Annotated in this window: 47 protein-coding genes and 1 pseudogene (2 of these 48 running past the window's edge); 18 read left to right on the forward strand and 30 right to left on the reverse strand. The window is 63.8% G+C overall.

Annotated elements, in window-relative coordinates; all coding sequences use genetic code 11:
* The 9 genes from L1O02_RS28845 to L1O02_RS28885 all read left to right on the forward strand — a co-directional run.
* On the forward strand, positions 1–187 hold the 3' portion of the coding sequence (locus L1O02_RS28845; RefSeq protein ID WP_060837145.1) for an SCP2 sterol-binding domain-containing protein. 437 nt of this gene lie to the left of the window's left edge; only the last 187 of its 624 coding nucleotides appear in the window; its start codon lies off the left edge, out of view; its stop codon occupies positions 185–187.
* Positions 184–1,788: a ubiquinone biosynthesis regulatory protein kinase UbiB gene (gene ubiB / locus L1O02_RS28850; protein ID WP_108545900.1), complete on the forward strand. Its 1,605-nt coding sequence runs from the start codon at positions 184–186 to the stop codon at positions 1,786–1,788. Before L1O02_RS28845 ends, ubiB begins: the two co-directional genes overlap by 4 nt.
* A gap of 80 nt (positions 1,789–1,868) precedes the next feature.
* Positions 1,869–2,261, forward strand: a complete 393-nt coding sequence (gene hisI / locus L1O02_RS28855) for a phosphoribosyl-AMP cyclohydrolase (protein ID WP_060837143.1) — start codon at positions 1,869–1,871, stop codon at positions 2,259–2,261.
* A gap of 1 nt (position 2,262) precedes the next feature.
* Positions 2,263–2,595: a phosphoribosyl-ATP diphosphatase gene (locus L1O02_RS28860; protein ID WP_060837142.1), complete on the forward strand. Its 333-nt coding sequence runs from the start codon at positions 2,263–2,265 to the stop codon at positions 2,593–2,595.
* A 25-nt stretch (positions 2,596–2,620) separates the two neighbouring features.
* Positions 2,621–2,902, forward strand: a complete 282-nt coding sequence (locus tag L1O02_RS28865; protein ID WP_108545898.1) for a twin-arginine translocase TatA/TatE family subunit — start codon at positions 2,621–2,623, stop codon at positions 2,900–2,902.
* Positions 2,903–2,912: 10 nt separating this feature from the next.
* Complete coding sequence (gene tatB / locus L1O02_RS28870) at positions 2,913–3,365, forward strand: Sec-independent protein translocase protein TatB (protein ID WP_108545897.1); 453 nt, start codon at positions 2,913–2,915, stop codon at positions 3,363–3,365.
* Complete coding sequence (gene tatC, locus L1O02_RS28875; protein WP_060837140.1) at positions 3,362–4,156, forward strand: twin-arginine translocase subunit TatC; 795 nt, start codon at positions 3,362–3,364, stop codon at positions 4,154–4,156. The genes tatB and tatC overlap by 4 nt, the downstream gene beginning before the upstream one ends.
* Entirely contained in the window at positions 4,153–4,860 is a 708-nt protein-coding gene (locus L1O02_RS28880; protein WP_060837139.1) for a 16S rRNA (uracil(1498)-N(3))-methyltransferase, read from the forward strand. The genes tatC and L1O02_RS28880 overlap by 4 nt, the downstream gene beginning before the upstream one ends.
* Before the next feature lie 123 nt (positions 4,861–4,983).
* On the forward strand, positions 4,984–6,900 hold the full coding sequence (locus L1O02_RS28885; protein ID WP_060842243.1) for a methyl-accepting chemotaxis protein: 1,917 nt from the start codon (positions 4,984–4,986) through the stop codon (positions 6,898–6,900).
* 63 nt (positions 6,901–6,963) lie between these two features.
* Here the strand turns inward: L1O02_RS28885 and L1O02_RS28890 are convergent, their stop codons facing one another.
* The 19 genes from L1O02_RS28890 to hutC all read right to left on the reverse strand — a co-directional run bounded on the left by L1O02_RS28890 (position 6,964) and on the right by hutC (position 30,775).
* Positions 6,964–7,698: an amino acid ABC transporter ATP-binding protein gene (locus L1O02_RS28890; protein WP_060842242.1), complete on the reverse strand. Its 735-nt coding sequence runs from the start codon at positions 7,696–7,698 to the stop codon at positions 6,964–6,966.
* The gene (locus L1O02_RS28895) at positions 7,691–8,653 is read right to left on the reverse strand and encodes an amino acid ABC transporter permease (protein WP_060837136.1); all 963 of its coding nucleotides are present in this window, start codon (positions 8,651–8,653) and stop codon (positions 7,691–7,693) included. Before L1O02_RS28895 ends, L1O02_RS28890 begins: the two co-directional genes overlap by 8 nt.
* Positions 8,654–8,798: 145 nt before the next feature.
* On the reverse strand, positions 8,799–9,596 hold the full coding sequence (locus L1O02_RS28900) for a transporter substrate-binding domain-containing protein (protein ID WP_060837135.1): 798 nt from the start codon (positions 9,594–9,596) through the stop codon (positions 8,799–8,801).
* Positions 9,597–9,820: 224 nt separating this feature from the next.
* Positions 9,821–12,391, reverse strand: a complete 2,571-nt coding sequence (mdoH, locus tag L1O02_RS28905) for a glucans biosynthesis glucosyltransferase MdoH (protein WP_060837134.1) — start codon at positions 12,389–12,391, stop codon at positions 9,821–9,823.
* Positions 12,384–14,207, reverse strand: coding sequence for a glucan biosynthesis protein G (locus L1O02_RS28910; RefSeq protein ID WP_060841865.1), 1,824 nt, complete (start codon positions 14,205–14,207; stop codon positions 12,384–12,386). The genes mdoH and L1O02_RS28910 overlap by 8 nt, the downstream gene beginning before the upstream one ends.
* A 276-nt stretch (positions 14,208–14,483) precedes the next feature.
* Positions 14,484–14,921: a D-aminoacyl-tRNA deacylase gene (gene dtd, locus L1O02_RS28915; protein ID WP_060837133.1), complete on the reverse strand. Its 438-nt coding sequence runs from the start codon at positions 14,919–14,921 to the stop codon at positions 14,484–14,486.
* Positions 14,918–15,889 (reverse strand): prolyl aminopeptidase, encoded by a 972-nt coding sequence (gene pip, locus L1O02_RS28920; RefSeq protein WP_060837132.1) that lies wholly within the window; start codon positions 15,887–15,889, stop codon positions 14,918–14,920. Before pip ends, dtd begins: the two co-directional genes overlap by 4 nt.
* 215 nt (positions 15,890–16,104) lie before the next feature.
* Complete coding sequence (gene hutG, locus L1O02_RS28925; RefSeq protein ID WP_235759173.1) at positions 16,105–16,905, reverse strand: N-formylglutamate deformylase; 801 nt, start codon at positions 16,903–16,905, stop codon at positions 16,105–16,107.
* A gap of 10 nt (positions 16,906–16,915) precedes the next feature.
* On the reverse strand, positions 16,916–18,121 hold the full coding sequence (gene hutI / locus L1O02_RS28930) for an imidazolonepropionase (RefSeq protein ID WP_235759175.1): 1,206 nt from the start codon (positions 18,119–18,121) through the stop codon (positions 16,916–16,918).
* A 12-nt stretch (positions 18,122–18,133) separates the two neighbouring features.
* Positions 18,134–19,546: an amino acid permease gene (locus tag L1O02_RS28935; RefSeq protein WP_060837129.1), complete on the reverse strand. Its 1,413-nt coding sequence runs from the start codon at positions 19,544–19,546 to the stop codon at positions 18,134–18,136.
* 156 nt (positions 19,547–19,702) lie between these two features.
* The gene (gene hutH, locus L1O02_RS28940) at positions 19,703–21,241 is read right to left on the reverse strand and encodes a histidine ammonia-lyase (RefSeq protein ID WP_102862768.1); all 1,539 of its coding nucleotides are present in this window, start codon (positions 21,239–21,241) and stop codon (positions 19,703–19,705) included.
* A gap of 116 nt (positions 21,242–21,357) precedes the next feature.
* Positions 21,358–22,881 carry a histidine ammonia-lyase gene (gene hutH / locus L1O02_RS28945; protein WP_235759177.1) on the reverse strand — a complete coding sequence of 508 codons (1,524 nt, stop codon included), beginning with the start codon at positions 22,879–22,881 and terminating at the stop codon, positions 21,358–21,360.
* Positions 22,882–22,950: 69 nt separating this feature from the next.
* Positions 22,951–23,781, reverse strand: coding sequence for a glycine betaine/L-proline ABC transporter ATP-binding protein (locus L1O02_RS28950; protein WP_110595378.1), 831 nt, complete (start codon positions 23,779–23,781; stop codon positions 22,951–22,953).
* Positions 23,778–24,629, reverse strand: coding sequence for a proline/glycine betaine ABC transporter permease (locus L1O02_RS28955; protein WP_235759179.1), 852 nt, complete (start codon positions 24,627–24,629; stop codon positions 23,778–23,780). The genes L1O02_RS28950 and L1O02_RS28955 overlap by 4 nt, the downstream gene beginning before the upstream one ends.
* A gap of 72 nt (positions 24,630–24,701) precedes the next feature.
* A complete protein-coding gene (locus tag L1O02_RS28960; protein ID WP_235759181.1) occupies positions 24,702–25,667 on the reverse strand; it encodes an ABC transporter substrate-binding protein in 966 nt (321 codons plus the stop codon).
* Positions 25,668–25,742: 75 nt separating this feature from the next.
* The gene (locus tag L1O02_RS28965) at positions 25,743–27,212 is read right to left on the reverse strand and encodes a cytosine permease (protein WP_235759183.1); all 1,470 of its coding nucleotides are present in this window, start codon (positions 27,210–27,212) and stop codon (positions 25,743–25,745) included.
* Positions 27,213–27,356: 144 nt separating this feature from the next.
* Positions 27,357–29,039, reverse strand: coding sequence for a urocanate hydratase (gene hutU / locus L1O02_RS28970; protein WP_047301154.1), 1,683 nt, complete (start codon positions 29,037–29,039; stop codon positions 27,357–27,359).
* 417 nt (positions 29,040–29,456) lie between these two features.
* On the reverse strand, positions 29,457–30,029 hold the full coding sequence (locus L1O02_RS28975) for a HutD family protein (protein ID WP_060842235.1): 573 nt from the start codon (positions 30,027–30,029) through the stop codon (positions 29,457–29,459).
* Positions 30,026–30,775, reverse strand: a complete 750-nt coding sequence (gene hutC / locus L1O02_RS28980; RefSeq protein WP_016968643.1) for a histidine utilization repressor — start codon at positions 30,773–30,775, stop codon at positions 30,026–30,028. Before hutC ends, L1O02_RS28975 begins: the two co-directional genes overlap by 4 nt.
* A gap of 107 nt (positions 30,776–30,882) precedes the next feature.
* Here hutC and L1O02_RS28985 point away from each other — a divergent pair, with 107 nt between their 5' ends.
* Positions 30,883–32,247 (forward strand): formimidoylglutamate deiminase, encoded by a 1,365-nt coding sequence (locus L1O02_RS28985; protein ID WP_235759185.1) that lies wholly within the window; start codon positions 30,883–30,885, stop codon positions 32,245–32,247.
* A 77-nt stretch (positions 32,248–32,324) separates the two neighbouring features.
* Here L1O02_RS28985 and L1O02_RS28990 read toward each other — a convergent pair whose 3' ends face one another.
* Positions 32,325–32,894: a lipocalin family protein gene (locus L1O02_RS28990; protein ID WP_060837123.1), complete on the reverse strand. Its 570-nt coding sequence runs from the start codon at positions 32,892–32,894 to the stop codon at positions 32,325–32,327.
* A 33-nt stretch (positions 32,895–32,927) separates the two neighbouring features.
* The gene (locus L1O02_RS28995; protein ID WP_011058771.1) at positions 32,928–33,182 is read right to left on the reverse strand and encodes a hypothetical protein; all 255 of its coding nucleotides are present in this window, start codon (positions 33,180–33,182) and stop codon (positions 32,928–32,930) included.
* A 282-nt stretch (positions 33,183–33,464) separates the two neighbouring features.
* Here L1O02_RS28995 and L1O02_RS29000 point away from each other — a divergent pair, with 282 nt between their 5' ends.
* Positions 33,465–35,357 carry a methyl-accepting chemotaxis protein gene (locus tag L1O02_RS29000; protein ID WP_235759187.1) on the forward strand — a complete coding sequence of 631 codons (1,893 nt, stop codon included), beginning with the start codon at positions 33,465–33,467 and terminating at the stop codon, positions 35,355–35,357.
* 69 nt (positions 35,358–35,426) lie between these two features.
* Here the strand turns inward: L1O02_RS29000 and L1O02_RS29005 are convergent, their stop codons facing one another.
* The 5 genes from L1O02_RS29005 to L1O02_RS29025 form a co-directional block, all read right to left on the reverse strand.
* Positions 35,427–36,029 carry a DUF924 family protein gene (locus L1O02_RS29005; protein WP_060837120.1) on the reverse strand — a complete coding sequence of 201 codons (603 nt, stop codon included), beginning with the start codon at positions 36,027–36,029 and terminating at the stop codon, positions 35,427–35,429.
* A 3-nt stretch (positions 36,030–36,032) separates the two neighbouring features.
* Positions 36,033–37,043, reverse strand: coding sequence for a class 1 fructose-bisphosphatase (locus tag L1O02_RS29010; protein WP_060837119.1), 1,011 nt, complete (start codon positions 37,041–37,043; stop codon positions 36,033–36,035).
* 161 nt (positions 37,044–37,204) lie between these two features.
* Positions 37,205–38,584: a DUF3999 domain-containing protein gene (locus tag L1O02_RS29015; RefSeq protein ID WP_060837118.1), complete on the reverse strand. Its 1,380-nt coding sequence runs from the start codon at positions 38,582–38,584 to the stop codon at positions 37,205–37,207.
* Positions 38,581–42,210 (reverse strand): DUF2339 domain-containing protein, encoded by a 3,630-nt coding sequence (locus L1O02_RS29020; RefSeq protein WP_235759189.1) that lies wholly within the window; start codon positions 42,208–42,210, stop codon positions 38,581–38,583. The genes L1O02_RS29015 and L1O02_RS29020 overlap by 4 nt, the downstream gene beginning before the upstream one ends.
* Positions 42,211–42,448: 238 nt before the next feature.
* A complete protein-coding gene (locus tag L1O02_RS29025) occupies positions 42,449–44,899 on the reverse strand; it encodes a glycogen/starch/alpha-glucan phosphorylase (RefSeq protein WP_060837116.1) in 2,451 nt (816 codons plus the stop codon).
* A 266-nt stretch (positions 44,900–45,165) separates the two neighbouring features.
* Between L1O02_RS29025 and L1O02_RS29030 the strand changes: the two genes are divergently transcribed.
* Entirely contained in the window at positions 45,166–45,609 is a 444-nt protein-coding gene (locus L1O02_RS29030; protein WP_173655882.1) for a YkgJ family cysteine cluster protein, read from the forward strand.
* 257 nt (positions 45,610–45,866) lie between these two features.
* Here L1O02_RS29030 and typA read toward each other — a convergent pair whose 3' ends face one another.
* Both typA and thiI read right to left on the reverse strand, forming a co-directional pair.
* On the reverse strand, positions 45,867–47,687 hold the full coding sequence (gene typA / locus L1O02_RS29035) for a translational GTPase TypA (protein ID WP_060837115.1): 1,821 nt from the start codon (positions 47,685–47,687) through the stop codon (positions 45,867–45,869).
* A 139-nt stretch (positions 47,688–47,826) separates the two neighbouring features.
* Complete coding sequence (thiI, locus tag L1O02_RS29040) at positions 47,827–49,281, reverse strand: tRNA uracil 4-sulfurtransferase ThiI (protein WP_060837114.1); 1,455 nt, start codon at positions 49,279–49,281, stop codon at positions 47,827–47,829.
* Positions 49,282–49,613: 332 nt separating this feature from the next.
* Here thiI and glnA point away from each other — a divergent pair, with 332 nt between their 5' ends.
* The 3 genes and pseudogenes from glnA to L1O02_RS29055 form a co-directional block, all read left to right on the forward strand.
* Positions 49,614–51,020: a glutamate--ammonia ligase gene (glnA, locus tag L1O02_RS29045; protein WP_016965623.1), complete on the forward strand. Its 1,407-nt coding sequence runs from the start codon at positions 49,614–49,616 to the stop codon at positions 51,018–51,020.
* Positions 51,021–51,156: 136 nt separating this feature from the next.
* Entirely contained in the window at positions 51,157–51,711 is a 555-nt protein-coding gene (locus L1O02_RS29050; protein ID WP_108545882.1) for a chorismate mutase, read from the forward strand.
* 147 nt (positions 51,712–51,858) lie between these two features.
* Positions 51,859–52,137: pseudogene (locus tag L1O02_RS29055) on the forward strand (DUF4124 domain-containing protein); the annotation flags it as partial.
* A 19-nt stretch (positions 52,138–52,156) separates the two neighbouring features.
* On the opposite strand, the gene L1O02_RS29060 reads toward L1O02_RS29055, so the two are convergent.
* Entirely contained in the window at positions 52,157–53,251 is a 1,095-nt protein-coding gene (locus L1O02_RS29060) for a trifunctional transcriptional activator/DNA repair protein Ada/methylated-DNA--[protein]-cysteine S-methyltransferase (protein WP_235759193.1), read from the reverse strand.
* A 363-nt stretch (positions 53,252–53,614) separates the two neighbouring features.
* On the opposite strand from L1O02_RS29060, the gene glnL reads away from it, so the two are divergent.
* Both glnL and ntrC read left to right on the forward strand, forming a co-directional pair.
* Entirely contained in the window at positions 53,615–54,700 is a 1,086-nt protein-coding gene (gene glnL, locus L1O02_RS29065) for a nitrogen regulation protein NR(II) (protein WP_235759195.1), read from the forward strand.
* A complete protein-coding gene (ntrC, locus tag L1O02_RS29070) occupies positions 54,697–56,133 on the forward strand; it encodes a nitrogen regulation protein NR(I) (RefSeq protein ID WP_016963311.1) in 1,437 nt (478 codons plus the stop codon). The genes glnL and ntrC overlap by 4 nt, the downstream gene beginning before the upstream one ends.
* A 938-nt stretch (positions 56,134–57,071) precedes the next feature.
* Here the strand turns inward: ntrC and L1O02_RS29075 are convergent.
* Positions 57,072–57,512, reverse strand: a complete 441-nt coding sequence (locus L1O02_RS29075; RefSeq protein WP_060842226.1) for a hypothetical protein — start codon at positions 57,510–57,512, stop codon at positions 57,072–57,074.
* Here L1O02_RS29075 and trmL point away from each other — a divergent pair.
* Positions 57,511–57,671: the beginning of a tRNA (uridine(34)/cytosine(34)/5-carboxymethylaminomethyluridine(34)-2'-O)-methyltransferase TrmL gene (gene trmL, locus L1O02_RS29080; protein WP_016963309.1), read on the forward strand. 295 nt of this gene lie beyond the right edge of the window; only the first 161 of its 456 coding nucleotides appear in the window; it begins with the start codon at positions 57,511–57,513; its stop codon lies beyond the right edge, outside the window. The genes L1O02_RS29075 and trmL overlap by 2 nt on opposite strands.

A 57,671-nucleotide genomic window follows, 5' to 3' on the forward strand; every position in this document is an offset into this window, starting at 1 on the left:
ACAGGGCTTTGCCAGCCTGAATCAGAACCTTGCCGAATTCCTTGCCGAAGAGTCGCGGACCCTGGTGGGTCAGCGCGAAGCCGAAGCGCGCTTTCGCGAGCTGGATCAGGCCAAACTCGACCTGGAACGTCTCGAGGCGCGCTTCGAGCGCCTTTCCCGCTCCCTTGACCCAAGCGATAACGCATGAAGCTGCTTGCCGTCCGCCGTCTGTTGCGCATCCAGCGCGTCGTGATCCGCTACCGCCTCGATGACCTGCTGTTCGCCCTGCCCCTGCCCTGGTTTCTCCTGGCCCTGCGCTTTGCCCTGCCCTGGCGCTGGTTCCCGCGCAAACCGCTGGACCTGAGCCGCGGAGCCCGCCTGCGCCTGGCGCTGCAGGACCTGGGCCCGATCTTCATCAAGTTCGGGCAGATCCTCTCCACCCGCCGCGACCTGCTGCCGGAAGACATCGCCGACGAGCTGATGCTGCTGCAGGACCGGGTGCCGCCCTTCGACTCACAAAAGTCTGTGGCCCTGATCGAGGAGCAACTGGGCAAGAAGATCAGCGACGTGTTCAGCCGCTTCGACATCGAACCCCTGGCCTCGGCCTCGGTGGCCCAGGTTCACGCCGCCAAGCTCAAGACCGGTGAAGAAGTGGTGGTCAAGGTGATCCGCCCCGGGCTCAAGCCGATCATCGCCCAGGACCTGGCATGGCTGTTCATCCTCGCCCGCGCCGCGGAAAAGCTCTCCGCCGACGCGCGCCTGCTGCATCCGGTGGACGTGGTCAGCGACTACGAGAAAACCATCTACGACGAGCTCGACCTGCTGCGCGAGGCGGCCAACGCCAGCCAGCTCAAGCGCAACTTCGAAGGCTCGCCGCTGCTGTATGTACCCCAGGTCTACTGGGACTGGTGCCGGCCTAAAGTGCTGGTGATGGAACGCATCTACGGTATCCAGGTGACCGATCTGGCGACCCTGGCCGACCAGCGCACCGACATGAAGATGCTCGCCGAGCGCGGCGTGGAGATCTTCTTCACCCAGGTGTTCCGCGACAGTTTCTTCCACGCCGACATGCACCCGGGCAACATCTTCGTCAGCACCGTGCAGCCCTGGAGCCCGCAGTACATCGCCATCGACTGCGGCATCGTCGGCAGCCTGACCCCGGAAGACCAGGACTACCTGGCACGCAACCTGTTCGCCTTCTTCAAGCGCGACTACCGTCGCGTGGCCCAGTTGCACATCGACTCCGGCTGGGTCCCGGCAGAAACCAAGCTCAACGAATTCGAGGCGGCGATCCGCACCGTGTGCGAGCCGATCTTCGAAAAGCCGCTGAAGGATATTTCCTTCGGTCAGGTGCTGATGCGCCTGTTCCAGACCGCCCGGCGCTTCAACATGGAAGTGCAGCCACAACTGGTGCTGCTGCAGAAGACCCTGCTCAATATCGAAGGCCTGGGCCGCCAGCTGTACCCGGACCTGGACCTGTGGAACACCGCGCAACCCTTCCTCGAACGCTGGATGCGCGAGCGGGTCAGCCCCAAGGCCGTGCTCGGCAATATCCACAGCCAGATCGAGCAATTGCCGCACCTGGCCAACATGACCCGCGACCTGCTGGAACGCATGTCGCAGCCCCACGCCGCCGATCCGCCGGCCCCCTGGCACCGACGCAAGGACGACTGGTTCCTGCGCTTGCTGGGCACTGCCCATCTGGGCGGCGGCGCCGTTCTGGCCGCCGGCGGCCCACTGCAGGATCTGGGGCACTGGCCGGCCGGCGTGATGATCGCAGTGGGTCTGTATCTGATCGTGCGCCGATAGCCAGTGGCGCGACCTGCTGGCAAACTGTCGCAATCGCCGAGGCGCCACCAGCGGGTTGCGCCCGGTTGTCGGAGTCGAACATGAAAGATTGGCTGGACCAGATCAAATGGGACGCGGACGGCCTGGTGCCGGCCATCGCCCAGGACCACAAGACCGGGCGCGTGCTGATGATGGCCTGGATGAACCGCGAGGCCCTGAGCCTGACCGCCGCCGAGCACCGCGCCATCTATTGGTCACGTTCCCGTGGCAAGCTATGGCGCAAGGGCGAAGAGTCCGGGCATGTGCAGAAACTGCATGAAATGCGCCTGGACTGCGACGCCGACGTGATCATCCTGATGGTCGAGCAGATCGGCGACATCGCCTGTCACACCGGCCGCCACAGCTGTTTCTACCGCGTCTACGAAGACGGCGAGTGGAAAACCGTCGAACCGGTCCTCAAGGACCCGCACGCGATTTATTCTGCAGGACACTGACATGAGCGATACCCTCACCCGTCTGGCCCAGGTGCTGGAAGAGCGCAAAGACGCCGCAGCCGACAGCTCCTACGTCGCCAGCCTGTATCACAAGGGCCTGAACAAGATCCTGGAAAAGGTCGGCGAAGAGTCGGTGGAAACCATCATCGCCGCCAAGGACGCCGCCATCAGCGGCGACTGCAGCGACCTGATCTACGAAACCGCGGACCTGTGGTTCCACACCATGGTCATGCTGGCGCAGCTGGGGCAGCATCCCCAGGCCGTGCTCGATGAGCTGGACCGCCGCTTCGGTCTGTCCGGACACGCCGAGAAAGCCTCGCGCCCGTCCGCCTGAACAACTTTCTAAGAGGAAACGCAGCATGGGCATTTTTGACTGGAAACACTGGATCGTCATCCTGGTGGTCGTGGTACTGGTATTCGGCACCAAGAAACTCAAGAACCTGGGCACCGACGTCGGCGAGTCGATCAAGGGCTTCCGCAAGGCCATGAACGACGACGAAAAACCGGCCGAGCCAGTGGTTCCTCCAGCGGCCCAACCGGTGCCACCGGTTCAGCCCCAGCAAAGCGCACCGCTGACCCAGCCGCACACCATCGACGTGCAGGCCCAGAAAGTCGAAGAGCCGACCCGCAAAGACTCGTGAGCACTGACTAATGTTTGGTATCAGCTTCTCTGAACTGCTGCTGGTGGGCCTGGTGGCCCTGCTGGTGCTCGGCCCCGAGCGCCTGCCCGGTGCTGCGCGCACCGCCGGCCTGTGGGTCGGGCGCCTCAAGCGCAGCTTCAACGCGATAAAACAGGAAGTTGAACGTGAAATCGGGGCCGATGAAATTCGTCGGCAACTGCACAACGAGCACATTCTGTCCCTGGAACAGGAGGCGCGGAAGATCCTCGCCCCGACCCAGCAGCAACCGACTCCGGTGGAACCTGTGGCCGAGCAGACGATCCACGCGCCAGGCGCCGCGCCGCTGGCCGAAGCCTCGCCAGCCAGCGAGGTGCCCGCCCCCGCGACACCGACATCGGCACCGACCGCAGAGCCAGCGGCCCCGGTGGCAACACCCGCCACCACGGCCACCCACGACTCCACCTTGCCGCCGCGAGCACCATGAGCGATATCCCAGAGAACGACCAACACATGCCGCTGGTGTCGCACCTCACCGAGCTGCGTACCCGCCTGCTGCGCTGCGTAGCGGCGATCTTCATCATCTTCGCCGGGTTGTTCGCCTTCACCCAGCAGATCTACACCATCGTCTCCACGCCACTGCGCCAGTACCTGCCGGTCGGCGCGACGATGATCGCCACTGACGTCGCCTCGCCGTTCCTGACGCCGCTGAAGCTGACCATGATGGTCTCGCTGTTCCTGGCCATTCCGGTGATCCTGCACCAGATCTGGGGCTTTATCGCACCCGGTCTGTACAAGCACGAGAAGCGCATTGCCGTGCCCTTGCTGGTGTCGAGCATCCTGCTGTTCTATGTCGGCATGGCCTTCGCCTACTTCCTGGTGTTCCCGCTGATCTTCAAGTTCTTCGCTGCCGCCACCCCGGCCGGCGTGGAAATGATGACCGACATCACCAGCTACCTCGATTTCGTCATGACCCTGTTCTTCGCCTTCGGCGTGGCCTTCGAGATCCCGGTGGCCGTGGTCCTGCTGGTGTGGATCGGCGTGGTCAACGTGGCCTACCTGAAGAAGATCCGGCCTTACGTGATCATCGGCTGCTTCGTGGTGGGCATGATCCTCACGCCGCCGGACATCTTCTCCCAGACCCTGTTGGCCGTGCCCATGTGGCTGCTGTTCGAGATCGGCGTGCTGTTCGGCGGGCTGATCAGCAAGCGCGGCGAGCATCCGGACGACGCCCCGGCCGACGATCACAACGACCAGCCGCCAGCGACCCAAGCGTGAACCTGCTGCTTCTGGAGGAGGCCGACTTCATCGCGGCCGACCGCGTGGTGCTGCGCGATCGACGCCTGACCCACATGCAGGAAGTGCATCGGGTAGCCGTGGGCGACAGCCTGCGCGTGGGGCGCATCGGCGGCTTGATGGGCAGCGCCCGGGTCCTGCGCCTGGAAACAGCCGAAGCCGAACTGCAAATCAGCCTGGAGCAGGCGCCACCGGCCAAGCTGCCACTGACCCTGGTGCTGGCCCTGCCGCGGCCGAAAATGCTGCGCCGGGTGTTTCAGACCGTCGCCACCATGGGTGTGCCGCGGCTGGTGCTGGTCAATAGCTACCGGGTCGAGAAGAGCTTCTGGCAGACCCCGTTCCTTGAACCCGAAGCCATTCGCGAACAACTGATCCTTGGCCTGGAGCAGGCACGCGACAGCGTGCTGCCCGAAGTGCTGATCGAGAAACGCTTCAAGCCCTTCGTCGAGGACCGCTTGCCGACCCTCTGCGCCGGAACCCTGGGACTGGTGGGTCACCCGGGCCAGTACCCGCCCTGCCCACGCGACGTGGATCGACCGGTGACACTGGCCATCGGCCCGGAAGGCGGCTGGATTCCCTACGAGATCGACCTGCTGGGCAAGGCCGGATTGCAACCGGTGCAACTGGGCGAACGCATCCTGCGGGTGGAAACCGCCGTCACCGCCCTTCTCGCCCGCCTGTTCTGAGGATGGACCCGGCCACAGCCGGGTCTGTCGCGAGCAATATCAAACCGCCATTACCGCTACAGAATCCAGGGTTCCCGCCGATAGCCTATGGTTAAGCCATATTGCTAATAGGGAGTTCGCAGCATGTACGGTTGGCTAGCCAAAAACCTGGGAAACCTGAGCGTCAGCCTCAAGCTCGGCATCGGCTTCGGCCTGGTACTGCTGCTGACCCTGTTGATCACCGCCACCGGCTGGACGGGCTTGGCGGGGGTCATCGATCGTGGCGATAAGCTGGGTAACATCTCCACCCTCTACGCCATGACCAAGGACCTGCGCATCGCTCGCCTCAACTACGAGATGCTCCATGGCGAACAAGGTCCCGATGCCGTCAACGGCATACTCCAGCAGCTCGACGAAGGCCTGCAGGCTGCCCGTCAACAGTTGCAGCAACCCGAAAGCATCGCGATGCTCGAGCAGCAGCTGGAAGCCGTTGCCGAGTATCACCGGGCCTTCAACGACATGACCCGCGCCACCGCCGCCCGCGAAGCCGCCCGCTCCCAGCTCGGCGCCAGCGCGGACAACGCCGCGGCCCGGGTAGCCGAAGTCGAGAAATCGCTGCTGCAAGGCGACAGCGTGGCCCAGTTCAACAACGTCATCGAGCTTTCCAGGCTGATCCAGCAGGCACGCTTCCAGGTTCGCGGCTACACCTACAGCGCCAAGCCCGAGGCCAAGCAGCCGGCCCTGGACGCCATCGACAACGCCCTGAACAACCTCACCGGCCTGCCCTCGCGCCTGCCGGAACAGCACATCGCCAACCTGCAACAGGCCAGCGACTCGCTCAAGACCTACCGCGCCGCGGTCAGTGCCTTCAGCGACTCCGAGGAAGCCAGCGCCGCCGCCCTCAAGCGCATGGCCACCCAGGGCGACCACCTGATGACCCTGAGCAAGCAACTGACCACCGCTCAGACCGCCAAGCGTGACAGCGAGGCCGGCCAGGCCAAGAGCACCCTGCTGATCGCCACGCTACTGGCGCTGGTATTCGGCATGGTCGCTGCCTGGGCCATCACCCGGCAGATCATCCAGCCCTTGCAACAGACCCTCAAGGCCGCCGAGCGCGTGGCTTCCGGCGACCTCAGCCAGGACCTGACAGTCGATCGCCGCGACGAACTGGGCCAGCTGCAACGCGCCATGCAGCGCATGACCCTGGGCCTGCGGGAGCTGATCGGCGGTATCAGCGACGGCGTGACCCAGATCGCCAGCGCCGCCGAACAGCTGTCCGCCGTCACCGAGCAGACCAGCGCCGGGGTCAACAGCCAGAAAGTCGAGACCGACCAAGTGGCCACCGCCATGAATGAAATGGCCGCCACGGTGCAGGAAGTGGCGCGCAACGCCGAAGAGGCGTCGGAGGCCGCAGTAGCCGCCGACCAGCAGGCACGCGAAGGTGATCGGGTGGTCAACGAAGCCATCGCCCAGATCGAGCGCCTGGCCAGCGAGGTGGGCAACTCCACCGAAGCCATGGGCCACCTCAAGCAGGAAAGCGACAAGATCGGCAGCGTGCTGGACGTGATCAAATCCGTGGCCCAGCAGACCAACCTGCTGGCCCTCAACGCCGCCATCGAAGCCGCCCGCGCGGGCGAGGCCGGACGCGGTTTCGCCGTGGTTGCGGACGAGGTGCGCAGCCTGGCCCAACGCACCCAGCAATCCACCGAAGAAATCGCCGAGCTGATCGTCGGCCTGCAAAGCGGCACCCAGCAAGTGGCCAGCACCCTGGACACCAGCCGCAGCCTGAGCGACAGCAGCGTCGAGCTGACCCGCCGAGCCGGCGGTTCCCTGGAGAACATCACCCGTACCGTGTCGGCGATCCAGGCGATGAACCAGCAGATCGCCGCCGCCGCCGAGCAGCAGAGTGCCGTCGCCGAAGAGATCAATCGCAGTGTGTTGAATGTGCGGGATGTGTCCGAACAGACATCATCGGCCAGCGAGGAAACCGCGGCCTCCAGCGCCGAGCTGGCGCGGTTGGGGATTCACTTGCAGAGCCTGGTGGGGCGCTTCCGGGTCTGAGCCGCTTCGCCGGCAAGCCGGCTCCTACAAGGAAATGCAGGAGCCGGCCTGTCGGCACAGGCCTTACAGCACCTGACGCAGGAAAGCCTGGGCCCGCGGGTCTTTCGGCGCCTCGAAGAAGACATCCGGCGCCGCATCTTCCAGCAGCTTGCCGTGATCGAAGAACAGCACCCGATCCGCCACTTCCCGGGCGAAACCCATTTCGTGGGTGACGCAAACCATGGTCATGCCTTCCAGGGCCAGGGTCTTCATCACGTCCAGCACCTCGCCGACCATTTCCGGGTCCAGGGCCGAGGTCGGCTCATCGAACAGCATCACCTTGGGCTCCATCGCCAGGGCCCGGGCAATCGCCACCCGCTGCTGCTGACCGCCGGAAAGCCGTGAAGGAAACTCATGGGCCTTCTGCGCGATACCGACCTTCTCCAGCAGCGCCAGGGCCTTGGCCTCGCGCTCCTGCTTGCCCCGCTTGCGCACCACCTTCTGCGCCAGGCAGAGGTTTTCCAGCACGGTCATGTGGGGAAACAGGTTGAAATGCTGAAACACCATGCCGACTTCGCGACGATAGGCGTTCACGTCGGTCTTGGGATCGGCCAGTTGCAGGCCGTCGATGCTCACCGAGCCCGAGTCGAACTCTTCCAGGCCGTTGAGGCAGCGCAGGAAGGTCGACTTGCCGGAACCGGAAGGACCGATCACCACCAGCACCTCGCCCTTGGCCACTCGGGTGGTGACGTTATCCACCGCGCGCACCACCTGGCCGCGGGTGTCGAAGACTTTTACCAGATCGCGGACTTCAATCACTTTGCGCGAGCCTCCGCTCAAGCCGGCTGGCCATCTTCGACAGCGGCAGGTTGATCAACAAATACAGGCCCGCCACACAGAACAGGATCTCGAACGGCGAGAACGAGGTGGTGATGACTTCCCGACCGCTCTTGAGCAGCTCGGTGATGGCGATCACCGACACCAGCGAGGTGTCCTTGACCAGACTGATGAACTGCCCGGCCAGGGGCGGCAGCACCCGCTTGAAGGCCTGGGGCAGAACCACATGACGCATCGACTGGCCGGCGCTGAGCCCCAGGGAGCGGGCGGCTTCGTTCTGCCCGCGGGCGATGGACTGCACCCCGGCACGGACGATCTCCGCCACATAGGCCCCGGTGAACAGCGACAGTGCGGCGATCCCGGCGAACTCCCGGGACAGGTTGAGCACCGTGCCGATGAAGAAATAGAAGATGAAGATCTGCACCAGCAGCGGCGTGCCGCGCACCAGTTCGACATAGATCGTCGACAGATCGCGCAGGGTCGGGTTGTTCGACAGGCGGCACAGGCCGGTGCCCAGGCCGATGATCAACCCCAGCACCCCGGACACCACCGACAGCCACAGTGTGGTCCACAGGCCCCACAACAGCGGCCCCGCGGCCCAGTGCCGGGTTACGCCGATGACGTCGCCCTCACCCACGTCATCGCCGTTGGCCACTTGCAGGCTGCTTTCATCGACGCTCAGATGCTGCTCGGCACCCGAATCACCGCGCAGGGTGACTTGAGCCTTGCCGCCCTGGCGCACAACCTCGGCGACGGTGGAGATCTCCGCCGCCCGCTGGGACTCTTCAGCCTGATAGGCGAAGTACTGGGGGACACGGTTCCAGCGCCACTCGTAGGACATCAACGAGGTGGCGTAGTACAGCGCGCCGGCCAGACCGATCAGCACCAGCACGGTCAGCACGTGCCAGGGCCATTGGGCTTTTTTCTGTTTGTTCACTTTGCAGGTTCCAGCGGGTTGCAGCGGGGAGGTTCGGCAGAGCCTGGGTGGGCATCATCGCGAGCAATCTCGCTCCTACAAAAACGCTGTACGCCCTGTAGGAACGAGCTTGCTCGCGATCAACCGCAAATCAGTTGCCTGACGCCTATTCCATGTCCTTGAGCCACTCGGTGCTCTTGAACCACTTGTCATGGATGCGATCGTAGGTGCCGTCTTCGTGGATCTGGTGCAGGAAGTTGTTGATGAAGTTGATGCTGTCGTAATCGCCCTTCTTCAGGCCGAAGGCCAGCGGCTCGTAGGTGAACGGCTTGTCGAGGAACACCAACTTGCCATTGCCCACTTTGTTGACGGCCACCACGTTGTACGGGGCGTCATAGATGAAGGCGTCGGCCTTGCCGTTGACCACGTCCAGCACCGCCTCCTGCTCGTTGTCGTAGCCGTGGTACTTGGCCTTGGCGATCAGCTTCTTGGCAACCATTTCACCGGTGGTGCCCAGCTTGGAGGTGATGCGGTAATCGGCGCTGTTCAGGTCCTTGTAGGACTTGATGGTGCCTTCCAGCTCCTTGCGGATCAGCAGGGTCTGGCCGACCACGATGAAGGGTTCGCTGAAGTTCAGGCGCAGGTTGCGTTCCTGGGTCAGGGTCATACCGCTGCCGATCATGTCGAACTTGTCGGTCAGCAGGGCCGGGATGATGCCGTCATAGCCGGTGGAAACCATCTCCAGCTTGACCCCCATGGACTTGGCCATGGCCTTGAGCAGATCGACTTCGAAGCCGATGATTTCGCCACGCTTGTTGGTCATTTCGAACGGCATGTAGGTCGGGTCCATGCCGACTTTCAGCGTGCCGCGCTTGACCGCATCATCGATGGCGCCGGCCTGGGCGGTATTGACCGCCAGCAGGGCGGCAGCGCCTGCCAGCAGCAGCGAAAGATACTTCTTCATCTCAAGTCCCCTGAAGCCATTTTATTGTGGTGTCTGCACGCGGCGGGCCCGGAAAGGAAAGTCTTCGACGATCAAGGCGTTATCGATCACGCACAGAAATTTGCGGGTGCGATGCTAACGCACTCGGCCATTTGCACAAGGATTTTTGTTGCTTGCCCAGGGGATGGAGACTATTGGCCGCATACAGCAAAACGCCCTTGAGCAGGAGCTCAAGGGCGTTGGCTTCAGGCGGGTTGCGGCGCCGCGTTCAGCGGCTGCAACGGCAGCAGGGGAGCATGGGGATCGGTATCCACCGACTGGCGCCAGGCGCTCAGCCATTCGCTGTGCCCCTCGCTCCAGACCTGCTCGTGCAGGCGTCCCAGGGCCACCGGATCGCTCAACAGCGCCAGGCGCTCGCTGTTGTTCAAGGCCGCCGGACCGGCTTTCAGGGCATGGCGCACCCGCTCCTGACGCAGCCATTCGATCGGCTCGGCCTGGGTGTGACGGGAAGTCGCCAGGGCACAGGCCAGGGCGTTCTGCTGCGGATCGACCACGGCCCGGATAAAGCCGTCGTTGAGCGCGTGCCAGCGGTTCTCGTGGGTGTACTGGTCGGTGGCCAGCAGCGCCTGGGGCGGAGCGTATTCCTCGGGAATCAGGAACAGGCTCTCGTCACGGGACTTCAGGCCCAGGCCGACCCGGCTGGAGATCACCGACACCGGGATCGACAGCATCAGCGAACCGACGATCGGCACCAGCCACCAGAGGAAGCTCGGGTTCAGCCAGATCACCAGCAGTGCCCAGCAGAAGCCCAGCAGGGTCTGCGGACCATGGCGGCGCACCGCTTCGCTCCATGGCGTGGAGTCGTCGTCACGCTGCGGCGAGTTCCAGGTCGCGGCCCAGCCAAGGAACGCGGCCAGAACGAAACGGGTGTGGAAAATCATCCGCACCGGCGCCAGCAGCATGGAGAAAAGCATCTCCAGGAGCATCGACAGGGTCACCTTGAACTTGCCGCCGAACTCTTTCGCGCCCTTGGCCCAGATCAGGATGATGCTCAGGAGCTTCGGCAGGAACAGCAGCACGATGGTGGTGGAGAACAGCGCGATGGCCTTGTCCGGGTGCCACTGCGGCCACAGCGGATACAGCTGCCGTGGTTCGAGGAAGTACTGCGGCTCCATCAGGGTGTTGACCGCCAGCAGGGCCGTGGACAGCACCAGGAAGAAGAACCACAGCGGCGCCGACAGGTAGGACATCACCCCGGTGAGGAAGACCGCGCGGTGCACCGGGTGCATGCCCTTGACCAGGAACAGGCGGAAGTTCATCAGGTTGCCGTGGCACCAGCGACGGTCACGCTTGAGCTCGTCCAGCAGGTTCGGCGGCAGCTCTTCGTAGCTGCCCGGCAGGTCATAGGCAATCCACACGCCCCAACCGGCACGGCGCATCAGCGCGGCTTCGACGAAGTCGTGGGACAGGATCGCACCGGCGAAGGCGCCTTTGCCGGGCAACGGCGCCAGGGCGCAGTGCTCGATGAACGGCTGCATGCGGATGATCGCGTTATGGCCCCAGTAGTGGGATTCACCCAACTGCCAGAAGTGCAGGCCGGCGGTGAACAGCGGGCCGTAGACCCGGGTGGCGAACTGCTGCATGCGCGCATACAGCGTGTCCATGCCCGAGGCCCGTGGCGCGGTCTGGATGATCCCCGCGTCCGGCGTGGCTTCCATCAGGCGTACCAGGCTGGTCAGGCATTCGCCGCTCATCACGCTGTCGGCGTCGAGCACCACCATGTATTTGTAGTCGCCGCCCCAGCGACGGCAGAAGTCGTCGAGGTTGCCGCTCTTGCGTTTCACCCGGCGCCGGCGCCGGCGATAGAAGATCTTGCCGAAGCCCTTGGCTTCGCGGCAGACATCCAGCCAGGCCTGCTGCTCGGCGACGCAGATATCGCTGTCGTTACTGTCGCTCAAGACGAAGAAGTCGAAGCGGTCCAGGTCACCGGTGGCTGCCACCGACTCGAAGGTCGCCCGCAGGCCGGCAAACACCCGCGGCACGTCTTCGTTGCAGATCGGCATGACCAAGGCGGTGCGCGCATCCTTGGGGATCGGCTCGTTGCCGGCGCTGGCCCCGGAAATGCGGTACTTGTCGTGACCGGTCAAGAGTTCCAGGAAGCCCATCAGGGCGGTCCAGAAACCGGCCGACACCCAGCAGAAGAGAATCCCGAACAGAATCAGGATGCTGGTCTGCAAGGCATAGGGCAGCACTTGCTGGGCGGTCTGCATCAGCGGCTGATGCATGACCTCTTCCAGGTCGACGAACGACCAGCCCTGGTACGGCATGATGCCTTTCATGTACCAGCCGGCGACGATGGTCTGGCCAAGCATCAACAGCAGCAGGATGTAGCGACGGATCGAACCCACGGTGCGCCAGCGGGCAGCCGGCAGCACGCGTTCGTCCTTCTTCGGCGCTGGCGGGTTGCTGCGCCCGGTCAGGCGCCGCCAGCCACGCACCAGGATATTGGTGCGCCAAGGCTCCGGTACCACCTTGGTACGGCGGATGGGCGGCGTGGCCTTGAGGCAGACCCGGCCTTCGGCGTCGACACCGAGCATTTCCGCTTCTTCAAGTTCGGCGGCGGTGCTCATGTTCAGGCGCTGGCCCACCGAGGCCTGGGCGGCATCGGTGGGGGCGTCGAAGGTGCTGGACGACAGGCGTTGGTGCAATTCGCTGAAGGACTGGCAGCCCGCGAGTTCCGCGCGCTGCTGGTCCGACATCGGCAGGTGCGCCAGGTACTCGGCAAGAGACTCTGGCTGTAGTTGAGAGTTACTCATCGGCAGGCAACTGATAGCTCCAGGTCTCGGTCAGGACTTGTTCAGTTTTAACCGGTTCCGGTGTGGCAGGGGCCGCTTCGGCAGCAGCAGGCTGCTTGGCGTCTTTGTGGTCCTTGTCCTTGGTGCTCTTGGCATCCTTGACCGGCTTGGCTTCAGCCTGCTTGGCGGCCGCTGCGGCGGCTTCCTTGTCCTTCTTCTCCTGCTGCTTGGCGGCGAGCTTGTCGGCCTTGGCCACAGAAGAGTTGGAGTTCGGCATCGACGCCTTGGCCGGCTCGGGCTGCGCAATGTCACGGACCAGGGCGGCGCGCATCTCGGTGGACTTGCTCGCGTCCTTGATCTTCATCCGCAGGGTCAGGCGCCAGCCCTTGGTTTCCGGGTTGTAGCGCACGCTGTTTTCCACCAGTTCGGCGTTGTCACCGACACTGACCTGGCTGCGAACTTCGGCGTTCTCCGGCAATGCCGCCAGGGACGGGCCCTGGAAGTCCACCAGGTAAGCCACGCTGCCATCGGGTTGACGGATCAGGTTGGACTGCTTGACGTCACCGGTGGAACGCAGGGTCTGTTGCACCCAGGCGCTGTCCGGGGAATGCAGGGCAGCTTCGTCGATGGTCCAGTGCAGGCGGTAGGCGTAGTCCAGCGGCTGGCCTGGCTCCGGCTGTTTTTCCGGGTTCCAGAAGGCCACGATGTTGTCGTTGGTTTCGTCCGCGGTCGGGATCTCTACCAGGTCGACGGTGCCCTTGCCCCAGTCGCCCTTCGGCTCGATCCAGGCGCTCGGACGCTTGTCGTAGCGGTCGTCGAGGTCTTCATAGTGGCTGAAGTCGCGGCCACGCTGCAGCAGGCCGAAACCACGCGGGTTTTCCACCGAGAAGTTGCTCACGGCCAGGTGTTTCGGGTTGTTCAGCGGACGCCAGATCCACTCGCCATTGCCGGCATGGATCGACAGGCCGCTGGAGTCATGCAGCTCGCGACGGTAGTTGAGGACTTTCGACGGCTGGTTGGCACCGAACAGGTACATGCTGGTCAGCGGGGCCAGGCCCAGCTTGCCGACCTTGTCCCGCAGGAACACCCGGGCCTTGACGTCGACGATGGTGTCGGCGCCCGGACGCAGGGTCAGGCGATAGGCACCGGTGGCCCGTGGCGAGTCCAGCAGGGCGTAGATCACCAGGTGCTTGTCGGTCGGCTTGGGCTGCTGGATCCAGAACTCGCTGAAACGCGGGAACTCTTCGCCGGACGGCAAGGCGGTGTCGATTGCCAGGCCCCGGGCGGACAGGCCATAGGTGTGGCCCTTGCCAACGACGCGGAAGTAGCTGGCGCCGAGCATGGTCATGATTTCGTCTTGCTTGTCAGCCTTGTTGATCGGGTACAGCACACGGAAACCGGCATAGCCCAGCTTCTCGGTGGCCTTGGGATCGAACTTCACGTCGCCGAAATCGAAACGGTTCGGGTCGTACTTGATCTCGGATACGGTGTTGGCGCTGATCTCGTTGATCTTCACCGGCGTGTCGAAGTGCATGCCCTGGTGATAGAACGACAGCTTGAACGGGGTCTTCTGATCGGCCCATTCGGCTTTTTCGCTGAGGAAGCGGATTTTCTGGTAGTCCGCGAACTTCATCTCACGGAACTCGTTCGGCAGGTTACTGCGCGGGGCCTCGTACTTCTGCCCGGCCAGGTCCTTGGCCTTGGCCGACACATCATCCAGATTGAATGCCATGAGTTGACCGGCACCGAACAGGCAGACCAGCGCAGAGCCCGTCACCAGTGCGTTTCGTAACCGTTTGGCAAACAAGTTTGGTGCATTACAGGGACTAACAATCACGAGCAACCCTCGCCGAAAACAGATCAAAAAACCAACGGCCAGCTATCTATATGCCAGGTTGGCGAGCATTGTTCCGACTCCGATGGGGCTAAATGATTCCCCAAGCGGCCGTGGACAAGTCTCTACTTAAGTCAAAATGGACCAACGAACGCTGATCCCCGTAGCGCGCGATTATCTAGTAGCCCGCGTTACAACGCATCAGGGGTAACAAAGTATTTATCGCGAAAAACAGCTGTTTGCGCCGCAATTCGGTGGAAAAAGCTGTTTCAGGCGTTTTCAGGTCTGTAACAGGAAGGTTACCGGGCCGTCATTGACCAGATGCACCTGCATGTCCGCGCCGAAACGCCCTGATGCCACTTTGCCATGCAACTGTTGCGCCTTCACTACCAGATAGTCAAAAAGCGCCTCGCCAAGGGCCGGCGGCGCAGCCGTGGAGAAGCTCGGGCGCAACCCGCTCTTGGTGTCCGCTGCCAGGGTGAACTGCGACACCAGCAGCAACCCGCCCTGCACATCGCTCAGGGACAGGTTCATCTTGCCTTCAGCATCGCTGAACACCCGATAGTTAAGCAGCTTATGCAGAAGTTTGTCGGCGCTGGCCCGAGTGTCCTCGGGCTCCACCGCCACCAGCACCAGCAACCCCTGGTCCACAGCACCGACGATTTCCCCGGCCACCTCGACCCGCGCGCCGGTTACGCGTTGCAACAGCCCCTTCATGCTTCTTCGGGCGGCAGATCGAGGAGGCGACGTGCCATCTGATCAGTGGCACGCACCAGAGCATCGGTGATGCCCGGTTCGGAAGCGGCGTGACCGGCGTCGCGAATCACCTGCAGCTCGCTGTTGGGCCAGGCCTGATGCAGCTCCCAGGCATTGTCCAGCGGGCAGATCACGTCGTAGCGACCATGGACGATGACCCCGGGCAGATGGGCGATCTTGCCCATGTCGCGGATCAGCTGGTCGGGTTCGAGGAACGCATTGTTGATGAAGTAATGGCATTCGATCCGGGCGATCGACAGCGCTCGCTGCGGCTCGGAGAAACGGTCCACCACCAACGGATTGGGACGCAGGGTCGCGGTGCGCCCTTCCCAGCCCGACCAGGCCTTGGCCGCATGCATCTGGGCGATCTGGTCGGTGCCGGTCAGGCGCTTGTGGAAGGCGCTGACCAGATCGTGACGCTCCTCCAGGGGAATCGGCGCCACATAGTCCTGCCAGTAGTCGGGGAACAGGCGGCTGGCGCCACACTGGTAGTACCACTGGATTTCCTGGGGACGGGCCAGGAAGATCCCGCGCACGATCAGCCCCAGCACCCGATCGGGATGGGTTTGCGCGTAGGCCAGGGCCAGGGTCGAACCCCAGGAGCCGCCAAACAGCACCCATTTGTCGATGCCCAGGTGCTGGCGAATCCGCTCAAGGTCGGCCACCAGGTCCCAGGTGGTGTTGTTTTCCAGGCTGGCGTGAGGGGTGGAGCGCCCGCAACCGCGCTGGTCGAAGGTGACGATACGGTACAGGTTCGGATCGAAGTAGCAGCGGCTGGACGCATCGCAGCCGGCCCCCGGCCCGCCATGAATGAACACCACCGGCAACCCTTCCGGTGAACCGCTTTCGTCGACATACAGCACATGGCGCTCGTCGACGGCCAGATCGTGCCGGGCATAGGGTTTGATCTGCGGGTACAAAGTCTGCATTACGCGCTCCGTGGAGGTCGGGTTCATCCCTGGTGGGACTTCATTTATTCTGCCGTTCGGCATCATAAACCCGAATCACGCAATCAGCATGTCCTTGAAGAAAACAGGGTTGTTCAAGGAATAGCGACGCGTAGCGCAGAGCGTTTCGCCAGCAAGCGCGCTCCGGCAGGAAGGCGGCATCGGCGCCAGGAGCGCGCTTGCTGGCGACAGCCCTGTCAGCGGTAACGCTCCTGGCCCCAGGTCAGCAGCCCCTGCAGCAATGCCTTGAGTACCACCTGGGTCGGCGCCGCCAGATCCTCGCGATAGCGGAATGGCTCGAACTCCTCCATGTAGGCACTCTGTGCCAGCTCCAGTTGCACCGCATGAATGTGCTCGGCCGGGTTGCCGTAATGCCGGGTGATGTGCCCGCCCTTGAAGCGGCCGTTGAGCACGTGGGTGTAATCGCCGTGGGCCGCGCAAATGCTCTCCAGACGACCGGCCAGTTGCGGATCGCAGCTGGCGCCATTGAAGGTGCCGAGATTGAAGTCCGGCAGCTTGCCCTCGAACAGGTGCGGAATCAGCGAGCGGATGGAATGGGCATCGAACAGCAAGGCGTAGCCGAACTCGGCCTTGAGCCGCGCCAGTTCCTCCTGCAGGGTGCGGTGATAGGGCACCCAGACCTGCTGCAGGTACTGCTGTCGTTCCTCACTGGACGGCGCCTGCCCTTCGACGAACAACGGCTGGCCATCGAACAGCGTCGCCGGATACAGCCCGGTGGTAGCGCCCGCGTACAGCGGCTTGTCATCGGAGGGCCGGTTCAAGTCGATGACGAAACGCGAGTACTCGGCGGCCAGGGTGCTGGCCCCCATCTCCTCGGCAAATTCATACAGCCGCGGGATGTGCCAGTCGGTATCCGGCAGGCTCTGCGCCTGGGGCACCAACCCGGCCGCCACTTCCGGGGTCAGGCGCGTACCGGCGTGGGGCATGCTGATCAGCAGCGGCACCCGGCCTTGTTTGAAAGTCAGAACCTTATCCACAAGCCTTCTCCTAGACAGTCACTTCAATGCCGTGTCGCACGACACGTTTTTCCAGGTCGCCGCCCAGCCAGTAGGCCAGGTCGGCGGGACGCTCGATCTGCCAGGCGACGAAGTCCGCCACCTTGCCCGCTTCCAGCGAGCCATGGGTCGTGTCCATGCCCAGGGCCTGGGCCGCGTGCAAGGTCACCCCGGCCAGCGCCTCCTCGGGGGTCATGCGCAAGCAGGTGCAGGCCATGTTCAGCATCAAGCGCAGCGACAGCGCCGGCGAGGTGCCGGGATTGAGGTCGCTGGCCACGGCGATCTTCACCCCATGCTTGCGCAGGGCGGCCAACGGTGGCAGTTGGGTTTCCCGGAGGAAATAGAACGCCCCCGGCAACAGCACCGCGACGGTTCCCGAGGCCGCCATGGCAATGGCATCGTCCTCGGTCATGAACTCCAGGTGATCGGCGGACAGCGCCCGGTAGCGCGCCGCCAGGCTCGATCCGTGCAGGGACGACAGCTGCTCGGCATGCAACTTGACCGGCAGTCCGAGCTTCTGCGCAGCGATGAACACCCGCTCCACCTGCTCAGGGGAGAACGCCAGGTATTCACAGAAGGCATCCACCGCATCCACCAGCCCTTCAGCCGCCAGGGCCGGGAGCATTTTCGTGCAGATGTGCTCGATGTAGTCGTCGCTGCGCTCGGCGTATTCCGGCGGCAAGGCATGGGCCGCCAGGCAGGTGCTGCGCACACTGACCGGCAACTCCTCGCCAAGACGGCGGATCACCCGCAGCATCTTGCGCTCGCTGGCCAGGTCCAGGCCGTAGCCGGACTTGATCTCGACGCTGGTGACGCCATCGCGCAGCAGGCTCAGCAGCCGCTTGCGGGCGCTGCTGAACAACGCCTCTTCGGTGGCCTCGCGGGTCGCCCGCACGGTGCTGGCAATACCGCCACCGGCGGCGGCGATCTCCGCGTAGCTCACGCCCTGCAGGCGCTGTTCGAACTCGCCGCTGCGGTTGCCGCCAAACACGATGTGGGTGTGGCAATCGATCAGCCCCGGGGTGACCCAGGCGCCGCCCAGGTCCTGGACCTGGTAGTCATCGGCGACAGGCGCCTGCTGGCGCCGGCCGATCCACTCGATGTGCGCCCCTGACGTCACGATGGCCGCGTCCTCGATGATCGAGTAAGTGCCCTGGGCCATGCTGGCGACGTTGCAGTGTTGCCAAAGAGTTCTCATCCAAGGCCTCCGTTAATGATCAGTAGGTAAAGAAGAATCGACGCGAATCTGCTGAGCCTGCCCCGCCGCCGGCTTGACCCACAACAGATAGGCCACCACCAGCAGAACGATCCACACCACGCCCACCATCAGCGCCGCTTGGGTTTTCGGGAAATAGCCCAGCACGCCAAAGATGAACAGCATGAAGGCAATCGCCGCCGCCGGCGCCCAAGGCCAGAACGGCACCTTGAACTGCAACCGGGCCACTTGCTCGGCGGTCATGGAGCGCCGCATGGCCACATGGGTCAGCAGAATCATCAGCCACACCCAGACCGTGGCGAAAGTGGCCAGGGAAGCGATCAGCAGGAAGATGTCTTCCGGGATCAGGTAGTTCAGCACCACGCCGCCCAACAGGGTCACCGCCATCACCACCACGGTCATCCACGGCACGCCGGCCTTGGACACCTGGGCAAAGCCCTTGGGCGCCTGCCCTTGCTGGGCCAGGCCGTACATCATGCGCCCGGCACCGAAGATGTCGCTGTTGATGGCCGACACCGCCGCCGAAATCACCACGATATTGAGGATGGTGGCCGCCGAGCTGATACCCAGGCTGTCGAAGATCTGCACGAACGGGCTGCCCTGAGTGCCAATCTGTGGCCAGGGGAAAATCGACATCAGCACGAACAGGGTCAGTACGTAGAACAGCAGGATGCGCAGAGGCACAGCGTTGATCGCCTTGGGAATGACCCGCTGCGGGTCCTTGGCCTCACCGGCGGTGACACCGATGATCTCGATGCCGCCAAAGGCGAACATCACCACCGCAAAGGAGGCGATCACCCCGCCAATGCCGTTGGGCATGAAGCCGCCATGGGCCCAGAGGTTGCTGGCGCCGGTGGCCTGCTCGGTGAGCGCGCTGCCCATGCCGAACAGCATGATGCCGAAGCCGCCGAGGATCATGGCGATGATCGCCCCAACCTTGAGCAGCGACAGCCAGAACTCCATCTCGCCAAAGACCTTGACGCTGCACAGGTTCAACCCGCCGATGAGCAGGACGATGCCCAGCACCCAGATCCAGCGCGCCACCTCGGGAAACCAGAAGCCCATATAGATGCCGAAGGCCGTGACGTCCGCCAGGCAGACGATGAGCATCTCGAAGGCGTAGGTCCAGCCCAGGATGAAGCCCGGCAAGGGCCCCAGGTACTGACTGGCGTACTGCCCGAAGGAGCCCGACACCGGGTTGTGTACCGCCATCTCCCCCAGGGCGCGCATCACCATGAACACGGCAGCGCCACCGATCAGGTAGGCCAGCAGCACCGCCGGGCCGGCCATCTGGATGGCGGAGGCCGAGCCGTAGAACAATCCGGTACCAATGGCCGACCCCAGGGCCATGAAGCGAATATGGCGAGCCGTCAGCCCCCGACGTAATCCTGTTTCTTGCGATTGCATGTCATCGTCCCTTTTATTGTTATCGGACAAGTGCGCCCCACGCCGGAGCGCGGGGCGACATCAGCGGGCGCTCCGCGCCCGTCTTGCAGGTGAAGCGAACCCACTCGGGCCACCGCTCTCGGCCGAGCGCGGAGTGATCGGGTGGCCCGGCGTGCATTACAGGCTCGGCAACAACTGGGCTGGCAGCAGCCCATTCAGGCAGCGCGAAGCCAACAACTCGCTGGCCGCGTTGATATCCGGTGCGAAGAAACGGTCCTTCTCGTAGTACGCCACCTTCTCGCGCAGGGTGGCGCGGGCTTTTTCCAGGGTCGGCGAGGTTTTCAGGCCTTCGCGCAGGTCCAGGCCCTGACAGGCCGCCAGCCATTCCACGGCCAGCACACCGCGGGTGTTCTCGGCCATTTCCCACAAGCGCTTGCCGGCGGCCGGCGCCATGGAAACGTGGTCTTCCTGGTTGGCGGAAGTGGGAATGCTGTCCACCGAGTGCGGGTGGGCCAGGGCCTTGTTTTCACTGGCCAGGGCCGCAGCGGTCACCTGGGCGATCATGAAGCCGGAGTTGACCCCGCCATTGGCCACCAGGAACGGCGGCAGCTGGGACATGTGCTTGTCCATCATCAGCGAGATACGGCGCTCGCTCAGGGACGCGATCTCGGCGATGGCCAGGGCCATGTTGTCGGCCGCCATGGCCACGGGTTCGGCGTGGAAGTTGCCACCGGAAATCACATCGCCTTCGGCAGCGAACACCAGTGGGTTATCGGACACCGCGTTGGCTTCGACCACCAGCACCTCGGCAGCCTGGCGGAACTGAGTCAGGCAGGCGCCCATCACTTGCGGCTGGCAACGCAGGGAGTACGGGTCCTGGACCTTGTCGCAGTTCTGGTGCGAGGCGGACACCTCGGTGCTGTCCCCCAGCAAGGCGCGATAAGCCGCAGCGGTATCGATCTGCCCGCGCTGACCGCGAGCGGCGTGAATCCGTGGGTCGAACGGCGAGCGCGAACCCAGCACCGCTTCCACCGTCAGGCCGCCGCACACCAGGGCACCGGCGAACAGGTCTTCGCCTTCGAACAGCCCGCGCAAGGCGAACGCGGTGGACACCTGGGTGCCGTTGAGCAGCGCCAGGCCTTCCTTGGCGGCCAGGGTCAGCGGCTTGAGACCGGCGACTTCCAGGGCCGCGGTCGCTTCCAGCCACTGGCCCTTGTAGCGCGCCTTGCCCTCACCCAGCAGCACCAGGGACATGTGCGCCAGAGGCGCCAGGTCGCCGGAAGCGCCCACCGAGCCCTTGAGCGGGATATGCGGATAGACCTCGGCATTGATCAGGGCGATCAGGGCATCGATCACCTGACGGCGGATGCCGGAGAAACCGCGGCTCAGGCTGTTGACCTTGAGCACCATGATCAGGCGCACCAGGTCATCGCTGATGGGCTCACCGACGCCGGCGGCATGGGACAGCACCAGGGAGCGCTGCAGGTTTTCCAGGTCGGCGCTGGCGATGCGGGTCGAGGCCAGCAGGCCAAAACCGGTGTTGATCCCGTAGGCGGTGCGGTTCTCGGCAAGGATTTGCTCGACACAAGCGACGCTGGCGTCGATCTGCGCCGAGGCGCTGTCATCCAGGGTCAGGGTCAGCGGCTGCTGATAGATGGCCCGCAGTTGGGCCAGGGTCAGTTGGCCGGGAATCAGGTTAAGCGCAGTCACATTCATGCTCCTTTTGAGAGTTTTGTAATAACTACCAGTCGCTCCGGAAGCTTCCGTTATCCGTCGTCATTCGCGGTTTTGCACGAGTGACGCCTTGGCACGCTGGTGATGGAAAAAACGGTTTATTGCACCTTGGAAAAACGTTTGTGCAGCAGCTCCGGATCCCTGAGCAGAGCCGCTGCGCTGGCAATGTCCGGCGCCAGCCAACGGTCCTGGTCATAAGCCGGGACCCGCTCGCGCAACAGGCACCAGGCGATACCGGTACCGGTGCCGAAGCGCTGCGCCTTGAGAAATTCGAAAGCCTGGGCCGCCAGCAGGTACTCGATGGCCAGGATCTGGGTGCAGTTCTCCAGTACCTGATGCAGCTTCAGGGCGGCATTGGTGCCCAGGCTCAGGTGGTCTTCCTGCAGGCCCGAGGTCACGTAGTTGTCCAGCACTGCCGGCTGTGCCAGTTGACGGTTCTGGGCACACAGCGAGGCCGCAACGTATTGCACGATCATCATTCCGGAGTTGACCCCGGGCTCGCTCACCAGGAACGCCGGCAAGCCGCTGACATGAGGGTTGATCAAGCGGTCCAGGCGACGCTCGGCAATGGCGCCGATCTCGGCCATGGCGATGGCCAGCAAGTCCGCCGCCAGCGCCACCGATTGCCCGTGGGGGTTGGCCTGGGACACCACGCGGTACTGCTGCGGGGTGCCCAGCAGCAACGGGTTGTCGGTAGCTGCATTGAGCTCGGTTTCCACCTGCCTGGCGGCGTGGGCCAGTTGATCCCGGGCTGCGCCGTGCACCTGGGGAATGGAGCGGATGCTCAAGGCGTCCTGGGTACGGATGCCGCGGCTGGCGGCGATGACTTCACTGCCGTCGAGCAAGGCCCGCAGGTTGCTGCCCACCACCTGCATGCCGGGGTGCGCCTTGAGGGCAATGATCTGGGCATCGAAGGCGTCGATCTGGCCGCGCTGGGCCTCGAAACTCATGGCACCGATCACATCGGCCCACTGCAGCAGGCGGCTGGCGTCGGCCAGGGCCAGGCAGCTCAGGCCGGTCATGCACGGCGTGCCGTTGACCAGGCACAGGCCATCCTTGGCCCCCAGTTGCACCGGCTGCAGCCCCTCTTCGGCCAGGGCCTGTTCGGCGCTGACAACACGACCGCGATAGCTGACCTGACCGACGCCCAGCAAGGCGATGCCAATGTGGGCCATGTGGGTCAGGTAACCCACCGAGCCCTGGGACGGTACTTGGGGGGTGATGCCGCGATTGAGCAGGGCCAGCAGCGCCTCGACCACCTGGCGGTGGATGCCGGATTTGCCGTGGCTGTAGTTGATGATGGCGGCGCAGAGGATCGCCCGGGTCTGCTCATCGGCCAAGGCCGGGCCCACGCCGCAGGCATGGCTGAGCAAGGTGTTGCGCGACAGCTGGCTGAGTTGCTCACCGGCCAGCACCACGTTGCACAAGGCGCCCAGCCCCGTGCTGATGCCATAGGCGCGTTCGCCACTGTCCACCACCTGGCGGACGATGGCCTGGGCATTGTCGATACGCGCCCAGGCCTGGGCCGAAAGCGCCAGCTGCGCGCCATGACGGGCGACGGCGACTACATCCTGCCAACCCAGGGGGGCGTCGGCGATAACGATTTTTTCAGCCTGGGACATCGGGGACCTCTTCTTGCAAACCTTGGGTTGTCTGCCGCTTTGCCGGACCTTTGGCCGGCCAGCCGGCTCCTACACGGTGGCGGCGCGACGCTGGACGAAACGGTCGACGTACTCGTCCGCCGGCGAATGCAGGATCTCCTTCGGCGTACCCACCTGGATCAGGCGGCCGTCCTTGAGGATCGCAATGCGGTTGCCGATGCGCACGGCCTCGTCCAGATCGTGGGTGATGAAGACGATGGTCTTGTGCAGGGTCTTCTGCAGCTCCAGCAACTGGTCCTGCATCTCGGCGCGGATCAGCGGGTCCAGGGCGCTGAAGGCTTCATCCATGAGGATGATGTCGGTGTCCGCGGCCAGGGCCCGGGCCAGGCCGACCCGCTGGCGCATGCCGCCGGACAGCTGGTGCGGGTACTTCTTCTCATAGCCCTTGAGGCCCACGGTGTTGATCCAGTGCAGGGCCCGTTCGGCGCACAGCGACTTGCTCTCGCCACGCACCTTGAGGCCATAGGCGACGTTGTCCTGCACATTGCGGTGGGGCAGCAGGCCGAAGCTCTGGAACACCATGCTGATCTTGTGCCGGCGGAATTGGCGCAGGGCCTCCATGTCGTATTGCAGGATGTCTTCGCCGTCCACCAGGATCGCGCCGCTGGTGGGGTCGATCAGACGGTTGAAGTGGCGCACCAGGGTCGACTTGCCGGAACCGGACAGGCCCATGATGACGAAGATCTCACCGGTACCGATGCTCAGCGACAGGTCATTGACCCCCACCACGCAGCCGGTCTGGGCCAGCACCTGATCCTTGCTCTGGCCCTGGCGGATCATCGCCAGGGCGTCAGAGGGGCGGTTGCCGAATATCTTGAAGACGTTCCTGACTTCGATCTTGCTCACGGCAGCACTGCTCATTTGCTCACCTCATGACGTGGACGACCGTAGGCCTGGGTAATGCGGTCGATCACCACCGCCAGAATCACGATCGCCAATCCCGCTTCCAGGCCACGCCCGACGTTGAGCGTCTGGATGCCCACCAGCACATCCTCGCCCAGGCCGCGGGCGCCGATCATCGAGGCGATCACCACCATCGACAGGGCCATCATGGTGGTCTGGTTGATCCCGGCCATGATGCTCGGCAGGGCCAGGGGCAGTTGCACACCGAACAGCTGCTGCCCGCGGTTGGCGCCAAAGGCGTTGATCGCCTCCATCACCTCGCCGTCCACCTGGCGGATCCCCAGGTCGGTGAGACGGATCAGCGGCGGCGCAGCGTAGATCACCGTGGCGAAGATCGCCGGCACCTTGCCCAGGCCGAACAGCATCAGCACCGGGATCAGGTACACGAAGCTGGGCATGGTCTGCATGATGTCCAGCAGCGGCATCAGCACCGAGCGCAAGCGGTTGCTGCGGGCCGAAAGAATCCCCAGGGGGATGCCGATCAACACCGAGATCAGCGTGGCCACCAGCATCAGGGCCAGGGTCTGCATCAGCTTGTCCCACAGGCCGACGGCGCCCACCAGGAACAGCAGGCCGACGATCACCGCCGTGGTCAGCAGCTTGCGGGTCGCATGCCAGGCGATGCCGCCGACAATCGCCAGCATCAGCCACCAGGGTGCCAGGCGCAGCAGGCCCTCCAGGTTGACGATGGCCCACAGCAGGGTGTCGGAGATATGCCGGAACACATCGCCGTAGTTGGTCACCAGGGCGTCGACCCAGCCATTGACCCAGTCGGCGATGGAAAAAGTGAAGCGGTCTGGAAACATAAGAAATTCTCGATCAAAGGAGGTTGTGGTCCGGCTTCCGGCGGTGCTTGCGAACCGCCGGAAAGGCTCGACCTACAAGGCCGCGTCGATTTTCCTGGCCGCGTCTTCGCTGACCCATGGGTGCCAGACTTCAGGATGTTCCTTGAGAAAGAGTTTCGCCAGTTTCGGCGACTCGATGCGTTCGCGGGTCATCCGCGCCAGATTCTGATTGAGCAGGTCGATGGGCAGGTTGGCCTTTTCCAGCACCGCCACCAGTTCCGGGGCCTCGTCGTGGAAGGTCCTGGACAGGCCGACCTTGATGCTCACGCTCTTGTCGACGCCGGGTTTCTCCTCCAGCTTGACCAGGTCCACCTGGCCCATCAGCGGCGTCGGCGACCAGTAGTAGAAGAGGATCGGCTCGCCACGCTTGTAGCTCGACAGCACCGCCGCATCCAGGGCCGGGCCGGTGCCCGGACGGAAGTTGGTGTAGTGGCTTTCCAGGCCGTAGCTCTTGAGCATCTCGCTGTTGTCCAGCTCGCAGGTCCAGCCCGCCGGGCAGTTGTAGAAGCGGCCCTTGCCCGGTTCTTCCGGGTCCTTGAACAGGCTGGCGTATTGGCCCAGGTCGGCGATGTTTTTCAGGTTTGGCGCCTTGGCTTCGAGCTTGCGCTTGGCGTCGCCCTCGATCACATAGCGCGGCACGTACCAGCCTTCGACGGCTCCCACCACCGGCGCGCCGACGCCCACCACCTTGCCGGCCTTCTCGGCCTTGTTCCACACCTCGCTGCGGCCCACCCACTCTTCGGCGAAGACCTGGATGTCATTGCTGCCCAGGGCGTTTTCCATGGTGATGGAGTTGCCCGGCAGGCTGTCGGTCTTGCAGTCGTAGCCCTTCTCCAGGACGAACTGCAGGACGTCGGTCAGCAACATGCCGCTTTCCCAGTTCAGGCCGGCGAACTTCACCGGTTTGCCCGACTCGCACCAGCCGGCCGCCTGGGCGCCGGAGGCGGCCAGCAAGCCCATGGACAGCAACGTGGTCAGCAGGGTCTTATGCATTTTCATTGTGTGACGCTCCTAATCATAAGTTGGCTTACGGCAGTTAAGAGGCATCCAGCCCTGTCCACGTCCCGTCAAGACTCACACCGCAGCAGCGCGGCCGGTCCCACTCAGTTCTTGTTCGATCGGCGCACCCTGCTCTTGCGGCAGGATCAGGTGCTCGGGCACCGCGCCATGCCACTTCTTCGCGCACACGTAGTACAACGCCGCCGGCACCAGCAGGCCGATGATCCAGGAGATATCGGTATCGCCCAGACTCGCCACCAGGGGGCCGGTATAGAAGTGGGTGGAAATGAACGGCATCTGGATCAGCACGCCGAACACATAAATAGTGATGCCCATGGCATTCCAGCGACCGTAGCGACCGTCCGGGTTGGACAGTGCCGGGATGTCATAGCGCTCCTTGGTGATGCAGTAGAAATCCACCAGGTTGATCGCGCTCCAGGGCGTGAAGAACGCCAGCAGGAACAGGATGAAAGACTTGAAGGCGCCGAGGAACGAGTGCTGGCCCAGCAGCGCGATCAGGGTCGCGGTGCCGACAATCAGCAACACCGCGATCAGCCGCTGCAAGCGCGTCACTTTCAGCTCGCCGCGAAAGCCGCTGATGATGGTGGCGATGCACATGAAGCTGCCGTAGGAGTTCAGCGTCGAGATGGTCACCTTGCCGAAGGCGATGCTGAAATAGAGCATCGCGGCAATGGCGCCGCTACCGCCCAGGCCGACGATGTAGGCCACTTCACGACCGGCGAACTGGCCCTGGGACAGGGCCGCGGCGAACACGCCGAGCACCATCGCCACCTGGGCACCGATCACCGAGCCTGCGCCAGCGGCGAAGAACGTCTTCAACGGCGACGTCTTGCTCGGCAGGTAGCGCGAATAGTCGGCCACGTAGGGTCCGAACGCGATCTGCCAGGACGCGGCCAACGACACCGCCAGGAGGAAGCTGCTCCAGCTGAAGTGCCGAATCGCCAGCAAGGCGCTGACATCGGTCTGCTCCAGCAGCCGACTGAACAGATAGAAGAAGGCGACCACGCCGATCACGCTAGCGACCCGACCGATGTAGTGGATCACCCGATAACCGAGCACGGTGACCAGCACAATGACGCTGGCGAAGATCAGGATGCCGAGACTGTCGCTGACACCGAACATCTGGCCCAGCGCCTGGCCGGACAGCACCGTGCCGGTGGCGGTGAACCCCAGGTACATCAGGCACACCAGCACCATCGGGATGGCGGCGCCATAGACGCCGAACTGCACCCGGCTGGAAATCATCTGCGGCAGGCCGAGCCTCGGCCCTTGCGCCGCATGCAGCGCCATCACCCCTCCGCCCAGCAGTTGCCCGATCAACAGCCCGATCAACGACCAGAACACATCGCCGCCCAGCACCACCGCCAGAGCCCCGGTGACGATCGCCGTGATCTGCAGGTTGGCACCCAGCCACAGGGTGAACTGACTCAGTAGACGACCGTGTCTTTCCGCTTCCGGGATGTAGTCGATCGAACGCCTTTCAATCAACGGTTTGTTGTTGGCACGATCATTCGCTAAAGCCATGGACGTCAAACCTCTATGGGCACTACTGACGATATCCACTGTAGGAGCGAGCTTGCTCGCGAGGCGGTGCATCTGATGCCGCGCGGTGCTTGCTTCGCCAGCAAGCTGGCTCCTACAGGGAGAGTGGGTGAACCGACGCTCCGGTTACTTGCCGGTGATCATCGGCAGGTTCAGGCCCTGTTCCTTGGCGCAGTCGATGGCGATCTGGTAACCGGCGTCGGCATGACGCATGACCCCGGTGGCCGGATCGTTGTGCAGCACCCGGGCAATCCGCTCGGCCGCTTCATCGGTGCCGTCGCAGACGATGACCATCCCCGAATGCTGGGAGAAGCCCATGCCGACACCGCCACCGTGGTGCAGGGAAACCCAGGTCGCACCGCTGGCGGTGTTCAACAGGGCGTTGAGCAGCGGCCAGTCGGACACGGCGTCGGAGCCGTCCTGCATGGATTCGGTTTCACGGTTCGGGCTGGCCACGGAGCCGGAGTCCAGGTGGTCGCGACCGATGACGATCGGCGCCGACAGCTCGCCGCTGCGGACCATCTCGTTGAACGCCAGGCCGAGCTTGGCGCGCTGGCCCAGGCCGACCCAGCAGATCCGCGCCGGCAGGCCCTGGAAGCTGATGCGCTCGCGGGCCATGTCCAGCCAGTTGTGCAGGTGGGCGTCGTCGGGGATCAGTTCCTTGACCTTGGCGTCGGTCTTGTAGATGTCCTGCGGGTCGCCGGACAGCGCCGCCCAGCGGAATGGACCAACGCCACGGCAGAACAGCGGACGGATGTAAGCCGGCACGAACCCCGGGAAGTCGAAGGCATTCTCGACGCCCTCTTCCTGGGCCATCTGGCGGATGTTGTTGCCGTAGTCGAAGGTCGGGACGCCCATCTTCTGGAACGCCAGCATGGCTTTGACGTGTTCGGCCATCGACTGCTTGGCGGCCTTGATCACGGCAGCCGGCTCGGTCTTGGCGCGGTCGCGGTACTGCTCCCAGGTCCAGCCCTTGGGCAGGTAGCCGTTGAGCGGGTCGTGGGCGCTGGTCTGGTCGGTGACCATGTCCGGACGCACGCCGCGACGCACCAGTTCCGGCAGGATTTCGGCAGCGTTACCGCACAGGGCAATGGAGATCGCGCGGCCTTCGGCGGTGTATTTCTTGATCCGTGCCAGAGCGTCGTCCAGGTCGGTGGCCTGTTCGTCGACGTAGCGGGTCTTGAGGCGGAAGTCGATGCTGGTCTGCTGGCACTCGATGTTCAGCGAGCAGGCCCCGGCCAGGGTTGCGGCCAGCGGTTGCGCGCCGCCCATGCCACCCAGGCCGGCGGTCAGGACCCAGCGGCCCTTGAGGTTGGAGTCGTAATGCTGGCGACCGGCTTCGACGAAGGTTTCATAAGTGCCCTGGACGATGCCCTGGCTACCGATGTAGATCCAGCTGCCGGCGGTCATCTGGCCGTACATGGCCAGGCCCTTGGCGTCCAGCTCGTTGAAGTGCTCCCAACTGGCCCAGTGCGGCACCAGGTTGGAGTTGGCGATCAGCACCCGTGGCGCGTTGCTGTGGGTCTTGAACACACCCACCGGCTTGCCGGACTGCACCAGCAGGGTTTCGTCGTCATTCAGCTGGGTCAGGGCGTCCACGATCTTGTCGTAGCACTCCCAGTTGCGCGCGGCGCGACCAATGCCACCGTAGACCACCAGTTCCTTGGGGTTCTCGGCAACTTCCGGATCGAGGTTGTTCATCAGCATGCGCAGCGGCGCTTCGGTCAGCCAGCTCTTGGCGGTCAGCTTGTTGCCACGTGCGGCACGGATTTCGACGTTGCGGAATTTGGTGGGTTTGCTGTCAGTCACGGAAAAACTCCTCGGCGATGAGTCCAAGGTGCGAAGAGGATTCCATCGACTCTTACGCACACATATTTACTTGTACATACAAGCATATGCAATCAAGCGGCCAACTTGCATGAGACATCCCTGAAAAGCCCGTGGATGAAACCGCGGGCCTTGTGGAACAAGGCTTTCAAACAAGCGAGATTTTTTGAGAAGAGGATTTTGCTCAGCCGCCAGGCTGTTACCAAACAGCGGTTTTGCGCTGTCCTGGGGCGTTCGGTAACAAATGGGTGCGCGGGAGACACCGCCCCGACCGGAAAAGATGCGCCGCACACACCAGTGCCGCGGACCAGCATCCGCGGGTCATCGAAGGGAAGCTATAAGGAGGGGAAACCTGCAGCCGTCGCGGTCCGTATCCCGGACTGCGACAGCCCATGGACATCAGCGGGCAGTGAGCTCGATGACGCAGCAGCGTCCGTCGGTGGCGATCTCCAGTACTCCGGCATTGCCATCCAGGCGCAGGCAATCGTAACGACCCAGGGCCTGCAACGGGCTGCTACCTGTGTCCACCCAGGCTTGCTCGGCGGCACTGAACACCAGCACGGTGTGGGCCTGGGTAAAGAAGCGCTGCTGACCATCGAGCCACTGCAAACGAGCGGCATAACGCTCAGGGCAGTAAATCAGGTTGAAGTCGCGGATCGCCCCGTCCAGCAGTGCGCAGCTCACCTGGCTGGCGCCACTGAAGGCGAAGGGGTCCAGCGGCAGCAACGGCCGCACGGCCTGACCATCCACCGTCAGTTGCATGCCCGCGCCTTGCAGCACGGTGATGATCCGCTGATAACCGGCAAAGCTGGAGAAGCCGCCGGACTCGCCAATGTCGGCAATCGACAGGCGCCAGCCAAAGCCTTCCAGGCCGGTGCCGGCGTCACGGGTGATTTCTTCGGTGCTGCCGCCGCCGTTTTTCCAGGGCATGCGCGGGTAGTCGGCGGCGCGTAACAGAGTGGACTGGATCATTTGTGAAAGCGTCCTTCCAGACGATGACGGGAGCCGGGGTGGATCAAGCGGGCAGCGGTCACCGGCTGACGTCCGGACCAGGTGCGACGGCGAATCAGCAGGCAGGGCTCGCCGCGCTCGATCTGCAGCAGCCGGCACTCCTCGGGCTCGGCGAGGATCGCCTCGACCACATGCTCGCCCTCGGTCAGCGGCGCCACCTGGGACAGATAGGCGTAAGGGGTTTGCAGGGTGAAGTCCTGCTTGAGGTACTCCGGCGCCACCAGGGCGTTGACGAAGCGATCCTCGATCTGCACCGGGATGTCGTTCTCGAAATGCACGATCAGCGAGTGGAAGACCTTCTGCCCTTCACGCATGTCCAGGGCCAGGGCACGCTCGGAACCGGCGGCCTCTTCACCCAGGGTGATGACCTGGCAGGTGTGGCGATGACCGCGGGAAGCAATCTCGTCGGCAATGTTGTGCACTTCGAACAGGGCCGACTGGCTCTTGGGCTCGGCGACGAAAGTGCCCACGCCCTGCATGCGCACCAGCATGCCTTCGGCGGTCATCTCACGCAGCGCGCGGTTGATGGTCATGCGGCTGAAACCCAGCTGGTTGACCAGCTCGCTTTCCGAGGGAACCCGGTAATGCGGTGGCCAGTTTCCGCTCTCGATCTGCTGGGTGATCATCTGTTTGACGCGGGCATACAAGGGCGCCGGACTATCGCCCAGATGGGCAGCCAGCGGCGATTTGGCAGGCGGAGTCGGCACAGGAAATCCTTGTTGAGGAAAAAAGGTGACTAGCTTGCCGGAGTTTACCGGGCAGGCAAACGTCTGTATATGTATATACAAATAACACACGATGGGGTGCTTGAACCATGTCCGCCTTCTTCGCCGAACGCGCGCTGCTGCCTGATGGATGGGCCAACCATGTACGTCTTGAAGTCAGCCCCGATGGCCTGTTGACACAGATCCAGGCCAACGCCAGCGCCGAAGGTGCACAACGGCTCAAGGGCCCGCTGCTGCCCGGCATGCCCAACCTGCACTCCCACGCGTTCCAGCGGGCCATGGCCGGGCTGGCGGAAGTGGCCGGCAACCCCAACGACAGCTTCTGGACCTGGCGCGACCTGATGTACCGCCTGGTGGGCAAGATCAGCCCCGAACAGCTGGAGATCATCGCCCGCCAGCTGTACATCGAAATGCTCAAGGCCGGCTACACCTCGGTGGCCGAATTCCATTACGTGCACCACGACAGCGATGGCCGGCCCTACGCCGACTCTGCCGAGTTGTCCCGACGCATCAGCCAGGCGGCCGCCGCCAGCGGCATCGGCCTGACCCTGCTACCCGTGCTCTACAGCCACTCGGGCTTTGGTGGCCAGGCGCCGAATGACGGCCAGCGCCGCTTCATCAACAGCACGGAAAACTACCTCCAGCTGCAACAGCGCCTGCAACCCGTACTGGCGCAACAGGCCAACCAGCAACTGGGCCTGTGCTTCCACTCGTTGCGCGCAGTCACGCCCCAGCAGATCAGCGAAGTGCTGGCCGCCAGCGACCGCCAGTGTCCGGTGCATATCCACATCGCCGAGCAACAGAAGGAAGTTGACGACTGCCTGGCCTGGAGCGGACGCCGTCCCCTGCAATGGCTGTACGAAAACGTCGCGGTGGACCAGCGCTGGTGCCTGGTCCACGCCACTCACGCCAACCCGGAAGAAGTCAGCCTCATGGCCAAGAGCCGGGCCATTGCCGGCCTGTGCCTGACCACCGAAGCCAACCTGGGGGACGGCATCTTCCCGGCCGTGGATTTCCTCGCCCAGGGCGGGCGCCTGGGCATCGGCTCCGACAGCCATGTTTCGCTGAGCGTGGTGGAAGAGCTGCGCTGGCTGGAATACGGCCAGCGCCTGCGGGATCAACGGCGCAACCGCCTGTACCGCGCCGACCAGCCCATGGTGGGGCGGACCTTGTACGACGCCGCGCTGGACGGCGGCACCCAGGCCCTGGGGCAAGACATGGGTGCCCTGGCCGTGGGCAAGCGTGCCGACTGGCTGGTGCTGGATGGCAACGACCCTTACCTGGCCACGGCCGAGGGCGATGGCATTCTCAACCGCTGGCTGTTTGCCGGTGGCGACCGTCAGGTGCGGGATGTGATGGTGGGTGGCCAGTGGGTTGTGCGCGACGGACACCATAGCGCCGAAGAAGACAGCAGCCGGGCCTTCACCCAGGTCCTGCGCGACCTGCTCAACTGACCCATAGGCACAGGAGCCGGCTTGCCGGCGAAAGCGTCCATGAAAGCGCCTTCGCCGGCAAGCCGGCTCCTACAGGTCTACTTCGAGGTCTTGGCCATGGCCGAGTCCGACACCCGCCAGATCAATCGCGTGGTGTCATAACCCTGCTGACGCGCCCTGCTCAGCAACTCTTCGCGCACCGTCTCGTTGACCTCGGGCGTGCGCGACAGCAACCACAGGTAGCGCCGGTTGGGGTTGCCGACAATCGCGGTCTTGTAGTCATCGCTGACATACAGCACCCAGTAGTCGCCCTTGGTCGCTCCCGGCAGCAGCCGCGAGAACCAGTTATCGAACTCGACCCACAGCTTGTCGGTCTTGCCCGGCACCTGAGGCGTGGCGGTACCCCGGGCCTCTTCCCACTTCCACTCCGGGGTCAGGCAGCGATTGAGCACCGCCACGTTGCCCTCCGGCAACAGGGTGTAACGCGCCTCGGATTGCGCGCAGTTACGCTGGAAATACATCGGCAACCGCGCCAGCTCGTACCAGGTCCCCTGGTAACGCTTGAGATCGACATGGTTGACAGTCTTGGGCGCCAGCGAATCGTCCCGGGACGTGGCGCAGCCGGCCAAGAGCAGGCCGACCAGAAGAGTGAAAACAAAACGCATCATTATTTTTCTCCCGTGGGCCCGAGGCCCCGGTTCTTACTTCAGGCCTTGCCCGGAAAACATCAGCACCTTGTCACCGGCATACTGCACGCTGATAAAGCTGTTCTTGTCGCCCCAGGTGCAACTGGACATACCCAGCGCGCCCGAACAGTCGGTCGGCTTACCCAGGAGTTGTTCGACCTCGGCCTTGGGCATGCCCGCCGAGAGTTTGGAATAGTTTTCCTGATTGACCTTGCTGCACGCGGCCAGCAGCACGCAGAAGGACAACAGAGCGAGAGAACGCAGGGACATGGTGAACTCCTGGACGAAGGGGGGAAGGCCTGTCAGCCAACCAGAAGCTTAGAAGAGAAAACCCCCTTCTGGTTCCCCGCGCGACCGGGTATTTGTTGCCCGGCGAGCGAGGCATTTTCCCGGCAAATCAAGCACCTTTTCACCCGGCCCTGCAGTTCGTCGGTTTTCCCCGCCCGCTCCTCATCTTCCTTGATGGCCAGTCGACATAACTGCAGCGCAAAACCTTCCACTGTGGCAAATTGACGCCCCCTCGTTGACCAGCCCATCGCGGTAGTTCACTTAATGACCAGAAACATGAGGTTCAGCCACAAGATCCTGCTCGCCGCCGCCCTGGTGGTGGCCGTCGCGTTCGCCTGTTTTATTCTGTTCAACGACTACCGACAGCGCGAAGCCCTGCGCAATAGCACCGAGTCAACCATGCAGGAACTGGGCAGCCTGACCACCAGCAATATCCAGACCTGGCTGGAAAGCCGCATCCAGCTCCTGCAGTCTCTGGCCCAGCAGATTGCCGTGGACGGCAGCGGCGCCGAGAGCCTGAAACGCAGCGTCGGCCTGCCCGCCTACACCGGCAACTTCCAGCTCAGCTACTTCGGCGGCCAGGACGGCGTGATGTTTTCGGTGCCGGCCGGCAATCGCGCCGCCGACTACGACCCCCGCGCCCGCGGCTGGTACAAGGCGGCCACCGGCGCGCAACGGACCATCGTCACCGAACCCTACATCGCCGCTTCGTCCGGCAAGCTGGTGATCACCGTGGCCACCCCGGTGCAGCATCAGAACCAGATGATCGGCGTTGCCGGCGCCGACATCGATCTGTCGAGCATCAGCGCCATCATCAACTCGCTGAACTTCGGCGGTCATGGCCAGGCCTTCATCGTCAGCGCCGATGGCAAGATCCTGATCCACCCCGACAGCAAGCTGGTGCTCAAGAGTCTCGCCGAGGCCTACCCCGCGGGCGCCCCGAGCATCAGCCCCGGGCTGAAAGAAGTGCAGCTCAATGGCAAGACCCAACTGATCTCCTTCACCCATGTCAACGGCGTGCCTTCGGCCGACTGGTACGTGGCCCTGGTCCTGGACAAGGACACCGCCTTCGCCGTGCTCAGTGAATTTCGCACCTCGGCGATCATCGCCATGCTGATTGCGGTGGTGATCATCATCAGTCTGCTGGGCATGCTGATCCGCATGCTGATGCAGCCGCTGCACGTGATGGGCCGGGCCATGCACGACATCGCCGAAGGCGAAGGCGACCTGACCAAGCGCCTGGTGATCCATGGCCACGATGAATTCGGCACCCTGGGGCTGTCGTTCAACCGTTTCGTCGAACGCATCCACAGCTCGATCCGCGAAGTGTCCTCGGCCACCGGCCAGGTCAACGAAGTGGCCCTGCGCGTAGTCGCCGCCTCCAACTCGTCGATGTTCAACTCCGACCAACAGGCTTCGCGCACCAGCAGCGTAGCCGCGGCCATCAACCAGTTGGGCGCGGCCGCCCAGGAAATCGCCCAGAACGCCGCCCTCGCCTCGCAGCACTCCAGCGAGGCCCGCAGCCTGGCGCAAGACGGCCAGCAAGTGGTGGATCAGACCATCGCCGCCATGCATCAGCTGTCGGCGAAGATCAGCAGCTCCTGCGACAACATCGAGACGCTCAACAGCAATACGGTGAACATCGGGCAGATCCTTGAGGTGATCACCAGCATCTCTCAGCAGACCAATCTGCTGGCCCTCAACGCCGCCATTGAAGCGGCCCGCGCCGGTGAGGCCGGGCGCGGCTTCGCGGTGGTGGCGGACGAGGTGCGCAACCTCGCCCACCGTACCCAGGATTCGGCGCAGCAAGTGCAGAAAATGATCGAGGAGCTGCAAGTGGGCGCCCGTGAAGCGGTGGGCACCATGACCGAAAGCCAGCGCGAGAGCGAAAGCAGCGTCGGCATCGCCAACCAGGCCGGCGAACGCCTGGGCAGCGTGACCCAACGCATCGGCGAGATCGATGGCATGAACCAGTCGGTGGCCACCGCCACCGAGGAACAGACCGCGGTGGTGGAGTCGATCAATGTCGACATCACCGAAATCAACACCCTGAATCAGGAAGGGGTGGAAAACCTGCAAGCCACCCTGCGTGCCTGCGCCGACCTGGAACAACAGGCCAAGCGCCTGCAGCATCTGGTGGGCAGCTTCCGTATCTGAGGAGCAGCTTCGCCGGCAGCCGGCTCCTACCACTCTTGCGTAGGAGCCGGCTTGCCGGCGAAAGCGCGCTTAAAAACGCGAACCAGGCTCGCGCAGGAAGGCCAGTTCCTCGGCAGTGGATTCACGGCCGAGGATGGCGTTGCGATGGGGGAAGCGCCCGAAGCGGGCAATGACCTTCTGGTGCCGCTCGGCGTAGTCCAGGTGATCGGCGAATACCGGACGATCATCCTCGGGCTGCTCGTCATGCAGAGCGGCAAAGCGCGAAACCCCTTCGTTCTGCACCGCCAGGTGCTCGCAATGCTCGAACACCAGGTAGATGAAGCAGCGCTGCATGGCCGGCAGGCGCCGGTCAAAATCCGCGGCGATGCCTTGCGCCACCAGTGCCTGGGCACGGGCGTCGCCAGAGAATGCCTTGGGGGTGTCGCGGTAGATCATGCGCGGTAACTGATCGAGCAGCAGCACCAGGGCCAGCCAACCTTGGGGACTTTGCGTCCACTCGGCCAATCCGCCGGCCAGTGCCTGCTCCACCAGACCCGCAAAGCGCTGGCGCGCTTCGAGGTCCTGGCTGTCGCGCTTGCCGAACCACAGCCGGCCCTTGGCAGCGACAATCTCCGCCGGCTTTTCGGCTGAGCCGAACCACCAATCAAGCAGAGGCTGCCAGGGCGCGGCCATGTCTTACTCCTTGTGGTAGCCCGTCACGCGAGCCACTTCTTCTTTCGAGCCGAGGAATACCGCAACACGCTGGTGCAGGCCTTCAGGCTGAATGTCGAGGATGCGCTGGTGACCGTCGGTGGAAGAACCGCCGGCCTGCTCGATGAGGAAGGACATCGGATTGGCTTCGTACATCAGGCGCAGTTTGCCCGGCTTCTCCGGCTCGCGGCTGTCGCGTGGGTACATGAACAGGCCGCCACGGGTCAGGATACGGTGCACGTCGGCAACCATCGCCGCGACCCAGCGCATGTTGTAGTTCTTTTTCAGCGGACCGGTATCGCCGGCCAGCAGCTCGTCCACGTAGCGCTTGACCGGGGCTTCCCAGTGACGCTCGTTGGACATGTTGATGGCGAATTCCTGGGTGGACTCCGGAATCTTGATGTCTTCGTGGGTCAGCACGAAGCTGCCCATCTCACGATCCAGGGTGAAGCCCTTGACGCCGTGGCCCAGGGTCAGGATCAGCATGGTCTGTGGACCGTAGATGGCGTAACCGGCAGCGACCTGCTGGGTGCCCGGCTGCAGAAAGGCCTTTTCGTTCAAGGCTTCGTTCTGGCTCAGGTACTCGTTCGGGCAGCGCAGCACGGAGAAGATGGTGCCGACCGGGGCGTTGATGTCGATGTTCGACGAACCGTCCAGCGGGTCGAATACCAGCAGGTAGGCGCCTTTGGGGTATTTGCCGGGAATCTGGTAGGCATTGTCCATTTCCTCGGACGCCATGCCGGCCAGGTGACCGCCCCATTCGTTGGCTTCCAGGAGAATCTCGTTTGAGATCACATCGAGCTTCTTCTGCACTTCGCCCTGCACGTTTTCCGTGCCCATGCTGCCCAGGACACCACCCAGGGCGCCTTTGGACACGGCGTGGCTGATCTCCTTGCAAGCACGCGCCACCACTTCGATCAGGAAGCGCAGATCGGCAGGAGTGTTGTTGCTGCGGGTCTGCTCAATCAAATAGCGACTCAGGGTAACGCGGGACATGGACGGCTCCGGAGGAATGGGGGAGGTTGAAAACCCGCGCAGTTTAACGCGAGTCGGGGCGCATTTCCTCCTCTCAGACAGGGAACTGCCAGATAGAGTTCAGGCAGCGGTTTTCAGCGTAGACGGATTTGTCGCGAGGGCACTTGCCCCCGCCACAGTGATCAGGATTTGGCCGCCGGTTTGCGCAGCAGGCTCACCGCCATCCCGGCCAGGGCCAGCACCCCCAGCAGCAGCACGGCCCACAGGCCGATCTTCTTCCAGTCCGGCCCCACGGCAGCGGCGCCGGCGGGCGCCGTGGCCGCGACTGGCGTCAACGGCGCCGCGCCCTCGACCTTGGCCTGGCCCAGTTCCTTGAGGCGCTGCGGGCTGTAATCGGGAATCAGCGTGGTCAGCGGCAGGTTGGCCGCCACCGCGCTCGGGTTGCCCAGCGCCAGCGTGTAAGGCCCGGCGCCCCGGGCCAGGAACACCAGTTGCGTGCCGCGCACGGCAAACGCCAGGGTCGGCGCCTCGGCCCCCAGGCCGCCGCCACGCTCGTCCACCGTCAGTTTCAACTGTTGCACGGTCTGCCCCGGCAGTTGCAGTTCGTTCTGCTGCACGTCCTGGCCATTCTGGGTCAGGCGGTACAGCAGGCCGTTGTTCAGGGTCTGCCAGGGCAGGCTGCTGTCACGGCGGCCATACAGGGTCGCCGGTGCCAGCGTGTTGGCCTCCTTGAGGTCGATGCGCACCCGCTCGACATTCAGCCCCATGGGCAGTTGCCAGGTGTATTCGCCGGCCTTGGCGGCGGTGCCGCGCAGGGGCTGGGACCACACCAGCGGCGACGGCAGGCTGGTAGTGCTGCTGCTCTGCAGTTGCGCCGAGGTCAGCACCGGCGCCGATTGCGGGGTGTTCCACAGCAGGCGCAGGTAGCGCGCCGACTGCCCGGGCAAGGCCACTTCATGCTGCTCGATCCGCTCGTCGGCAAATGACAGGCGCGCCACCTGGCCGTCCCCCCAGGATTGCCAGTGCTGCAGGTCGTCGCTGGCCTCGATGCTGAAACGCTGGAAACCGTCGCGCTCGCTGGTCCAGTCCAGCAGCAGTTGCTGCAGCGGGGCCTTGATGCCACTGGCATCGAGCAGCCAGCCGCGCAGCACTTCCTCGCCCGCCTCCAACTGCGTGGCCGGCTGCACCTCCACCAGGGTGCCGTTGGCGCTGGATTGCACCCGCACGCTGGGGGTGCTGTCGCCGGCTTGCGCCGAGCTGTACAGCGGGAACCACTTCACCTCCGTGAGGCTCTGCTGCTCGCGGGTCTGTGCCTGTTGACGGGCCAGGGCATAGGCCTGGGGCTCGCCGGCGGCATTGAACACGCGGACATCCCGCAGATCGGTCTGGCTGGCATGCAGCTGCACCTCCAGCGGCAGCTCCAGGCGATACCAGGGCCCCTCGCCACTCAGGGTCAAGGGGGCCTGGGACTTGAAGTCCCCCGGCTTGTCCTGGGCCACGGCGGACAGCGCCACACACAGGCTCACAGCGCCCCACCAGCCCAGGCTCAGCTTCGAACTCACGATGACACTCCTTCATCCAACGGTTTTCCGGGCGCGGATTCGGCCTCGGCGCGCTTGGGCGGCAACGGCGCGAAATAGCCCACCACCAACAGCAGTCCCCCCACCCCGATGAACGAGACGATCCGCGCCAGCCCACCACGGTTGCTCAACTCCACCAGGAACAGCTTGGCCACCACCACGGCGATCAGCACCGCGCCGATCAGCCAGACTTCGCGCCGATGGCGCAGATGCCCGCCGATCATCAGGCCCAGGGCAATCAGGGTCCAGACGATAGACAGCCCGGCCTGGACCATCATCGACTCAAGCAAGGCATCCGGCTGGAACGGCACGCCGCTCCAATGATGGGCCGCACGCATCACCAGCACGGTGAAGAAGGCGAACAGGGAAATTCCCGCCAGCAACTGCGTGCCACGCTCGGCGTAATCGGCGCGGATCGCCAGTTCCTGCACCGCGCTGCGCGACCAGACATAGACGCCGAACAGGGCAAACAGCAGCCCCAGTTCCAGGGGGTTGAGCAGCGGCAGGTACGGCAGCGGTTCGGCGCGGCCATCGCTGAAGGTATTGGCCAGCCAGAACCAGCCCAGCATCAGCAGCGCCAGGGGCAGCGCGGCATACAGGCGATATTCACGGGAATGCGCACTGACCGGCCACGGCCAGGGGCGCGGCGCGGCCATCGCCACCAGGTACAGGCTCGGCAGGATCGCCCAGCCCAGCCAGCGCCAGGCGTTGTACTGCTCGGACAACAGCAGCAAGCCATAGCGCAGCTCCAGCGCCAGCACGCCGATCAGCAACCAGCAGCCCAGCACATGGGCCGTGCTCAAGACTCGCGCCGGCAGCCAGGCCTCCAGGCGCCGCAAACTGAAGAAGTGCACGACGAACAACAGGCTCCAGGCCAGCCAGCCCAGATCCGCCGCCGGGTGATAGCGCGACGTCCAGGACGCCAGCAGCACCAGGGCCCCCGCCGGTATCAGCAGGCTGCACACCAGCCCCAGGGACTTCCATTGCAGGCGCCGGGCCAACAGTGCACAGAGCAGCACGCTGAGGGCCGTGATCAGCAGCAACAGGCTCGCCTGCCAATGCGCCGGGGCGAAACGCAGCACTTCCTTGAACCAGGTAAATGCCCACCAGCAAGCGCCCCAGGCCAGCAGCAGATCGGACAGATGCCCCAGGCTCAAGGCGTCGAAGGCCGAGCCGTGATTGCCCCGCTGCAAGCGCCAGGCTCCCAGCAGCGCCGCCAGGGCCAGGACCATCGGCGTCCAGAAATCGCCATTGGCCAACGGACGCACGCCCTCGACCACGCCCCCCAAGAGCCCGTCTGCGCCGGCCAGCAGGAACGTGCTGCCGCCAATCACCTGCAACAGCAGGCCAAAGGCAAAACTGGCCCGCTGCTGCAGATACAGGCTGAGCCAGATGATCAACAGGCCACTGGCGGCCCAGACGCCGCTGGCGGTGCGCCAGGGCAGCACGAACAGCACCGCCAGGTTGATCATCATCAACCCGGCCAGCAGCACCACCGACAAGCCCCGCAGCAGGCGCGGGTCATGGCGCACCATGTCGTTGCGCGCGGCCAGAAGCATGCCACCGATCAGGGTCAGGCCAATCAGCGAGGCGCTCATCAGGCCGCTCCAGCCGGCGCTCAACACCGCGCCGGCATCGCCGCCCGCGCCTTGCAGGCGCATCAAAAACAGCCCACCGCCCAACAGTTGCACGGCAAAGGCCGTGAACAGGAAGGTCCGCGATTGCAGGCGCAGGCCGACAAACAAGGTCGCCAGCCCAGCCAGGGCCCAACTGATGGCCGTGCCCTGGGTGAACAAGAACAGCGGCGCCAGCAGGTACAGGAAGCCCAGCCCGGCCACTGCCAGGATCGGCGCAATGCCCTGCTCCCAGCTCGCCGAGCAGGCCTTATCGGCCCGGCGTAACTGGTCGAAGCTGAACAGCAGCGCAGCACCAAGCAATAGCGCGCCCAACGGCGCACCGTCCAGCAGGCTGGAATCGCCGGGGCGCAGCTCACTGAGGAAGGCCAGGGCCGAGCCCAGCTGCAGCAGCAAGGCGAAGATCCGGGCCAGGGGACGCTGCTGACGCAGGCCGAGCCAGAAGACCCCCGCGCCCTCCACCGCCCAGGCCGCAGACGTCCAGCGCGCATCCAGGCCCAGGGGAATGGCCAGGGTGGCGAAAATCACCCCCAGCGCCAGGCAGGTTTCACCCAGCAACAGAGCGCGGCCGCCCATCAGCAGCCGTGCCAGGACCATGTAGATCAGACCCAGGGCCAGGGCACTGAAGGAGGCAGCGAACTCCAGGTGCTGGACCAGCGCCAGTTGCAGGCCGAAGCCCACCAGCGGCGGGCCGAACAGCAGGCTGCCGTCGACGTAATCGCCCTTGCGCGCCGACCAGTGCAGCAACGCCTGGCGGCTGTCGTCCGCTGGCGCATCGCGCGTCTCCAGCAGCTTGCGCCGGGTGAACAGCAGGCCGATGGCCAGGTACATGACAAAGAACAGGATCAGGAAGGGTTCGGTGCTCCACAGCAGCTCCGGCGTGTAGGAGCGCAGGCCCCAGGCAAAGCCGATGCCGAAGGTGCCGACAAAACCGATCAGGTTGAGCAGGCGCCAGGCCTTGAACCAGGCGATGGCCAGAATGCCGGCATTGAGCAGCGCGAAGTAGCTGAACAGCGCCACATGGCTGCCGGCACCGGTGGAGGTCAGGATCGGCGCGGCGAAACCGCCGAGGGCCGCAGCGGCCGCCAGCCCCAGGGCATCCTGGGTGATGGCCAGAATCGCCGAGAACAGCGTGACCGCCACCAGCAGGCCCAGGGCCGCGGAAGGGTCGAGCAACGGGTGCAGGCGCATGGCGGCGAACACCGTCAGGTAAAGCACGGCGATGCCCGTGCCCTGCAGCATCAGGGCGTAGTTGCTGTTGCGCCGCCGCAGCCACCAGCCCAGCCCCAGCAGGCCCAGGGAGCTGGCCGCGACGCCGGCGTAACGCAGTTCGATGGGCACCACCATGCCTTCGGTGGCATAGCGCAGCAGGAAGGCCAGGCCGAGGAACAACAGCACCACGCCGACCCGCAGCACGGTGTTGCCGCCGAACAGCCAGTTGCGCGCCCCGCTGATGGCGCGCTCGATCAGGTTCGGCTCCCGCGGCTGCGCCACGGCAGGCTCAGCGGCCGGCGCCTGGGGCTGCCAGACCGACTCCGGCAGCGGCTGGCTGGCGTCGAGCGCCGCGCCGGCACGCGGCGCAGCGGGCAACTCCCAGACCAGCTCGGCCGCCGCCGGTGCCGGTTCCACGGGCCGGACTTCGTCAAGGATGAATTCAGGCAGGTCCTGCAGCTCGGGCGCGGCGCTCAAGCCGCTGCTTGCCTCGGCAGGCGGGGTGCTGTGCTGGGGTTCGGCAAGCGCCTGGGCAGCACCGCCGGGGGTTTCCAGCTGGGCCAGGCGCTGACCCAGGGTGGCGAGGGTGCTTTTCGCCTGCTCCAGCTCACGGTGCTGATCAAGCACCTGTCGCTGCAGGGCACCGAAACGAATGGCCAGGCCAAGCACCAGGCCCAGTAGCGCGCCAATCAGGGCATCGCTGATGGACTGGTCGACGATCCAGCCCAGCAAGGCACCCAGCAGCATGAACATCCATTGCATGTGTCGATATCCCTAAGCGGTCCACTGACGGACGGGTACGGCGGTGTCGAGACTTGGCGGGCAAGCGGGCCCCACCACCCAGTGCGGGAGCCGGCCTGCCGACGCAGATATCTCCCCGATTGGAAGCCGAGCGCGGCCCAAAAGACACCATCTGGGAGATAAAATCGCCGCTCAGTATATCGATCCGGCCCAACAAACGTTGGGCCTTGTGCACAGTTCGAACATTTTCCCAGGCCCCTCAGTCCAGGGCCTTCCAGATCTCCGTGGCGTATTCGCGGATGGTCCGGTCCGAAGAGAACCAGCCCATGCGCGCAGTGTTGAGCACCGCCGAACGCCACCACTGCGCGGAGTCGTGCCAGCACGCTTCGACCCGGGCCTGGGCGTCCCAGTAGGCGTCGAAATCGGCGCAGACCAGGAACCGGTCATAGTCGATCAGCGAATCGATCAGCCCGGTGTAGCGCGACGGATCGTCCGGGGAGAACACCCCGCCGCGAATCGCCTGCAGTACATCGTTGAGCCGATGCGAGGCGGCGATGTCCGGCACCGCGCTGAATTCGCCATTGCGCTTGCGCGCCTCCACCTGCTGGGCACTGAGGCCGAAGATGAACATGTGCTCGGCACCGACCTGCTCGCACATCTCGACGTTGGCGCCGTCCAGGGTGCCGATGGTCAGGGCGCCGTTGAGGCCGAATTTCATGTTGCTGGTGCCCGAAGCCTCGAAGCCGGCGGTGGAAATCTGCTCCGACAGGTCGGCAGCGGGAATGATGCTTTCCGCCAGGCTGACGTTGTAGTTGGGCAGGAACACCACCTTGAGCAAACCGCGCACGGTCGGATCGCTGTTCACGGTGCGGGCGATGTCGTTGGTCAGCTTGATGATCAGTTTGGCCTGGTGATAGCTGGCCGCCGCCTTGCCGGCGAAGATCTTCACCCGAGGCACCCAGTCGGTTTCCGGCTCGGCGCGGATCGCCTGATACAGCGCCACGGTGTGCAGCAGGTTGAGCAACTGGCGCTTGTACTCGTGGATGCGCTTGACCTGCACATCGAACAGCGCCGCCGGGTTGATCGCGATCCCCAGGCGCTCGTGGATGAGCGCGGCCAGGGCGCGCTTGCTGTGCAGGCGCTGCTCGGCGAACTGCTTGCGAAACGCCGGCTTCTCGGCAAAGGGCTCCAGCCCCAGCAGCAACTGCTCGGGGTTGTCCAGCAGCCCGGGGCCCAGGGCGTCCACCAGCATGTCGGTGAGGGGCGGGTTGGCCTGGTACAGCCAGCGGCGAAAGGTGATGCCGTTGGTCTTGTTGTTGATCCGCTCGGGGTAGAGCTTGTGCAGCTCGGAAAACACCGTGCTGCGCATCAGCTGGGTGTGCAGGCCGGACACGCCATTGACGCTGTGGGAGCCGAGGAACGCCAGGTTGCCCATGCGCACCCGGCGGCCGTTGTCCTCCTCGATCAGCGACACCGCCCGCAGCACGTCGAAATCGTGCAGGCCCTTGGCCCGCAAGGCATCGATGTGCTGGGCGTTGATCAGGTAGATGATCTGCATGTGCCGCGGCAGCATGCGCTCCATCAGCCCCACCGGCCAGGTTTCCAGGGCCTCGGGCAGCAGGGTGTGGTTGGTGTAGGCCAAGGTGTCCACGGTGATCTGCCACGCCGCGTCCCAGGCGATGCCGTGCAGGTCCACCAATTGGCGCATCAGCTCGGCCACGGCGATCGACGGGTGGGTGTCATTAAGCTGGATCGCCGCGTGCTCGCCGAGGCTGAGCACCGAGTCGTGCATGTTCTTGTGACGCCGCAGCAGGTCCTGCAGCGACGCCGAGACAAAGAAGTACTCCTGGCGCAGGCGCAGTTCCTGGCCGGCCTCGGTGCTGTCAGCCGGGTACAGCACCCGGGAGATGCTTTCGGCCCGGGCCACTTCCGCCACCGCGCCCAAGTGGTCGCCGGCGTTGAAACGCTCCAGGTGCAGGTCTTCCATGGCCCGGGCCCGCCACAGGCGCAGGGTGTTGACGCTGGCCCCGCGCCAACCCACCACCGGGGTGTCGTAGGCCACCGCACGCACCGTCTCCGCCGGCCACCAGACCTGGCGCGTGTTGCCCGTCTCGTCGGTCACGCTGTCGACGCTGCCGCCAAAGCCGATGGAGTAGATCACCTCGGGGCGCTCGAACTCCCAGGGGTTGCCGAAATCCAGCCAGTGCTCGGTCTGCTCCTGCTGCCAGCCGTCGACGATCGCCTGGCGGAACAGGCCGTGCTCGTAACGAATGCCGTAGCCGTGACCGGCCAGGCCCAGGGTCGACATGCTTTCCATGAAGCACGCCGCCAGGCGCCCCAGGCCACCATTGCCCAGGGCCGCATCGGGCTCCAGCAGGCGGATGCGCTCCAGGTCCACCCCCAGATCGGTCAGGGCCTCGCGGGCCACGTCCAGCAGGCCGAGATTGCTCAGGCTGTCGAACAGCAGCCGGCCGATCAGGAACTCCAGGGACAGGTAGTACACCCGCTTCTGGCCCTTGCGGTACATCTGCCGCGTGTGATCCATCCAGTGGTCGACCATGTGGTCCCGCGCGGCCAGGGCAATGGCCTCGAACCAGTCGTGGTCGAAGGCGTGGTCCGGATCTTTGCCGACCGCGTAGGTGAGTTTGGTCAAGACGGCTTCGCGAAAAGCGGCCACCTCAGCGTCACGAGCTAGGGGTTCCTGAGTCATCGATACGACCTCTGACGAGATACACAGTGAGCATGGAATGGTCTGAGCCTAGTCGGTCTGACACGAGGCGAAGGCTCTGGTTCGGCGCTGCTGCAAATGGCTCGGCTCAAGGGGGGAGTCTTCGGCGCCTGCGGGAAAAAAGATGCAGATGCCGTGCCGCCAGGCATAAATCCGACGACCATTAAGAAAAATCCGACCCAAAGTCGTTCAAAAATCCACCAGTCCCGGTATGATCGCGCGCCCTGGAACATGCCGGAAAAACCACCTTGATGAAGTCCAACCTGATCGCCGCCGCGGAAATCGATCGTCTCGATACCTGGGCCAAATACTCCGCGCCCATGTGCGGTTCCTGCATGTCCAGCTGCTGCACCCTGCCGGTGGAAGTGAAGATCAAGGACCTGATCCGCATCGGCATCGTCGATGAATTCGAGCGCGGCGAGCCGGCGAAGAACATCGCCAAGCGCCTGCAGAAAGAAGGCATCGTCGAGCGCTACAACCAGAAATCGGAAATCTTCACGCTGCAGCGCATGAGCAACAACGATTGCCTGTATCTGGATCGTAAAAGCCGCCTGTGCACCATTTATGACAAGCGCCCGGACACCTGCCGCAACCATCCGAAGATCGGCCCGCGTCCAGGCTACTGCGCCTACAAGCCCAAGCCCCTGGAGCGTCCGACCAACACCAGCAGTCGGACCCTGGAACGCTTCTGAGCCACCGCGCCTCACCGCTACTACCGCTGCTGTAGCCGCTGCCGAGCTTGCGAGGCTGCGACCGGCTGCGCAGCGGCCGTAAATCCAGGTGGCGCGTAATGCCTGAACGGCTGCGATGGCCGTCTTGCGGCTGCTGTGCAGCCGGTCGCAGCCTCGCGCTGCTCGGCAGCGGCTACATGAACAGGTTTTCTCCAGGCGCAAAAAAACGCCCCCGGTCTCGCGACCGGGGGCGTTTTCATTCAGCCGGAACTAAAGACTCAGTTCTTGGCTTTCTTGGCAGCGCGGGTACGCTCGCCTTCGTCCAGGATCTTCTTGCGCAGACGAATGGACTTAGGAGTCACTTCGCACAGCTCATCGTCCTGGATGAATTCCAGAGCCTGTTCCAGGGTGAAGCGAACAGGTGGAACCAGGGCGATGGTTTCGTCTTTGCCCGAAGCACGCATGTTGTCGAGCTTCTTGCCCTTGGTAGGGTTCACGCCCAGGTCGTTGTCGCGGCTGTTCAGGCCGACGATCTGACCGTTGTAGATTTCCTGGCCGTGCTCGACGAACAGCTTGCCGCGCGCCTGCAGGGTTTCCAGGGAGTAGGTCAGGGCCTTGCCGGTTTCTACCGATACCAGTACGCCGTTCTGACGGCCGGACATGCTGCCGGACTTCATCGGAGCGTAACGGTCGAAGATCGAGGTCAGGATGCCTGCACCGTTGGTCAGGGTCAGGAACTGGTTACGGAAACCGATCAGACCACGGGCTGGAATGTTGTATTCCAGGCGTACACGGCCCTTGCCATCCGGAACCATGTTGCTCAGGTCGCCCTTACGCAGACCCATCTCTTCCATGACCTTGCCCTGGGATTCTTCAGGGATGTCGATGGTGACGTTTTCGAACGGTTCCTGCTTCACGCCATCCACTTCACGGATGATCACTTCAGGACGGCCAACGCCCATCTCGAAGCCTTCGCGACGCATGGTTTCGATCAGTACCGACAGGTGCAGCTCACCACGGCCGGAGACCTTGAACTTGTCGGCCGAGTCGCCTTCTTCAACGCGCAGGGCAACGTTGTACAGCAGCTCTTTGTCCAGACGTTCCTTGATGTTACGGGACGTCACGAACTTGCCTTCCTTACCGCAGAATGGCGAGTCGTTGACCTGGAAGGTCATGGAAACGGTCGGCTCGTCGACGGTCAGCGGCTTCATCGCTTCAACAGCGGTCGGGTCGCACAGGGTGTCGGAGATGAACAGCTCGTCGAAACCGCTGATGCAGACGATGTCGCCGGCAGCCGCTTCTTCAACGTCCACACGGTGCAGACCGTGGTGACCCATCAGCTTGAGGATACGACCGTTGCGGCGCTTGCCGTCGACGTCGATGGCCACAACCGGGGTGTTCGGCTTGACGCGACCGCGAGCGATACGGCCAACGCCGATCACGCCCAGGAAGCTGTTGTAGTCCAGAGCGGAGATCTGCATCTGGAACGGACCGTCACGGTCAACGCTTGGCGCTGGCACGTTGTCGACGATCGACTGGTACAGCGGGGTCATGTCTTCAGCCATTTCGCTGTGGTCCAGACCGGCAATACCGTTCAGGGCCGAGGCGTAGACGACTTTGAAGTCCAGCTGTTCTTCGGTGGCGCCCAGGTTGTCGAACAGGTCGAAGATCTGGTCCAGAACCCAGTCAGGACGCGCGCCCGGACGGTCAACCTTGTTGATCACCACGATTGGACGCAGGCCGGCTTCGAACGCCTTCTTGGTCACGAAACGGGTTTGCGGCATAGGGCCGTCTTGAGCGTCGACCAGCAGCAGCACGGAGTCGACCATGGACATGACGCGCTCAACTTCGCCGCCGAAGTCGGCGTGGCCCGGGGTGTCCACGATGTTGATGTGGTAGCCGTTCCAGTTGATGGCGGTGTTTTTCGCCAGGATGGTAATGCCGCGCTCTTTTTCCTGGTCGTTGGAGTCCATCACGCGCTCGTCGTTGAGCTCGTTGCGCTCCAGGGTGCCGGATTGACGCAGGAGTTTGTCTACCAGGGTGGTCTTACCATGGTCAACGTGGGCAATGATGGCGATGTTGCGTAGATTTTCGATCACTTGTGTATCTCGATCAGAGGATTCGGTGTGCTGACAAATGCTGGCAGCGATTAACAATAGAGTCAGGCCTGGCCGTTACAGCTGGACGGCGGCGTCGGGGGGCCGGTGACGCAAGCCACAGGCGAACATCCCCGGGCACTTAGCTCGGTCTATAAACGCGCACATTGGCATGTCCCTCACTGAGCAGATGGTGAGCATGCAGGCGACTCATGACGCCTTTGTCGCAATACAGCAGGTACTGGCGCGTAGGGTCCAGTTCCTTGAAGCGGGCATTCAATGCATAGAACGGCAGCGCTTGTACTTCGATGCCAGCAAGCTCCAGCGGGTCGTCTTCCTGGGCATCCGGGTGACGGATGTCGATGACGATCTGACCGGCCAGCGCCTCGCTGACTTCTTCAATCTGCAAATCCTGGCCCAACTCGTCGATCACCCGATCGATCGGCACCAGTTTGGCCCGCTCGATCGCACGCTCGAGCACCGCCATATCGAATTCTTTCTCTTCATGCTCGACGCGATGGCGCTTGGCATGGGTCTTGGGGTTCACCGAGATGACCCCGCAGTACTCCGGCATGTGCTTGGCGAAGTCGGCGGTGCCGATCTGTTCGGCCAGGTCGATGATGTCTTGCTTGTGGCTGGCGATCAGCGGACGCAGCACCAGCTTCTCGGTCACGCAGTCGATCACCGACAGGTTCGGCAGGGTCTGGCTGGACACCTGGGAAATCGCCTCGCCGGTCACCAGTGCATCGATGTGCAGGCGATCGGCGATGCTCGAGGCGGCACGCAACATCATACGCTTCAAAATGACGCCCATATGACTGTTGTCGACTTTGCCGAGAATTTCCCCGAGCACTTCCTCGAACGGCACGCTGACGAACAGCACGCGCTGGGAGCTGCCGTACTTCTTCCATAGGTAGTGCGCGACTTCCATCACGCCCAGTTCGTGGGCACGCCCACCCAGGTTGAAGAAGCAGAAGTGCCCCATCAGGCCGCGGCGCATGATCTGGTAGGCCGCCACCGTGGAATCGAAACCGCCGGACATCAGCACCAGGGTCTGTTCCAGGGCGCCCAGCGGGTAGCCGCCGATGCCGTTGTGCTGGCTGTGGATCACGAACAACCGTTGGTCGCGAATTTCCATCCGCACTTCGATTTCCGGCTCTTTCAGGGAGATTCCGGCGGCGCCGCACTGCCGACGCAGTTGGCTGCCGACGTACTTTTCCACGTCCATGGAGCTGAATTCATGCTTGCCGGCACGCTTGCAGCGCACGGAGAAAATCTTCCCGGGCAAGGCCTCGCCGAAGTGCTGCTTGCACTTGGCGACGATGTCGTCGAAGTCGCCCAGCGGGTATTCGTCGACCTGCAGGAAGTGCGCGATACCGGGCATGCAGCAGAGGCGGTCGGCCAGCTCCTTCAGGGCCTTGGGCTCGCTGAGGGTGGTTTCCAGCTCAAGGTTGTCCCACACACCACCGACCACCACAGCCGGGTCCAGATCGCGGAGCACGGCACGGATGTTCTTGGCCAACTGACGGATGAAACGCATCCGTACCGGGCGGCTCTTGATGGTGATTTCCGGGAAAACTTTAACGATTAGTTTCATGAAAACTGTGCGCGCTGGGCCAGCCGAAAAAGGGGGGCGCGGATTATAGCGGAAATTGCTCAAGGTTTAACCAATTAATGTGCAGAAGGTTTTCAGTGCACCAAAACAGGTCATTTATCGAGCCAGGCGCTACATTGCAGTGCGCCAGAGGCCGAAATTTAGCCGAATCCGCCGCACAAAGCCTGATTTTGGGGCAGAAAACCCATCACAGGGCACTGGCATGCAATTTGCTCCCTTGTGAGGCAGGTTGCCATGGCAGAGTATTCGCGCCGGCATCACCCACATTCTAAGGGCACTCCAACACCAAGCCCGAAGCCACCCCGGAGGACACTATGTCGAAGTCGGTTCAACTCATCAAAGATCATGACGTCAAATGGATTGATCTGCGCTTCACTGACACCAAGGGCACTCAACATCACGTGACCATGCCGGCCCGTGATGCGCTGGATGAAGACTTCTTCGAATCCGGCAAGATGTTCGACGGCTCCTCCATCGCTGGCTGGAAAGGCATCGAAGCCTCCGACATGATCCTGATGCCGGACGACGAAACCGCTGTGCTGGACCCGTTCACCGAAGAACCGACCCTGATCCTGGTCTGCGACATCATCGAACCTTCGAGCATGCAAGGTTACGACCGCGACCCACGCGCCATTGCCAAGCGCGCCGAAGAGCACCTGAAAGCCACCGGCATCGGCGACACCGTATTCGCCGGTCCAGAGCCAGAGTTCTTCATCTTCGACCAAGTGAAATTCAAGTCCGACATCTCCGGCTCGATGTTCAAGATCTACTCCGAACAAGGTTCCTGGATGTCCGACCAGGACATCGAAGGCGGCAACAAGGGCCACCGTCCAGGCGTCAAGGGCGGCTACTTCCCGGTTCCACCGTTCGACCACGACCACGAAATCCGTACCTCCATGTGCAACGCACTGGAAGAAATGGGCCTGACCGTTGAAGTTCACCACCACGAAGTGGCGACTGCCGGCCAGAACGAAATCGGCGTCAAGTTCAACACCCTGGTGAAGAAGGCCGACGAAACCCAGACCCTGAAATACGTCGTGCACAACGTGGCCGACGCCTACGGCCGCACTGCCACCTTCATGCCTAAGCCACTGTACGGCGACAACGGCTCGGGCATGCACGTGCACATGTCGATCTGGAAAGACGGCAAGAACACCTTCGCGGGTGAAGGCTATGCCGGCCTGTCCGACACCGCCCTGTACTTCATCGGCGGCATCATCAAGCACGGTAAGGCCCTGAACGGCTTCACCAACCCGGCCACCAACTCCTACAAGCGTCTGGTTCCAGGCTTCGAAGCCCCGGTCATGCTGGCCTACTCGGCACGCAACCGTTCCGCTTCGATCCGTATTCCTTACGTGTCGAGCCCTAAAGCCCGCCGTATCGAAGCCCGCTTCCCGGACCCGGCTGCCAACCCATACCTGGCCTTCGCTGCTCTGCTGATGGCCGGCCTGGACGGTATCCAGAACAAGATCCACCCTGGCGACGCCGCTGACAAAAACCTGTACGACCTGCCGCCTGAAGAGGCCAAAGAGATCCCACAAGTTTGCGGCAGCCTGAAGGAAGCCCTGGAAGAGCTGGACAAAGGTCGTGCGTTCCTGACCAAAGGCGGCGTTTTCAGCGACGACTTCATCGACGCTTACATCGCCCTGAAAAGCGAAGAAGAGATCAAGGTCCGTACCTTCGTACACCCACTGGAATACGAGCTGTACTACAGCTGCTGATCCGGTAGCACCGGCGCAAGCCGCGTGATCAAGAGGCCTCCTTCGGGAGGCCTTTTTTATGCCCGCGCATTTGCCAGGCCCGGGGTGGTTGCGTGCATCATGGGCGCCGTTTTCCCATCAGCAGCCGAGCCCGCCCATGACTTCGCGCCTCAACCTGTGCCTCGCCCTTGCCTGTAGCCTGCTCACCGGCGCAGCCTGCGCCAACGATGCCCCGCCCACCCTTGCCCCACTGCTGCAAAGCATCGGCGAGCGCCTGAGCATTGCCGATCAGGTGGCCCTGAGCAAATGGGACAGCCACAAGGCCGTGGAGGACCGTCCGCGGGAACAGCAGGTGATTGCCGGCGCCACGGCCCAGGCCGCCACCTATCACCTGAATGAAGAAACGGTCGGGCAGTTCTTCGCCGCCCAGATCGAAGCCAACAAACTGGTGCAGTACGCCCGGCTGTCCAGCTGGCACCTGCAAGGCCAGGCACCGGACACCCCGCGCCAGGACCTGGCCGGACAGATCCGCCCACAACTCGATCAGTTACAAAAACGCCTGCTGCAGCAACTGGCCGACTTCAGCCCCCATCGCGGTGATCGCCAATGCCCGCAATGGCTGGCCCAGGCCACTCAGGCCGCCAGCAGCGATCCGTTGCGGCAGCTGGCAATGATCCGCGCCACCGCCGAGTTATGTGTGTTCAAAGGTTAACCGCGCCCGCGCCCAGCCTCGCGCCGCCCTATGCTGAGCCCTTCAACCGCACACCTGTGAAGGGCTGGAATCACCGTGACGCGCATCGCTGTCTTTTGCCTGCTGTGGCTAACGGCGCTGGCTGCCAGCGCAGAGCCCTACATACAACTGCGGTTGCAGGGCGTGCCGGACCACGGCGCGCTGCGAGCCAACAACGGCAGCTTCACCGTACAGGTGGTGCTAGCGCCGGCCTTGCAGCCGCACCACCGCCTGCGCCTCTTGCTGGACGACCAGGCTTATGGAGCCCCGAGCCGGGGCCCCGAGTTGCCGCTGGTCGCTATCGACCGTGGCCAACATCGCCTGGCGGTGCAGATCCTCGACGGCGAGCGGGTCCTGCAGCAGAGCGCGCAGATCACCTTCACCCTGCTGCGGGCCCATCGCCGTTGAGCCCACTTCAAGCGAACCGCTACAGCCCGCTCGCTGAGTGAAACAACGCAGTGCCCATGCGGCGCTCATGCTCCAGTAGCCAGCGCTTGCGCCACAGTCCGCCACCGTAGCCGGTGAGGGCACCGTCGCTGCCGATCACCCGGTGGCAGGCAATGACGATGGCGATCTGATTGGCACCGTTGGCCCGGGCCACCGCGCGCACCGCCGACGGCGAGCCGATCCGGCTCGCCACCTCGGCATAACTGCAGGTGCTGCCCAGGGGAATGGCGCGCAGGGCCTGCCATACCGTGCGGGTGAACGGCGAGGCGTTCATCGCCAGCGGCGTGTGGAAGCCACCCGGCTCACCGGCAAAATAACGCTGCAATTCGGCCTCGATCTGGTCGATCGGAGCAAAACGCCCGAAACCTATGCTCGAACCGCTGCGCTTTTGCAGGGTCTGCAGCTCATTGGCCAGCGCCGGACGATCGAAAAACTCCAGCAGGTGCAGGACCTGGGCGTCAGCCACCGCCAGCATCACGCCGATAGGGGTTTGCAGCCAGTCCACCTTGAGCAGCTCGCGCCCCCGCAGGTTCGACGGTGGCTGGCCAGCCAGACGGGAAAAGGCCCGGCGAAAGCCGCTGTCGGAATCAAAGCCGGCGCTGATCTGCGCCGCGATCACCGACTCTCCGCCCGCCAGCTGCTGCATGCCCTGGCCCATGCGCCGCAGCCGGGCCATTTCCAGGAAAGTCACCCCAAAGTAGCGCTTGAAGGCGCGACGCACGGTGGACGGATCCAGCCCCTGCCGGGTCAGATCATCTTCGTACCAGCGCCGCTCGGGATCACCGTGCAGTTGCTCCAGCAGGGTCTGCACCCAGGGTTCCTGCACCCCGGCCCGCTCCAGAGGGCGACACCGCAGACAGGCACGGAATCCCGCTTCGACACAGCCCTTGATCGAGCCGAAAAACACCGTGTTCTCACGCTTGGGCTTGCGCGCGGCACAGGTCAGGCGGCAGAACACCCCCGTGCTCTTGACCCCGACGAACGCAAAGCCCTCATAGGCCGGGTCGCGGTCCAGAAGGGCCTGATACAGGGTGTCGTCATCGGGGAGCTGAAACAGCAGAGTGGCGTTTTCCATGGCCGCATCCTAAACCTTGAAGCGTCGGGTTCGAGCACTCTAAACCCGCGCCCTGCGCGCTGCCGCTGAAAAACGGGCGTTGATTCTCGCCGATTCGGGCAACCGGCCAGCGCCCTGCAGATTCATGCACTATATTGGTGCAACACCGTGCACCCACAGACCATTCCCAGCCCATTTTGGTTCGAAAATACCCGGCAAAGCTGGCAAAGCGCCACGCAAGCGGGCTTCAAACGCCTGTTTCAGGCCGCGAACGCTTCTTTTCGGAGCCTTGGTTTGGTTTTTGCATTTTCTCCACATCAGCGCTTTAACCCCGCGCGCGATCCCGGACCGGCTCCGGCTCGCCCTGCTCCAAAAGAGGTCCGAATGACCATCAGCGACCCACTGCACCGTCTGCTTCTGGACAACCTGACCACCGCCACCATTCTGCTCAACGCCGACCTGCGCCTTGAGTACATGAACCCGGCGGCGGAGATGCTCCTGGCCATCAGCGGCCAGCGCAGCCATGGGCAATTCATCAGTGAGCTGTTCACCGAGTCCGCCGAAGCCCTGAGCTCACTGCGCCAGGCGGTGGAACAGGCGCACCCCTTCACCAAGCGCGAGGCCATGCTCACCGCCCTGACCGGCCAGACCCTGACCGTCGACTACGCGGTGACGCCGATCCTCAGCAATGGCGATACCTTGCTGCTGCTGGAGGTCCACCCCCGGGACCGGCTGCTGCGCATCACCAAGGAAGAGGCCCAGCTGTCCAAGCAGGAAACCAGCAAGATGCTGGTGCGCGGCCTGGCCCACGAGATCAAGAACCCCCTGGGCGGGATTCGCGGCGCCGCCCAACTGCTGGCCCGCGAGCTGCCCGAGGAAAGCCTCAAGGACTACACCAACGTCATCATCGAAGAGGCCGACCGCCTGCGAAACCTGGTGGACCGCATGCTCGGCTCGAACAAGCTGCCGTCCCTGGCGCTGACCAATATCCACGAAGTGCTGGAGCGGGTCAGTAGCCTGGTGGAAGCCGAAAGCCAGGGCTGCATCACCCTGGTACGCGATTACGACCCGAGCATTCCCGACGTCTTGATCGACCGCGAGCAGATGATCCAGGCGGTGCTCAACATCGTGCGCAACGCCATGCAGGCCATCAGCAACCAGAACGAAATGCGCCTGGGGCGCATCACCCTGCGCAGCCGCACCATGCGCCAGTTCACCATCGGCCATGTACGTCATCGCCTGGTGACCAAGATCGAGATCATCGACAACGGCCCGGGCATTCCCGCCGAGCTGCAGGACACCCTCTTCTTCCCCATGGTCAGCGGCCGCCCGGACGGCACCGGGCTGGGCCTGGCCATTACCCAGAACATCATCAGCCAGCACCAGGGCCTGATCGAATGTGACAGCCATCCCGGCCACACCACCTTCTCGATCTTTCTGCCTCTGGAACAAGGAGCCCCATCGACATGAGCCGTAGTGAAACCGTGTGGATCGTCGATGACGACCGTTCTATCCGTTGGGTCCTGGAAAAAGCCCTGCAGCAGGAAGGCATGACCACCCAGAGCTTCGACAGTGCCGACGGGGTGATGAGCCGCCTGGCGCGCCAGCAGCCGGACGTGATCATTTCCGACATTCGCATGCCCGGCGCCAGCGGCCTCGACCTGCTAGCACGGATTCGCGAGCTGCACCCGCGCCTGCCGGTGATCATCATGACCGCGCATTCGGACCTGGACAGCGCTGTCGCCTCCTACCAGGGCGGGGCCTTCGAGTACCTGCCCAAGCCGTTTGACGTGGATGAGGCGGTGTCCCTGGTCAAGCGTGCCAACCAGCATGCCCAGGAGCAGCAGGGCCTGGAAGTGGCGCCGACCCTGGCCCGCACCCCGGAAATCATCGGCGAAGCGCCGGCGATGCAGGAGGTGTTCCGTGCCATCGGGCGCCTGAGCCACTCCAACATCACCGTGCTGATCAACGGCGAGTCCGGCACCGGCAAGGAACTGGTGGCCCATGCCCTGCATCGCCACAGCCCGCGGGCGGCGTCGCCGTTCATCGCCCTGAACATGGCCGCCATCCCCAAGGACCTGATGGAATCCGAGCTGTTCGGCCATGAAAAAGGCGCCTTCACCGGCGCCGCCAACCTGCGCCGCGGACGCTTCGAACAGGCCGACGGCGGCACCCTGTTCCTCGACGAGATCGGCGACATGCCGGCCGATACCCAGACCCGCCTGCTGCGGGTTCTGGCCGACGGCGAGTTCTACAGGGTCGGTGGCCACACGCCGGTCAAGGTCGATGTACGGATCATCGCCGCCACCCACCAGAACCTGGAAACCCTGGTGCACGCCGGCAAGTTCCGCGAGGACCTGTTCCACCGCCTCAACGTGATCCGCATCCATATTCCGCGCCTGTCGGACCGTCGCGAAGACATCCCGACCCTGGCCAAGCATTTCCTCAGCCGCGCCGCCCAGGAACTGGCGGTGGAACCCAAGCTGCTGAAGAACGAAACCGAGGAATACCTGAAGAACCTGCCGTGGCCGGGCAACGTGCGCCAGCTGGAGAACACCTGCCGCTGGATCACCGTCATGGCGTCGGGGCGCGAGGTGCACATCAGCGACCTGCCGCCGGAGCTGTTGAGCCTGCCCCAGGATTCGGCGCCGGTGACCAACTGGGAACAGGCCCTGCGCCAGTGGGCCGATCAGGCCCTGGCCCGCGGCCAGTCGAGCCTTTTGGACAGCGCGGTGCCGAGTTTCGAGCGGATCATGATCGAAACCGCCCTCAAGCACACCGCCGGCCGCCGCCGCGACGCCGCCGTGCTGCTGGGCTGGGGCCGCAACACCCTGACCCGCAAGATCAAGGAGTTGGGGATGAAGGTGGACGGAGGCGACGAGGACGAAAGCGAGGAAGGCTGAGCCCTCCCCCTGTGCAGGAGCTGGCTTGCCAGCGAAAAGGCCCTTGAGCCTTGCAGAGCACTGACCGGCGCTTCGCCGGCAAGCCGGCTCCTACGACGAGGATGGGCATGCACCAGGATGGGGTGCATGCACTGGCCGAAGGCGCGATGAACCGCAATCGAGCACAGCGCGATCATTCGAGGCCTGGCCTTCAAATCTGAATATTTGCCCTTCGAAAACGCAAAAGCCCCGGAATTCGGGGCTTTCGGCTTTTTATCCAGGCAATTCAAACAGGACCGGCCAAAGTTGGCACGCCCCCTGCAATACCTCCATCACTACCCAGTTTAGGGGACCTTGGTACAGGCAGGCCGGGGATTCCCCTCTTTAACACCCGGCCCACCACGCTCACAGCGACGGGCCAAGCTTTCGGGAACCTCGGTACAGGCAGGCCGGGAATTCCCTCTTTAACACCGGGCTCATCACGCGCATCGCGACGAGCCCAAGCTTTCGGGAACCTCAGTACAGGCAGGCTGGGGCTTCCCTCTTTAATACCGGGCTCATCACGCGCATCGCGACGAGCCCAAGCTTTCGGGAACCTCAGTACAGGCAGGCTGGGGCTTCCCTCTTTAATACCGGGCTCATCACGCGCATCGCGACGAGCCCAAGCTTTCGGGAACCTCGGTACAGGCAGGCTGGGGCTTCCCTCTTTAATACCGGGCTCATCACGCGCATCGCGACGAGCCCAAGCTTTCGGGAACCTCAGTACAGGCAGGCTAGGGCTTCCCTCTTTAACACCGGGCCCATCACGCTTTGAGCGACGCGCCCACAACCCTTTCGGGGACCCTGGTACAGGCAGGCCGGGAATCCCCCTCTTTACACCGGGACTCATCGCCCCGACAGGCGATCAGCCCCTCCCGCTTTTGGGGGCCTTGGTACAGGCAGGCCGGGGTTTCCCTCTTTTATTCCTCCCGCAGGTGGATCGCCAGGCGCCAGCGCCCGTCCACCTGGCTGGCGCTCCACTCGCCCCGCAACGGCCGGGCCGCCACCAGGTTCAGCAGCAAGCCCTGGTCCGCCAGCCGCACCCGCCAGTTCACCGTCTTCTGATTGACCTGCAACTGACCGTTCTGCGCCCGTCCTTGCGCATCGAACAGCAAGGCGATGGTGCCATCGATATGTTCGCCGTGAACCTTGGGTTCCTGGTTGAACCAGACCACCAGGCCATCGGCCGCCACCTCGACCTGTTGCAACTCGATCGGATCGGGCTGCGTCAGTCGACCGATCATCAGCCCCACCATCATCCCGACAATCGCCAGGGAGCCGAACACCCGCAGCATAAGCTTCGGTCGCGGGTCCTCTTCAGGCGTAGAATGCAGCCCATCTTTTTCTTCGGAGCCGTGCATGTTTCACGTCATCCTCTTTCAACCAGAAATTCCGCCGAATACCGGCAACGTTATCAGGCTGTGCGCCAACAGCGGCTGCCACCTGCATTTGATCGAGCCACTGGGTTTCGAAATGGACGACAAGCGCCTGCGCCGTGCCGGCCTCGACTATCACGAATA

Source organism: Pseudomonas sp. BC42 (assembly GCF_021560055.1).
Lineage (GTDB): Bacteria > Pseudomonadota > Gammaproteobacteria > Pseudomonadales > Pseudomonadaceae > Aquipseudomonas.

Excerpts from the sequence above, each read along its gene's own strand:
- L1O02_RS28885 (WP_060842243.1), top strand. The coding sequence starts at position 4,984 with ATGTACGGTTGGCTAGCCAAAAACCTGGGAAACCTGAGCGTCAGCCTC.
- L1O02_RS29060 (WP_235759193.1), bottom strand. The coding sequence starts at position 53,251 with ATGGAAAACGCCACTCTGCTGTTTCAGCTCCCCGATGACGACACCCTG.
- hisI (WP_060837143.1), top strand. The coding sequence starts at position 1,869 with ATGAAAGATTGGCTGGACCAGATCAAATGGGACGCGGACGGCCTGGTG.
- L1O02_RS28960 (WP_235759181.1), bottom strand. The coding sequence starts at position 25,667 with ATGAAAATGCATAAGACCCTGCTGACCACGTTGCTGTCCATGGGCTTG.
- hutH (WP_235759177.1), bottom strand. The coding sequence starts at position 22,881 with ATGTCCCAGGCTGAAAAAATCGTTATCGCCGACGCCCCCCTGGGTTGG.
- dtd (WP_060837133.1), bottom strand. The coding sequence starts at position 14,921 with ATGAAGGGGCTGTTGCAACGCGTAACCGGCGCGCGGGTCGAGGTGGCC.
- tatC (WP_060837140.1), top strand. The coding sequence starts at position 3,362 with ATGAGCGATATCCCAGAGAACGACCAACACATGCCGCTGGTGTCGCAC.
- hutI (WP_235759175.1), bottom strand. The coding sequence starts at position 18,121 with ATGAGAACTCTTTGGCAACACTGCAACGTCGCCAGCATGGCCCAGGGC.
- L1O02_RS29075 (WP_060842226.1), bottom strand. The coding sequence starts at position 57,512 with ATGCACGGCTCCGAAGAAAAAGATGGGCTGCATTCTACGCCTGAAGAG.
- L1O02_RS28860 (WP_060837142.1), top strand. The coding sequence starts at position 2,263 with ATGAGCGATACCCTCACCCGTCTGGCCCAGGTGCTGGAAGAGCGCAAA.
- tatB (WP_108545897.1), top strand. The coding sequence starts at position 2,913 with ATGTTTGGTATCAGCTTCTCTGAACTGCTGCTGGTGGGCCTGGTGGCC.
- L1O02_RS28865 (WP_108545898.1), top strand. The coding sequence starts at position 2,621 with ATGGGCATTTTTGACTGGAAACACTGGATCGTCATCCTGGTGGTCGTG.
- L1O02_RS29050 (WP_108545882.1), top strand. The coding sequence starts at position 51,157 with ATGACTTCGCGCCTCAACCTGTGCCTCGCCCTTGCCTGTAGCCTGCTC.
- L1O02_RS29005 (WP_060837120.1), bottom strand. The coding sequence starts at position 36,029 with ATGGCCGCGCCCTGGCAGCCTCTGCTTGATTGGTGGTTCGGCTCAGCC.
- pip (WP_060837132.1), bottom strand. The coding sequence starts at position 15,889 with ATGCAGACTTTGTACCCGCAGATCAAACCCTATGCCCGGCACGATCTG.
- mdoH (WP_060837134.1), bottom strand. The coding sequence starts at position 12,391 with ATGAGTAACTCTCAACTACAGCCAGAGTCTCTTGCCGAGTACCTGGCG.
- thiI (WP_060837114.1), bottom strand. The coding sequence starts at position 49,281 with ATGAAACTAATCGTTAAAGTTTTCCCGGAAATCACCATCAAGAGCCGC.
- L1O02_RS28985 (WP_235759185.1), top strand. The coding sequence starts at position 30,883 with ATGTCCGCCTTCTTCGCCGAACGCGCGCTGCTGCCTGATGGATGGGCC.
- L1O02_RS29020 (WP_235759189.1), bottom strand. The coding sequence starts at position 42,210 with ATGCAATGGATGTTCATGCTGCTGGGTGCCTTGCTGGGCTGGATCGTC.
- glnL (WP_235759195.1), top strand. The coding sequence starts at position 53,615 with ATGACCATCAGCGACCCACTGCACCGTCTGCTTCTGGACAACCTGACC.
- L1O02_RS28900 (WP_060837135.1), bottom strand. The coding sequence starts at position 9,596 with ATGAAGAAGTATCTTTCGCTGCTGCTGGCAGGCGCTGCCGCCCTGCTG.
- ntrC (WP_016963311.1), top strand. The coding sequence starts at position 54,697 with ATGAGCCGTAGTGAAACCGTGTGGATCGTCGATGACGACCGTTCTATC.
- L1O02_RS28950 (WP_110595378.1), bottom strand. The coding sequence starts at position 23,781 with ATGAGCAGTGCTGCCGTGAGCAAGATCGAAGTCAGGAACGTCTTCAAG.
- L1O02_RS29025 (WP_060837116.1), bottom strand. The coding sequence starts at position 44,899 with ATGACTCAGGAACCCCTAGCTCGTGACGCTGAGGTGGCCGCTTTTCGC.
- ubiB (WP_108545900.1), top strand. The coding sequence starts at position 184 with ATGAAGCTGCTTGCCGTCCGCCGTCTGTTGCGCATCCAGCGCGTCGTG.
- L1O02_RS28935 (WP_060837129.1), bottom strand. The coding sequence starts at position 19,546 with ATGCAATCGCAAGAAACAGGATTACGTCGGGGGCTGACGGCTCGCCAT.
- L1O02_RS28975 (WP_060842235.1), bottom strand. The coding sequence starts at position 30,029 with ATGATCCAGTCCACTCTGTTACGCGCCGCCGACTACCCGCGCATGCCC.
- L1O02_RS28955 (WP_235759179.1), bottom strand. The coding sequence starts at position 24,629 with ATGTTTCCAGACCGCTTCACTTTTTCCATCGCCGACTGGGTCAATGGC.
- L1O02_RS28965 (WP_235759183.1), bottom strand. The coding sequence starts at position 27,212 with ATGGCTTTAGCGAATGATCGTGCCAACAACAAACCGTTGATTGAAAGG.
- L1O02_RS29000 (WP_235759187.1), top strand. The coding sequence starts at position 33,465 with ATGACCAGAAACATGAGGTTCAGCCACAAGATCCTGCTCGCCGCCGCC.
- L1O02_RS28990 (WP_060837123.1), bottom strand. The coding sequence starts at position 32,894 with ATGATGCGTTTTGTTTTCACTCTTCTGGTCGGCCTGCTCTTGGCCGGC.
- L1O02_RS29010 (WP_060837119.1), bottom strand. The coding sequence starts at position 37,043 with ATGTCCCGCGTTACCCTGAGTCGCTATTTGATTGAGCAGACCCGCAGC.
- glnA (WP_016965623.1), top strand. The coding sequence starts at position 49,614 with ATGTCGAAGTCGGTTCAACTCATCAAAGATCATGACGTCAAATGGATT.
- L1O02_RS28995 (WP_011058771.1), bottom strand. The coding sequence starts at position 33,182 with ATGTCCCTGCGTTCTCTCGCTCTGTTGTCCTTCTGCGTGCTGCTGGCC.
- hutH (WP_102862768.1), bottom strand. The coding sequence starts at position 21,241 with ATGAATGTGACTGCGCTTAACCTGATTCCCGGCCAACTGACCCTGGCC.